The sequence below is a fragment of the Sphingosinicella sp. genome (assembly GCF_013911755.1).
In the GTDB taxonomy this organism is placed as follows: domain Bacteria; phylum Pseudomonadota; class Alphaproteobacteria; order Sphingomonadales; family Sphingomonadaceae; genus Sphingosinicella.
The window spans coordinates 1-56,014 of the sequence record NZ_JACESP010000006.1 but is presented as its reverse complement, the minus strand read 5'-3'; the positions used below and the strand labels follow the sequence as shown (position 1 = coordinate 56,014).

Genomic DNA, 56,014 nt, shown 5'->3' with positions numbered 1-56,014 from the left:
GCGGCAGCGTGATCGCCGCCCATGACATCGCCGAACATCTCTACGGCACCGCCGATGTGGGGGACACCAACGCCATCGAAGCGCTCGTCACCCGGCTGCGTCGCAAGGTGGGGCCGGGCATTGTCGAGACGCGGCGCGGTTTCGGCTACGTTCTTTCGGAGGAAGGCTGATGCCGGTGCGTTCGCTGCGGCTGCGGCTGTTGGCGAGCGCTGCCGCGGCGGTGTTTCTCGCGCTCGCGATCGCGGGCTTTGGTCTTCACCTGCTGTTCGAACGCCATATCGAGCGCCGCGAAGCGCTGTCGATGGAAGCCAAGGCGCACGAACTGCTCGCAGCGCTGAGGCTTGATACCCAAGGGAGGCCGGTCGTCGATCCGCTTCCCTCCGACACCCGCTTCAACCAGCCGGCGGGCGGCCTCTATTGGCAGGTCAGCACGGCGTCCGGGCAGGCGCATTCGCCCTCGCTTTGGGATCAGTCGATCACGTCCATGCCCGGCACGCCGCGCGACCATTGGCGTATAAGGCGCGTTCCCGGCCCCTTCGCGCAGGGGTTGCTCGTGATCGAGCGCATGGTCGAGCCCGACCGGAGCAGCCGCGCGGCGCTGGTGCAGGTCGCCACAGATGACAGCGCGCTGAGCGACGCCCAGCGCGAGTTCAGCCTTGAAATGATCGGTTCGCTGGTTCTGCTATGGCTCGTGCTGACAGGCGCAGCTTACGGCCAGGTGGTGCTTGGGCTTAAGCCGCTCGGCCGCATTCGTGCCGAGCTCGACCGGATGCGGCGCAATCCGGGTGCGCGGCTTTCGGCGGATCATCCCGCCGAGATCGATCCGCTGGCGAACGCGATCAACTCGCTTGCCGATGCGCGCGCGGCGGATGTCGACCGTGCGCGCCGCCGCGCCGCCGACCTCGCGCACAGCCTGAAGACGCCGCTTGCCGCGCTTGCTGCGCAGAGCCGCCGTGCACGCGAGGCGGGTGCACATGAGGCGGCGGACGGGCTCGATCGCGCGATCGCGGCGGCGGGCGCGGCGCTGGAGGCGGAGCTTGCGCGTTCGCGCTCGGCGGTGGCGCGCGAGGCGCAGGCGGCGTCGCGGGCGAACGTGCTCGCTGCAGCGGAGGCTGTCGCCGCGGTCCTCGAACGCACCGAGGCGGGCGAACGCATCGTGTTCGAGATCGATGTGCCCGAAGACATCGAACTGCCATTTGCCGCTTCGGACCTTGCCGAAATCCTCGGCGCGCTGATGGAAAACGCCGCGCGCTTTGCCCGCCGACGCGTCACCGTGTCCGGCACTGCGGCCGATAACGAGGTTTGCGTTACCATCGCGGACGACGGCCCCGGCATCGCCGATACACGCGCGGCGACGGCGCTCGTGCGCGGCGGGCGGCTTGACGAGGCCGGGCCAGGCCACGGCTTCGGGCTTGCGATCGTGAGCGACCTGGTAAGCGCCACCGATGGCGCAATGACGCTCGGCGCCGGCCCGCTCGGCGGTCTTGAAGTCCGCCTTGCGTGGCCGGCTGCTGCTGCTTCCTAGAAGTTGACGAGGAAATTGAGGCGCAGGCGGTTCTGCCAATCGACGGGGCCGATGACGCCGTCCTTCTGCCGGTAGCGGTAGTATGTGGCGTTGAGGACGAGGTTGTGTTTCGGCACGAAATCGATGGCGAGCGTGTGCTGCATGTAATTGGTGGCGATGTTGGTGTTGTCCTGGCTGAACGCGGCGAGGACGGCGTCGGTGTCGGCCTCGGCATAGCCGTAGGCGAAGCGCCAGTCGCCGGGCTTGGCGGCGCGGCCGACGAGGAGATCGACGCCGAAGCCGGTGTCGGCATCGGTGGCGGCACCGTAGTTGTGCACATAGTCGCCGACGAGGCGCACGGGCCACTTCTCGCCGAGGCCGTTCCAGGTGAGCGCGGCGATGACGTCGAGCAGGTTGAAGTCGGAGAGGTAGCGCCCGCCTGCGAAGAGGTTGGAGCGGAAATCGCCGGCATCCGCGCCGGCGAGGCTGCGCAGGGAGTAGTCGAAGTAGCCGACGGCGAGTTCGGCCTGGATGGGCGCGGAAGGTGTCTGCATTGCGAGCTGGCCGCCGATCATGCGGCTGTCCGGCCCGGCGACGGATTCGTCGACGAGGAAGTAGAGCCCTGCCGCCTTCAGCTTCACGCCGCCGAGATCGGCGGTGTACGCGGCGGACGCGCCCTGCGGGGAGACGTCGCCGTCCCAGACGAGCTCGGTGCGCATGAACGGCTGCGGGATCTTGCCGAGGTGGACCTGAAGATCGCCGGGGGTGAGGCGGATATAGGCCTGATCGAGGCTGACCTGCAGATCATCGTCGAAGTTCGACAGCGTCATGTCGGCGGAGTTGGGGTCATCGGGATCGCCCGTGGCGAGCTGGCCGCCGACGGTGAGCCAGTCGTTCACCGCATAAGCGGCGCGCAGGCGCGCGCGGAGCACGCCGCGATCACGGTCGCGCGCACCGGCGACGCCGAAGTTGGATTCATAGCGCACGCGCATGTCGCCCGAGAGGCTGAGACGCGAGGGTTCGCTGCTGACGGGCGCTGGCGCAGCAGCGGGCGCAGCCGCGTCGGCGACCGGGGTTTCGCGCTGCCTTGCGAGCGCGCCTTCAAGCTCGGCGATGCGCGCCTGCGCACGGGCCTGTTCGGCGCGGAGCGCCTCGACCGCGGCCTTGAGCTCGGCGATGTCGTCCGCCGGTGCCGCCGCTGCCGGTGTGAGCGATGATCCCAGCAGCAATGCCGCGCAGAGCGGCAGGCGCGAACGGTAAAGACCAGAGAGCGACATGATAAATTCCCCATGCAGAAAACAGGCGCGGCGCCGCCGATAGCATCGCCGCGCTGTCACCTATCTGACAGGGGGTGTCAGCGAACCGTCAGGTTCGCGCGGCCGCCTTCACCTTCGCGCGGAAGGCGTGAAGAAGCGGCTCGGTGTAGCCGCTCGGCTGGCTGACACCTTCGAAGACGAGCGCGCGCGCGGCCTGATAGGCGAGGCTGGTGGTCTCGTTGCCCGACATCGGCCGGTAGAGCGGGTCGCCTGCGTTCTGCGCGTCGACCTTCGCGGCCATGCGCGCGAAGGCGGCGTCGACGTCCGCCGCCGTGCAGACGCCGTGCAGCAGCCAGTTCGCCATGTGCTGCGAGGAAATGCGCAGTGTGGCGCGGTCTTCCATCAGCCCGATGTCGTGAATGTCGGGCACCTTCGAGCAGCCGACGCCCTGATCCACCCAGCGCACGACATAGCCGAGAATGCCCTGCGCGTTGTTGTCCAGTTCCTCCCGGATCTCTTCGGACGACCAGTTGTGCCCGGCGGCGAGCGGGATGGTGAGGAGGGCGCCGAGGCTGTCGATGCCCTCCGCGCGGCGTTCTTCCTGACGCGCGAACACATCGACGGCGTGATAGTGCGTCGCGTGCAGCGTGGCGGCGGTGGGCGAAGGCACCCACGCGGTGTTCGCGCCCGTCTTCGGATGACCGATCTTCTGCTCCAGCATGTCCGCCATCCGGTCCGGCGCGGCCCACATGCCCTTGCCGATCTGCGCGCGGCCCGAAAGCCCGCAGGCGAGGCCGATCTGCACGTTGCGGTTCTCGTAGGCGGTGATCCATGCCGACGTCTTCATGTCGCCCTTGCGGATCATCGCACCCGCACGCATCGACGTGTGCATCTCGTCGCCCGTGCGATCGAGGAAGCCGGTGTTGATGAAGACGATGCGATCCTTCACCGCCGCGATGCACGCCGCGAGATTGGCCGACGTGCGGCGCTCTTCATCCATCACGCCGACCTTGATCGTGTGGCGCGCGAGGCCGAGCAGATCCTCGATCGCGTCGAAAAGACGGTTGGTGAACGCGGCCTCTTCGGGGCCGTGCATCTTGGGCTTCACGATGTAGATCGAACCGGCGCGGCTGTTCACGAAACGGCCCTGACGCTTGAGGTCGTGGACGCCGATGAGGCTGGTGACGATGCCGTCGAGGATGCCTTCGGGCGCTTCCGATCCATCGGGGAGGCGCACGGCGGGCGTCGTCATCAGGTGGCCGACATTGCGCACGAAGAGGAGACTGCGGCCCGGCAGCGTGAAGGCCGTTCCGTCCGGCGCGGTATAGGCGCGGTCCGCGTTCAGGCGGCGCGTCATCGGTTTGCCGGCCTTTTCGAACGTGTCTTCAAGATCGCCCTTCATGAGGCCGAGCCAGTTCGCATAGGCGGCGACCTTGTCTTCCGCGTCCACGGCGGCGACCGAGTCTTCAAGGTCGACGATCGTGGAGAGCGCGGATTCGAGGACGACGTCGGCGAGGCCCGCCGGATCGTCGCGGCCGATCGGGTGCGCGCGATCGATGACGAGTTCAATGTGGAGGCCGTTGTGGCGGAGCAGCAGGTTGTCGCCCGCGCGGCCGACGAGCTGCGCGGGATCGGCGAGCGCGGGGGTGCCGCCTGCCCAGCCCGTCCACGATCCGCTCGCGAGCGGCACGGCGCGGTCGAGGAATGCCTTCGCCCACGCGATCACCTGCGCGCCACGCGCCGGATCATAGCCCTTCCCCACCGGGGTGCCCGGAATCGCATCGGTGCCGTAGAGCGCATCATACAGGCTGCCCCAGCGCGCATTGGCGGCGTTGAGCACGAAACGCGCGTTGAGCACGGGGACGACGAGCTGCGGCCCGGCGAGCGTCGCAAGCTCCGCATCGACATTCTGCGTGGTGACGGTGAAGGGCGTGGGTTCGGGCACGAGGTAGCCGATTTCGCGCAGGAACGCCTGATACTCGGCAGCGTCGAGGGGCTTTCCGGCGCGCGCCGTGTGCCAGGCATCGATGCGCGCCTGCAGATCGTCGCGCTTCGCGAGGAGCGCCGCGTTTTCGGGGGCGAAGCGGGCGTAGATGTCCGCAACGCCTGCCCAGAAGGCGTCGGCGGCGACGCCCGTGCCGGGCAGCGCCTGCTCTTCGATGAAGCGGACGAGGCTGTCCGCGATCTGGAGGCCGTTCTTCGTCGTCATGGTCTGATCGTCCCGTATGGTTTCGCGCGTTCATAGACGAGCGCGAACTCGTGCGGTAGACGAACGAAAATTAAAGCAGCTTTTCACCACGGGAATAAATCGGATGGATGCCGATTACGCGCTGTTTGCCAAGATCATCGAAAGCGGCAGCCTTTCGGCGGCGGGGCGCGCGGTGGGGCTTTCGCCTGCGATGGTTTCGAAGCGGCTGGCGCGGCTGGAAGCGCGGCTCGGCACGGCGCTCGTGAACCGCACGACGCGGCGGCTCGCGCTCACCGAAACCGGGGCGCGCTTTCACGCGGACGTGCTGGCGATCCTGAAGGCGGTGGCGGAGGCGGAGGCGCGTGCGAGCGGCGACAAGGACGGCCCGGCGGGGCTGCTGCGCGTGTCCGCGCCCACATCGTTCGGGCGGCTGCACATCGCGCCGCACCTGAAGCGATTTCTGGATGATTATCCGCGCATCACGCTCGATCTCGATCTTTCGGACGGGTTCGTGGACCTGATGGCGGCGCGCATCGACGTTGCCGTGCGGATCACGCCCACAGTCGGCGGCGGCGTGAGCGCCCGGCGGCTGGCGACGAACCGCCGCATCCAATGCGCGGCCCCCGCCTATATCGCGCAGCACGGCGCGCCGGAGGACACGGCGGCGCTCGCGCGGCACCAGCTGCTCGCGGCAACGGGCCAGTTTCCGTGGCGGCTGACGGGCGGGGATGGGAGAACCGTTTCCATCGACGGCACCAGCCGCGTGCGCACCAATTCGAGCGAGGTCGTCCGCGAGCTGTGCATCGCCGGGGTCGGCATCGCGCTCAGATCACTATGGGACGTGAGCGCCGACCTCGCCGCCGGGCGGCTGGTGCGCATACTGCCGGACTGCGAGGGATCGGCGGACGTCGGCATCTACGCCGTCTCGCCACGGCGCCCCCAAATTGCGCCTGCGGTGCGGGCGTTCACGGATTTTCTGGAAGGGCTGTATGGGCCGGTGCCGCCTTGGGAGGGGTGAGGGGGCTCAAGTGGGGCAATGCATTTTGGTATGCCGCGCAAAACGACGTCTGCGTCCTTGGCGCGTGCGGATCGGGGACCCATAGCGTTGTCGATCTCGTAAGGAAATCCGGTCTCTCAGGCTAATGATCCAAAGGGCGACTGATCGATAGCCAGTAGCCCAATCAATAATCGCTCGGTATAGCGCCTTTACACATTGCCGAGGGAAGAAGGCATGATCGGGTTAACGATCGAAGATTTTGCATGTATTCGCGAAGCTCGGTTTGAGCTTGCTCCTGTAACCGTTCTCATAGGGCCGCAGGGTAGTGGGAAAAGTGTAACAACAAAGCTGTTTTATTTCTGTGTAGACATTTTATCTCGGCAGCATACGTGCGCAGAGAAAGGGATGACGTTAGAGGAATTCAAAGCCGAAACTGCAAAATTATTCAAAATCTGGTTTCCGCCCAGTGCGTGGGGTAGGCGGCGCTTCAATATCAATTTCCAGGAAGGTGACTTCACGGTCCGGTTTCTACGGCGTATGTCCAAGGGTGCGCCCTCTCAAGAGATAGCGGTCACGTTTTCAGATTTTTTCTGCAAGCAGTATACTGTGCTTGCTCAAGCCTACGATCGCCTGAAGTCCGCCCAGGAACTCGACGAAGACGGGCTGCTTCGAGGTTCTGAAGGGTTGTGGCGGGTTCGCGAACAAGCACAAGCTCGTTTAGCGAAACAACTCGGCGCCAATTATCTTGATGGTCAGACATTTATTCCCGCAGGCAGAGCCTTTTTCACTAGCATCGGGAGGTTGGTAGCCGCGATCGAGCAAGGAAGCAGCCTCGACCCGGTGACTATCCGATTTGCCAAATTATTTGCTACTCTTAGAGATTATTCGTCGAGACGGATTAGATTTTCTCGAGTCAATAAGGAAGATAAGGTTCGTCGTGAGGCGATCATGGCTGAACTATTTGGAGGAAAAATTAAATTTGAGAGTGATTTCGAATTTGTTGAGACAAGCGATGGTAGAATAATTCCATTTACGGCCCTTTCGAGTGGTCAGCAAGAGCTTCTCCCAATGTGGCTTTTGCTTGATTATTATTCGGATTCTCCTTCTCGTGCCGATCGCTATGGCGACCTCTTCTATATTGAAGAGCCTGAGGCGCACCTTTTTCCAGTGGCTCAGAGCTTGCTAATGGATTTTCTTATTGGCGAGGTGGTCTCTAAGAAAGAAAAGCGAAGTTTGGTTCTGACCACTCACAGCCCATACATACTTTCTAAGATAAATAACTATCTTAAGGCCGGGCAGATTGGTCGTAATCGCAAAAATAGCGCCGCGGTTTCCAAAATTGTCCCGAAAGAATTCTGGTTGACTCCTTCAAGAGTAAAGGCTTACGCAATAAAAAACGGGTATCTCAGAGAGATTATAGATCAAGATGGACTCATTGATGGGTCCTATATTGACAGCGTTTCTGAGGATGTGTCACGAGATTTTAGTAGGCTGTTGGATATCGAGTTTCCCGAGGGGGGCGACGTGTGAGCCAAGAACTCCAGTGCGTGGAACATGTGACGGGTTCAAACATCACAGTGAAAGAGAAGGGCCGGAGAGCAAACTTCAAGAATCCAAATAATGCCTCGTTCCAAAGAGTGCGTGTAGATGACTGCCTTATAACGGAAGGCCCCAGGGCGGATTGGATTATAAACAAGATCGGCGTCGGTAGTGTTGTAATTGAACTAAAAGGAAAAGGCGTAGAATACGCTTGTAAGCAGCTTTCAGCTACAGTTATTCATCCTAACGTTCAGCCGTGGCTTCAATCTCGCAAGGCTCTTCTTGTAATGTGTTCACGCTATCCCAAATTCGACACTATTGTAGCTAAGGCGACAGCTGCAGCGCGAAGCAAAGGTATGAAGTTGTTCGTTGCTTGCAACGATCGGGACTTTGTTTTGGAAGACCTTCTATAGCATCTGCCCCACCTTCTGCCTCAGTCGGCGCAGCGTCTTTTGTATTTATGCCTCAAGCCTTCCATCGCCTGCGATGAGGCATAAAACCTCCGCCGATCCCCCTCAAACCGGCACCGCCGTCTTGTAAACGATCGGCCGCAGCGCAAAACTCGTCGTCACCTGCGCCACCCCCTCGATGCGGGTGAGCCGTCGCAGCACGTCCTCGAAATCGGCGAGGGAGGGGACGAGGACGCGGAGCTGGTAGTCGGCTTCGCCGGTCATCAGGTAGCATTCCATCACCTCCGGAAAGGCGGCGACGGCGGTTTCGAAGATGTCGAGGTGCTTTTCGTCCTGCTGATTGAGCCGCACGCGCACGAAGGCGCTGATCGTGAGGCCGACCTGGGCCGGGCTGACCAGCGCGACATAGCCGGTGATGATGCCCGCCGCCTCCAGCTGGCGCACGCGGCGCAGGCACGGGCTCGGCGAGAGGCCGACCTTCTCCGAAAGCTCCTGATTGGTGATGCGCCCGTCTTCCTGAAGACATTCGAGGATTTTGACATCAAGCGCGTCGAGCGGTGGCGTTGGCATAAAATTGCTTCCTGACGGTTTCCGGCAATCGTTTCTGCCAAATTGCGCCGCCTGTCGAGCCCATTTCGCAAGGACCGCGCGGCCTCGCGCGTAATATATGGACGGCTGGCACAGTGCGCGGAGCGACAAGATGACGGTGACGGTTTCCAGCCCCGATACGGTGAGCACGCTCGAAGACCTGGAGACGCGGCTGCGCTGGCTGGCGGCGTGGACGATCCACAACGCGAACCACATCCGCGAGAACGTGGACGGCATCAAGGTGGGCGGGCATCAGGCGAGCTGCGCTTCGATGAGCGCGATCATGGCGGCGCTGTATTTCCACGCGCTGGGGCCGAACGACCGCGTGGCGGTGAAGCCGCACGCCGGGCCGCTGCTCCACGCGATCCACTACATGCTGGGGAACGAAAGCCTGGACCGGCTGAAGGCGTTTCGCGGGCTGGGCGGCGTGCAATCCTACCCTTCGCGCACCAAGGACGTGATCCCGGTGGATTTCTCGACCGGATCGGTGGGGCTCGGCGTCGCGATCACAGCGTTCGCGAGCCTCGTGCAGGACTACATGGTCGCGCACGGGCTGATGGCGGAGGCGGACACGGGCCGCATGATCGCGCTGATGGGCGACGCGGAACTCGACGAGGGCAATATCTATGAATGCCTGATCGAGGCGTACAAGCACGACATCCGCAACTGCTGGTGGATCGTGGACTATAACCGGCAGTCGCTCGATGCGACGACCGCCGACCGCATGTTCCGCCGCTTCGACGACATCTTCGAAACCTGCGGATGGCGCGTGGTGACGCTGAAGCACGGGCGGCACCAGCGCGCGGCGTTCAAGGAGCCGGGCGGGCAGGCACTCGCGGACTGGATCGACAATTGCCCGAACGCCGAATATGCGGCGCTCACCTATCAGGGCGGGGCAGCGTGGCGCGCGCGGCTGGAGGCGGACATCGGCAGCGTGCGCGGCGTGAAGGCGCTGCTTTCCAAGCGCGACGATGCGGCGCTCGCGGAGCTGATGACGAACCTCGGCGGGCATTGCCTTGAAACGCTGAAAGACGCGTTCGACGGGGCGAAGGACGACCGGCCGACGCTGTTCATCGCCTACACGATCAAGGGCTATGGCCTGCCGCTCGCCGGGCACAAGGACAATCATTCCGGGCTGATGACGCCGGGGCAGATCGCGGAGCTGCGCGGGCGGCTCGGCATCGCCGAGGGCGAGGAATGGGAACCGTGGGCGGGGCTTGGCGGCAATGCGGCCGCGGCGGCGAAGGCGATGCTGGAGGCCGCGCCGATCCGGCAGAAGAAGGACGCGCGGCCGATCGATTCAGTGCCCGTGCCGACGCTGGACGCGCCGCGCGAGGCGGAGCAATCGACGCAGGCGGCGTTCGGGAAGATCCTCTTCGAGCTGGCGAAATCGGGCCATCCGCTCGCCGCGCGGATCGTGACGACATCGCCCGACGTGACGGTTTCCACGAACCTCGGCGGCTGGGTGAACCAGCGCGGGCTGTTCCGGCGGCAGGACCTTGCCGACGTGTTCCAGAAGGCGAAGATTCCCTCCGCGCAGAAATGGTCCGGCGCGCCCGCGGGGCAGCACATCGAACTCGGCATCGCGGAGAACAACCTGTTCCTCGTGCTCGGCGCGCTCGGGCTTGCGGGCGATCTGTTCGGCGCGCAGCTGATGCCGGTAGGGACGGTGTATGATCCCTTCATCGCGCGCGGGCTCGATGCGCTGAATTACGCCTGCTATCAGGACGCGCGGTTCATGCTGGTGGCGACGCCTTCGGGCGTGACGCTGGGGCCGGAAGGCGGCGCGCACCAATCGATCAACCCGCCGCTGATCGCGATGGGCCAGCCGGGGCTGACGCACTACGAGCCCGCGTTCGCCGACGAACTCGCGCTGATGATGGAACACGGTTTCCGCCACATGCAGGCGGCGGACGGCGGATCGATCTATTTCCGCCTGACGACGCGCACCATCCTGCAGGCGCGGCGCGAGGACGATGCGTGGCAGGCCGATGCGCTGAAGGGCGCGTACTGGCTGCGCGCGCCCGCAGAGGGCGGCGAGGCGGCGGTCGTGGCGATGGGCGCGGTGATGCCCGATGCGATCGCGGCGTGGGAACTGCTGGAGGCGGACCTGCCGGGGCTCGGGCTGCTCGCCGTCACCTCGCCGACGCTGCTGCACCGCGACTGGAGCGCGGCGCGGGCGGCGCGCTGGCAGGGCCGCGCGAAGGAGACGTCGCATATCGAAACGCTGCTCGGCACGCTCGCGGCGAATGCGGGGCTTGTCACTGTGCTCGACGGGTCTCCGGCGGCGCTGTCGTGGATCGGCGGCGTGCGCGGCCACCGCGTCAGCCCGCTCGGCGTCGACCGCTTCGGGCAGACCGGCAACCTAGCGGACACGTATCGCATCCACCGCCTGAACGCGGACGCGATCGTGGAGGCGGCGGCGGAGCTGTTCCTCTAGGCCTCGGCCGGATCGCTGATGCTGTGACGGCCGGTTTCGATGCGGCCCGCGAAGCGCTGTTCGAAGCCGGGCGCGGTGACGGTGAGGTCGTACCAGCCTTGCGAGTCTTTCGCGGACCAGACGTGGGCGGCTTTCAGCGGCTGCGACATGGCCTCGTAATGCTCGCTGCGCAGCGTGGCTTCGCCGCGTGAGGCGAGCTTAAGCGCCGGGCCTTTACGATCGTAGCGTGCCGTCACGACTGGCGGCGTGGCGTTTTGCGCGAGCGAGCCTTTGATGGCGCGGACGAAGCCGTTGGGGCCGATCAGCCAGAGGTCGAACGATCCGTCCGCTTCCACCGCCCAGTCGTCGGAAAGGCGCTTGCCGGCTTCCACGGTGTAGCGGCGCGGGATGCGGTCGAGGTTCAGCTTGTCGTAGACGTGGAACACCGCGCCCGCCGTGCCGGTGTTCGCGAAATCGACCGTGACGGCACGGCGCTTCGCATCGACGCGCATGTCGGCGTGAAGCTCGTAGGGCAGCGCGCGCGAGGGGCGCGTGCCCGCCTCCTGCCACAGCGGCTGCGGGGTTTCCGGCGGCATGATCTTCGGGCGCTGCATGTGCGCGAGGACGACGCCCGACGCGCCCGTCACCGGCGGCAGCGGCGGGAAGCTCGTGTCCGTCGGCGCGGCGAAATCGAACGCCGAGGTGAGGTCGCCGCTCACCGCGCGGTGCCAGGGGCTGATCGCGGGGATCGTGATGTCGAAGCGCTTTTCGAGGAACTGGCCGATCGAGGTGTGGTCCATCACTTCGGACGTGACCCAGCCGCCCCGGCTCCACGGCGAGACGACGTACATCGGCACGCGCGGCCCCATCGCCCACGGGCGGACCTTGCCGCTGATGTCGTCGGTGGGGTCGGTATATTTGCCGGCAGTGTCGTGGAAATAATGCCCGGCGATCGGCATCGTCGTTTTCCCGCAGAGATTGCCCTCCACATCGTAGGAGGGCGGCGCGGCGGGGGGGACGTGATCGAACTGGCCGTCGTTCTCGTCGAAGGTGAGGAAGAAGGCGGTCTTCGCCCAGACGTCGGGATTCGATGTCAGCGCATCGAGGACCATCGCGGTGAATTCGGCGCCCTGCAGCGGCGTCGAGGCGCTCGGATGCTCGGACCATTCCTTGGGCGGCAATACCCACGATACGGCGGGGAGCGTGCCGTTCTTCACATCGTCCGCGAGCTGGAGCAGCGTGTATTCGCTCATGCCGCGCTTGTAGAGTTCAGAGCCCGGCTTTGCGTCGCGGAAGCTCTGCGAACCGAGACAGCCGTGCATCGCGCCCGTCCAGTTGTCGTTCGGATCCTGATAGATGCGCCAATCGATGCCGGCATCTTGCAGCACGTCGGGGATCGTCGGCCAGGTGAGGGCATTGCCCTGATAGGTGTAACCCGGCGACGGGAGCGCGCCCTTCACCCAGCAGCGGAGGTTGTTCGGCTCCGAATTCACATCGGTGCAATTCTCGCCCTTCGCGACCGCCTGCGGATCGAAGTTGGAGCCGGTCCAGAACACGATGCGGTTGGGATCGGTGCCGGATGTCACGGAGCAGTGATAGGCATCGCAAATCGTGAAATTCTCGGCGAGCGCGAACTGGAAGGGAATGTCCTCGCGCCGGTAATAGCCCATCGAATAGGGGTTCTTGTAGCGCGGCCATTCGCCGAAGCGGCCCTGGCTCCACGCGGCCTGCGCGTCGGAAAAGCTGTGCGGCGTGCCGGGCACCTTCAGCGCATCGGTGGTCTTCGTGTCGAGATGGTAGGGCGGAAGCTCGCGCTTGCCGTCCGACTGCTGCCAGACGGTGCGGTCGCCGCGCATCGGGATGGGGTGACGATCGCCGAAGCCGCGCACGCCGCGCATCGTGCCGAAATAATGATCGAAGGAGCGGTTCTCCTGCATCAGGATGACGATGTGCTGCACGTCCTTGATCGTGCCCGTGACGCGCGCGGGGGCGATCGCCATGGCGCGCGCGATGCTGGCTGGAAGCGCGGAGAGCGCGGCGCCGGCTGCGGCGGTGCGGAGGAAATTCCGGCGGCTGGTGTCGGTCATCGTGCGCCTTTCATTGGAGGATCAGAGCGCCGCGCGGCGCAGGTGCGCGGCCGCCCGGTCGAGGAGGAAAACCACGAGGAAAATGACGACGAGGATCGTGCCGACATGGCCGTAGTCGTACATGTCGTAGCGGCCCTTCAGTTCCTGCCCGATGCCGCCCGCGCCGACGATGCCGATGACGGTCGCCATGCGCATGTTGCGGTCGAGCACATAAAGCGCGGCGGCGATGAAGCGCGGCATCGCCTGCGGCAGCACCGCCCAGCGAAGCTGCGCGAGCATGGTGGCGCCGCCGGCCGCGAGCGCTTCCTGCGGGCGGGGGTCGAGCCCCTCCATGTCTTCGCCGTAGACCTTGCCGAGATAGCCCGCGCCGTAGAAGGCGAGCGCGAGAATGCCCGCGATGGGCCCGAAGCCGTAGGCGATGACGAGGAACAGCGCGCTGATCATCTCGGGGATCGAGCGCAGCAGGCTGATCGCCGCGCCCGCGACACCGCGCAGCGCGGGCGAATGCGTGATGTTGCGCGCCGCGCCGAGCGCGAGCGGAAAGCCGATCAGGATCGCGATCACCGTACCCCACAGCGCGATCTCGAGCGTTTCCAGCATCTTTGCAGCGACGTGGACGAGATAGCCGACAGGCTCGACGAGAACCGTGGTGCGCTCGGTGCGCGACTCCATTTCAAGCGTATCGGGATTGAGCGCCTGCGTCGTGCTCTCGACGCTTTCGATGCGTGCGAACGGGGGCAGATGCCGGGGATCGAAATTCTCGAGCCGGCTCACCTCGGTGCGCGTGGAGATTTGCAGCGGAAACAGTTTACCCGCGACCGCGCCGAAACCGTCTGCGACTTCGGATTCCGGCACGATCCCGACCGCAGCAAGCGCGGCCTCGCCGGTCATCGAAATCATGCGCCCGATTTCGACGCGCTGGCCGGTGATCCAGAGCAATGCGAAGGCGGCAATGACGATGGCGACTGCGCGCGTGCCGAATGGGCGCGGGTAATGCCAGGCGGCGGTGTTCATGCCGCGAGCCCTCCGCTGGCGATCGGGACCGGCCCGGCTTCGCCATAGATCGCGCGGATTGCGCTGCGGTCGAGCTCGGCGGGAGTGCCGTCGAAGACCAGCCGCCCGTGGCGCAGCGCGACGATGCGGTCCGCGAAGGCGCGCGCGAGTTCGATCTGGTGGAGGCTGCACAAGACGGTCGCGCCGCGCACGCGCGCCTGATCGCGGATAAGCGCAAGAATATCGCTGCTGATGCGCGGATCGAGGCTGGCGACGGGTTCATCGGCAAGCACGATGGCGGGATCGAGCATGAACGCGCGCGCGATGCCGACGCGCTGCTGCTGCCCGCCCGAAAGACTGTCCGCCCGGCGGCTCATGTGCGCGGGATCGAGACCGACGGAAGCCGCGAGCATACACGCCTTCGTCTTCAGCGTTTCGGGGAAGACGCCGGTGAGCAGGCGCATGGCGCCGAGCGCGGGGAGCGCGCCGGTCATGATGTTCGCCGCGACGCTGAGGCGGCCGACGAGATTGAAGCTCTGGTGGATCATGCCGATGCGGCGACGGATGGGTTTCATCGTGCGCGGGGTGAGATCGCGGCCTTCGATGATGACGCGCCCCTCGGTGGGCTCGGCGAGGCGGTTTGCCATGCGCAGCAGCGTCGACTTGCCCGCGCCCGACGGGCCGAGCAGCACGCAGAACTGGCCGCGCGGAACATCGAGCGAGACATCGTCGAGCGCGCGCGTACCGTCTGGGTAGCGCTTGCCGATCTTGCGGAAGCTGATGGCGGGCGCGTCCATTTCAGCGGCTCGCCGACTTGGTGAGGATGCGGCTTTTGAGGTCATCGTTGACGAGCGCCATGCGTGACGCAGCAACGTTGAACTTCGCGGCCGGGAATTTCACATCGTAGCCGTCGATGCGCTTGCCGCCATAGCCGCGGATCATCTCGGGCGTCATTCCGGGCGCGTGCGCGATGTCGGCGAAGGCGGCGCGGAGCTTCGCCTGCAGCTTCGGCGCCAGGCGGCTGTTCACCGCGATCGGCGGATAGGGGATCGGGCTGCTTTTCGCGATCACGCGGAATTTCTTCGGATCGACCGCGCCCTGCCGCACGGCCTTTTCATAGGAATCGAACGAGAGCGCGGCGGCATCGACGCGGCCCTGTACGAGCGCGGCAAGACTGTTCACGTGGCTGCCCGCCATGCGGATCTCGCCGAGATCGCGAACGGGATCGAGACCCGCCTCGATGACCATCGCCATCGGGAAGACAAACGAGGACGCGGAATTGACGTCGCCGAATGCGACGCGCTTGCCGCGCAGATCCTTCACGCTCTTGAAGGGCGCATCCTTGCGCGCGAAGAAACCGGCATAATAGACGGACTGGCCGTTTTCGACACCGACCGCGAGCAGCTTCGCGCAGCCGCGCTTTTGCGCCTGGAGATAGGTGACCGGCCCCATGAAGGCGACATCGGCGCGGCCGCCGCACATCGCTTCGACAACAGCGCCGTAGCTCTGCGCGACCTTCAAATCGAATTTGATGCCGGTGCTGCGCGAAACGGCGTTGAACACCGGCTGATAGTCCGCGATCGTGCCGCTTTCGGTGCCGCCGTCCGCCGGGATGAGTACGACGGTGAGGGGCTTGCCCGCCGTTTGCGCAAGCGCGGGCGATGCGATGCCGACCAGTGTCGCCAATGCTGCCGTCAGCCAGTGTCTCATCCGAGTCTCCATCGGTGTGTTGAAAGCGGAGTCCCTAGAATTCGCGTATGACAGGTGTGTGATGCGGGCCCGCGCTGACCCGGAGATGCGGGCCCGCATCCTCCCTCAGAACTTCGTGCTGTAGGAGACGTAGACGCTGCGCGGTTTGCCCTCGAACGGGTAGCCGTAGTAATATCCGGGGCTGCTCGTCGTCATCTCGCCGCGGACGGCCGCCTCGCTGAAGCGCATGTTGCCGTAGCCGTAGCGCTCCGCATAATATTTATCGAAGACGTTGACGACGCGGACCGTGAAGCGGTGGTCCCGTTCCTCGCCGAGCCAGACGCCGAGCGACGCGTTCATCACGAAATAATTGCCGAAGTTGTGGCGGAGCGCGCCGCCCACGCCGCCGGTCGCGAATTCCGGGCCCTGATAGCGCGGATAGAGCGTGACGTGGAAACGCTGGTCCGGGCTGTGCCAGGCGACGGTGCCCTGGATCATGTATTCGGGCGTTTCGTTGATCTGGAGTTTCGAGCCGTCGAGGCGCGCCTGCTGCTTCGTGTAGCTGAAGTTCGCACTCCAGCTCTGGCCGAGCGCGAGGTTGAGCTCGGCGGTAAGGCCCCGGATCTCGGTGATGCGGTCATTGTTGAAGTAGGTGTTGGGCGTGAGACCCGACGTGGTCTGGATGCGGTTGGTGATGTCGGTGGTGAACCAGCCGAGTTCCGCGCTCACCTGCAGGTTGCCGAACGCGTGGCTGTATCCGGCGGCGGCGTTGTAGGTTTCGGTTTCCTCGGTCTTCAGGTCGGGATTGCCGACGAGCGTGGGGGTTTCGTTGAAGAGTTCGGTGTTGCGCGGCGTGCTGTAGGAGGTGCCGCCGTTCGCGCGGATGTAGAAGTCGCCGATCGGCTGGCGGAGACCAAACTTCCAGATCGTTTTCGAATTGAACGCCTTGGCGAAATCGATGCGCGCGGCGAGCGAGATTTTCGTGTCCGGGCTGAAGGGGATCGTGGGGCGCACGTCCGCGTAAAGGCCGGTGATCGTGGTGGAGGCGTTGCCGACCGGGAACACCGGATCGGAGTCGTTCTTGTAGGAGACGACCTGCACGCCGCCGACAACCTCGACCACATCCTTGACCGTGAGCGTGTTGCGGAAATTGAGGCCGAGTTCGCGGAAGCCACCGACCTTGGACGCGTCTCCGAAGCCCTTGTTCGCATAGGGAATGGAGCGGCCGGTCGCTTTGCCGAACGCGATCGGCGTGCGCGTGTCGGGATTGATGCACCCCGCGGGGATGCGGCAGATTTCGGCGTAGGTTTCCGTGTTGTTGAGCTTCGGGTTGCTCCAGTAGCCGGACAGTTCGGTGTAAAGCGCATCCGACCAGCGGCGATCGAGCGAGAAATCGACGATCGGATAACGCACGCGGTTCGGCGAATAGGTCTCGTTGTCGGGGAACGGATCGTGGAATTCGATCTGCGTGTACTGGCCGTTCAGGCGGAATTCGGTCTTGTCGTCGATCTTCCAGAGATACTTGATGCCGATGTTGCTGCGGTTGAGCGGATATTCCTGGATGCCGCCCGCTGCCGCGACGTTGTCGACGTAGGAATCGGGATGGAAGATGCGCGGGCCGTCGGTCTGTACGGTGCCGCCGTAGACCATGATGCTGTGGCGGCCTTCGGAGTCGATCGGGAACGAGGCGTTGCCCCAGATTTCGCGCGTATTGAACGAGCCGTAGTTGGCGCCGAGCTCGAACTTCTTGGTGCCGTCCGGACGCTTGGTGACGAGGCTGATGACGCCGATGCCGCCGTTCGAGCCGAAGAACAGGCTGTTGCCGCCGCGGAACACCTCGGCGCGCTCGATCATGTGCGGGTCGATCGTGGTGGAACCCCAGATGTCTTCGAGCGCGGGGCCGCGATCGTAGAGCGGCACGCCGTCGAGCACGACGAGCGTGTCGCGGTCGCCGCCGCCGTCGAGGCGGATCGTGTATTCGCCTTCGTCGGGCGAATAGCCGATGTTGGCACCCTTGATGAGGAACTGCGCGAGCTCGGCGAAGTTGGTGGCGCCGCTCATCGCGATCTGTTCGGAGGTGACGATCTGGACGGAGTTGCCGAATTCGATGACGCCGGCGGCAAGTTCGCTGGGCTGCTCGAGCTGGCGGCCGGTAACGATGATCGTTTCGGCATTGTCGGCGGCGTCGCCCGGATCGGCTGCGGCCATATCGGCGGCGGCGAGGGCAGGCAGCGCGCAGCTGGTGAGGACGAGGCCAAGAAAAGCACGGGTTAGGGTCGGCATCACGGAAGATTCCCCTTGTTGAAGCGCGTTAACGCGCGCCTTGGCCCGTGACCGGCGAAGGGTTTCCCTCATCCGATTCGCGAGGCCCCGGCGGCGCTCGCCACGGGCAATAGGGGCCGCTCATGACAGCTTTGTGAAGAATACTCATTTCTTGTTGGAATAAAAAATGAGTGTCGGTTTTCAGGGATTTCGCGGCGATGCTTTTCGAAGCGGCTTTGCTTGACCCTGCACGCCGGCTGAGCTTTCCTCAGTGGCGGGGACGGAATCGTTGCAGGCAAAGGGCATTCAATGACGCAGGGCGGCACGCGCGATCAAATGCCGGTGGAAAACGCGTTGTCGCGAATCCGGGTGGCGCGGCCGACGATGCCGAAGGGCGCGGCGCGAATCGCCGACTTCGTGCTGGCCGAGCCGGAACGCGTCGTCCGCATGTCGGTGACGGAGCTTTCGGAAGCCACCGCGTCCAGCGAGGGCAGCGTCATCAATTTCTGCCGCAGCCTCGGTCTCACCGGGTTCCAGCACCTGAAGCTCAGCCTCGCGCAGGAGATCGTGCGGCCTGTCCAGTTCATCCACGAGGATCTGGAGAAGGAGGACGACCTCGAGACCGTGTGCCGCAAGGTGTTCCATTCGGGCATCCAGGCGCTGCGCGACACGCATTCGGTGCTCGATCCGCAGGCACTCGGGCAGGCGGTGGCGGCGATGCGCGCGGCGCGGCGGATCGAAATTTACGGCATCGGCTCGTCAGCCCCGATCGCGGAGGACGCGCACTACCGGATGCTGCGAATCGGCCTCGATGCCCGCGCCATGACGGACAGCCACATTCAGGCGATCAGCGCGTCGCGCACTGGACCCGACGTGGCGGTGCTCACGATCTCGCACACGGGCGCGACGCACGAAACGCTCACCGCCACGCGCCTTGCGCACGAGGCGGGCGCCAAGACCGTGGTGATCACCAATTATGCGCGCTCGCCCATCCAGAGCCACGCCGACATCCTGCTCTACACGATGGCGCGCGAGACGCGCTTCCGCACCGAGGCGATGGCGAGCCGAATCGCGCAGCTCTGCGTGATCGACGCGCTGATTGCGGCGCTTGCGCTTGCGGACTACGACCGCGCGACGGATACGCTGCGGAAAACCTTCGACATCCTGTCGATCAAGCGGTTCTGAGGCTTTCCGCCACCGATTCAAGCGTGCGGCCCGCCGCGCCGCCGATGGTGACGCAGGGCATACCCACGGCGCCTGCGCCGGCGACGTCCGTATCCGGGTTGTCGCCGATCATCAGCGCGTCTTCGGGCCGGATATCGAGGAGGTCGCAGGCGCGCATGAAGAGGCGCGGCGAGGGCTTGCCGACAAGCTGGTAGTCGAGCGGCCGCTTGCCGGTCGCGGCGAGCAGCGCGGCGAGCAGCGCGCCGGTTTCGGGCACGACCTCGCCGCCCGGACCGGGGTGGTTGAGATCGGCGTTCGACACGAGCAGCGCCGCGCCGCGCAGGATCGCGTTCGCGGCGCGTTCAAGCTGGCGAAAGGTGAAGCGCGTGTCGCGCAGCAGCACCACAACCTCCGGCGCCTCGCGCGCGACGGAAATGCCGAGCGCGCGGGCGGCGGCGCGCAGGCGCGGATCGCCAAGGATCATCGCACGGCGCCATGAACTTTCAGCGGCGATTCTGATCGTTTCATAGCCCGCGAGCAGGACGCGATCCGCCGGAATGGGAACCCCCGCCTCTTCGAGGATGCGCGCGATCTGGTGCGGCAGATGCGTGCTGTTGTTGGAGACGATGACCACCCGGTCCTGCCAGCAGGACAGCAGCGTCGCTGCGCCAGGCTGGAGGCGATTGCCGATGGCGAGGCAGCCGTCCCAGTCCACGAGCAGGGCGCGCGGGCGTGTTTCGCCGAAATTGAGGCTGACAGGGGCGCGGCGGACGCCCAGGCTTGCAACTGACACCCCGCCGATCTCCCCGTGGATTCTTGCTTACACTTACTCAATATAGTGATCAGTAATAAATGAGCAAGTCTCAATATCGATCGAGTGGCCTGTTCTGGCGGGGATCGCGGATGTCGCCCGGTTTCAGCGATTTGACGAGCGGCACGTAGGCGCGGCAGGCGATGGTTTCCAGCCAGCCCATGCGGTGCCGCCACGGCTTGTCATGGCCCGCGAACATCGTGGTGCCTTCGAGCGAGGCGGAAATGAACAGGGCGACGGTTTCGCGCTCGTCTTCGGGCAGCGCCGGATTGAGTTCCGCGATCAGCTCGTTGAGGACGGCGCGGGCGCGACGATAGACTTCGTCGACGCGTTCGGAGACGAACGGGTCGTGATTGGCGAGCGCCCAGACTTCCGGGAAAAAGCGTGTCGTCTTCTTGGTGGTGATGTCCTCCAGGATCAGTCTGATCAGGCTTTCGAAGCGCTCCTCCACGCTGGTGCCTTCGTCGTGGCTGATCGCGTCGAACGCCTCTTCGTAGCTGCTGATGACGGCATCGAAGAGCGCGCGGACGAGTTCGTCGCGCGTCGGGAAATAATAGGTGATGTTGCCGAGCTTCATGTCGCAGGCCTTGGCGATCGCCCGCATCGTCACGGCGCGATAGCCCTGCTCGACAAGGATCGTGAGCGCCGCGCGCAGGATCTGCTCCACGCCGTCCTGCCCGCGCGCATAACCGCCCTCGCGAGGGATGACCTTCAGATCCGGGACAATGAACTCAGGCAACAGGGGACTCCTTCTCTCGCCGGAGCATCTAGCGCGCTGATATTGAACCGACAAATTAGTACGCTTGACAAAAATTGGACGTAAGACCTAAATCATTTTCGCGCTTGAGGGAAGTGCGACTCGTCGAAGGGCGATGCCGAGGGAGGGGAATGATGTCACGACGCGCCGGGCTTTTGGCCGCCACGCTGCTGCTTGCCGCGAGCAGTGCACAGGCTCAGCAGGCGTTCCCGCAGCCGCTTCCCGAAGAGCCGATCCCGGCCGTTGAGACGCTGCCCGAACGCTATCCCGACAGCTATGTTTTCGTGCACGACCTGCATTTCAAAAGCATTCTCGACGGGCGCGCCGCGGTCGTCGACGTGTCGAGCCCGGTTTCGTCGGTGAAAGGGCAGGTTCCGGTCGCCCAGTTCGGCACGCTGCTGCCTTCGACGACCGGCAGTGAGATTTATACGGGCGAGACCTTCTTCTCACGCCTGACGCGCGGCGAACGCACCGATGTGATTTCGATCTGGGACAAGGCGACGCTCGCGCACAAGGGCGAAATCGTGCTGCCGGGCGGCAAGCGCGGCCAGTTTGTGACACTGCGGAACGCGATGCAGTTCACGAACGGCGAGAAATGGATGCTCGTCTTCAACTTCACGCCGGGCGCGTCTGTCACGGTCGTCGATCTCGAGGCGCGCAAGATCCTTGGCGACATCGATCTGCCGGGCTGCTCGCTGATGTATCCGACCGGCGCGCGCGGCTTCACGTCGCTCTGCGCGGACGGCACGATGATGACGGTTCTGCTCGACGAAGCGGGCAAGGCGAAATCGACGACAACCTCCAAGGCCGTCAACGACATCGACAATGATCCGTGGTTCATGACGCCCGCGATGGCGGGGCGGACGGCGTGGTTCGTCAGCTTCAAGGGCAAGCTGCGCGGCTTCGATCTTTCGGGCGACAAGCCGCGCGATCTCGGCGGGTTCGCGATGGTGCCCGGCGATGCCGCGAAGGGCTATCGGCCCGGCGGCTGGCAGGTCACCTCCGCCGATGCATCGGGACGCGTCTACGTGCTGATGGACCCCAATGGCACGGACGGCAGCCACAAGAACGGCGGCACCGAAGTGTGGGTCGCGGATACGGCGAAGAAGGCCGTGGCGCGCAAGATCGCGATGAAGAACCACACGCTTTCGATCGAGGTGACAGCGGGCGCGAAACCCTATCTCGTCGCGTCGCGGCCCGACGGCAATCTCGACGTCTACGACGCGAACAGCGGCGATTATCTTCACACGGTCGCAGAGGTCGTGAACGACCCGATGACCATGACGGCGGCAGGCAAATGAGCTTCGCGGGCGACAGCATCGCACTGTTCCTCGCGCTCGTGCTGCTGTCGGCAGCGGCCCACAAGGCGTTCCAGCCCGAACGCATGGCGGGTGCGGCGGCGCGGCTTGCAGGCACGAACGCAGGCTTCGGCAAGGCACTGGCCGCGACGGCCGGCGCGACAGAATTTCTCGCAGCCATGGCGCTGCTGTTCGCCGCAACGCGGCCAGCAGGCGCTGCCATCGCCGCGGGGCTCTGGCTCGTTTACGCCGTACTGCTGGTGCGGCGGCGCGGCGAGGCTTTCGATTGTGGTTGCACCTTTGGCGCGCATACCGCGGCTCCCCGGGTCTTTGCTCCGGCGCGCGCCATCCTTTTTGCAGGCCTTGCCGGGGCGGCGGCGCTGCTCCCCGCAGGCGCGGGATCGCCCGAACCGCTGTTCGCGGCGCTCGCGCTCTTCAGCCTGCAGTCCGCCGCCGGTGAACTGGCCGCCATTCCCCATCCCCATTGGAGGCACGCATGAGCATGATCGTCGTCTCGCAGGTGCTGCTCTGGATCACGGTTGCCGTGCTCGGCGTGCTCGTCGCGGCACTCGCGCGGCAGGTGGGCGTGCTTCACGAACGGATCGCCCCTGCCGGTGCGCTGACGCTGCATCAGGGCGTGAAGGTCGGCGACGCCGCGCCGGAAATGCATGTCAAATCACTCAGCGGTGACGCTGTCGTGATCGGCGGCGCACGCGGCCGCAGCCAGCTGATCTTCTTCCTGTCGCCCGACTGCCCCATCTGCAAGACGCTGCTGCCGGTGTTCAAATCCGCTGCTGCCGCCGAGCGCGGGTGGCTCGACGCGATCCTTGCGAGCGACGGCGATGAGGCCGCGCATCGGCGCCTGATGATGGCTGAGGGCCTCGCAGGCTTTCCCTATGTCCTCTCCGAGGATCTCGGGCGCCGCTTCGGCGTCTCGAAACTGCCCTATGCGGTGCTGATCGGCGAAGACGGAAAGATCGCCTCGCTCGGTCTCGTCAATACGCGTGAACATCTCGAAAGCCTGTTCGAAGCCAAGGAGCGCGGCGTCGCCTCGTTCCAGGACTTCCTGGCGAAGCGATAAGGGGAAAGCGGGCCATGGCCATCGACAAGATCACCGAAGCGCTCACCCGGCGGGTGGCGAAAACGACCTCGCGCCGCAGCCTGCTGACGCTGATCGGCGGCGCGATCACCGGCGCGGCGGCGTTCCCAGTGCTGCCCGTCTCGCGCGCCTATGCCGCGGCAAACCCGGCGCACGGCGGCGCGGGCGGCGGCGTTGCCCCGCAGCCGACCGGCAACCCGCAGGATCCCGGCGATCAGGCGAGCTGCGACTACTGGCGCTACTGCGCGATCGACGGATTCCTCTGCTCATGCTGCGGCGGCACCGCGAGCACCTGCCCGCCCGGCACGGAAATGTCGCCGATCACGTGGATCGGCACCTGCCTCAATCCGGCCGACAATCGCTCCTACATCATCAGCTACAACGACTGCTGCGGCAAATCTTCGTGCGGGCGGTGCCTCTGCAACCGCAACGAAGGCGACCGGCCGATGGTGCGGCCGCAGGAAAACAACGACATCAACTGGTGCCTCGGCACGTCGAGCGCGATCTACAATTGCTCGACGGCGGTCATCCTCGGCGTGGCGCTGGAGAAATGACGATGCTGCGCATGGCGGCTGCAATGCTGATGATGGTGCTGCCAGCCGCTGCCCAGGCGGCGGATGGTCCGGCGCTCTACAAGCGCTGCGCGGCGTGCCATCTTGCAACGGGCGCGGGCGTGCCGGGTGCGTTTCCCTCCCTCAAGGTCGAGCCCGCAATGCTGGCCGCGAAACCCGATGGGCGGCGTTTCCTGGTGCTGGCGGTGACGCGTGGCCTTTCCGGGCCGCTCGTTGTCGACGGCAAGACCTATCGCGGGGTCATGCCCGCGCAGCCGATGAAGGACGACGAGGTCGCGGCGGTTCTCAACCACGTGCTCGATACGATCGCGGCGGCCGACAAAAAGGTGAAGCGTTTCAGTGCCGACGAAGTGGGCGGCATCCGCAAGGGCGGCGCGGCGCTGACACCGCGGCAGGTCGCCGAACTGAAAGCCGCCATCAAGTGATGCTGCGCGGCATCCTCGCGCTCGCGGCTCTCGCCGGTGTGGCCGGTGCGGGGCTTGCTGCGCAGGGTGTCACCCGCGAAACCGGCGTTTCCAATCCGGCGCTCGCGCGGCAGAACTGGATGCTGAAATGCCAGGGCTGCCACCGGTCCGACGCCACCGGCACACCCCAGACGACGCCTGCAATGGCGGGGATCGTGGCGAAGTTCCTGCATGTTCCGGGCGGGCGCGAATATCTGGGGCGCGTTCCCGGCGTCGCGACCGCGCCGGTTAGCGATGCGGAACTCGCGGACCTTTTGAACTGGACGCTCCACCGGTTCGACGGCGCGCACGTTCCGGTGGATTTCAAACCCTATACGGCAAGCGAGATCGGCAAGCTGCGCAAAGAGCCGCTGCGCACCGACGCGCCTGCGATGCGGGCCGTTCTTGTCGAGAAGATCAATGCTCTTGCGGAGGGCGGCGACACATAATTCGGGGAAACAAAAAAGGGGAAGGTCTGATTATGAAGATTAAAGGACGCGCGGCGTTTTCCGCCGCCATCGTGCCGCTGCTGCTCACGGGTACGGCGGGCATTGCGCACGCGCAGGAAACCGCGGAGGTCGCGGATACGGAAATCGTCATCACCGCCACCAAGCGTGCCGAACGGCTTCAGGACGTGCCGATTTCGGTCTCCGCGATCGGCGGCGATCAGCTTTCGAAATCGCGCGTGACGAATGCCGATGATCTCGTCACCAAGGTCGCAAACCTGCAGCTGACCAGCATCGTCGGCGACAACACGCCGATCTTCGCGCTGCGCGGCGTTTCGATGTCGGATTACAGCCTCAACCAGTCGCGACCTATTACGACGAGGTCTACAAGGGCAATTTCGCGTTCCTCGGCGTCGCCATGTACGACCTTGAACGCGTCGAGGTGCTGCGCGGCCCGCAGGGGACGCTCTACGGCAAGAACACCACGGGCGGTGCCGTCAATCTCATCAGCCGCGCGCCGGAACTCGGCGAGACGAGCGGTTATCTGAATTTGGGTTACGGCAATTACAACCGCATGGATGCGAACGGCGCGATCAACGTGCCGATGGGCGACAAGGCGGCGGCGCGTGTCGCGTTCAGCTTCGCGCGTGCGGACGGCTGGTTCAAGAACCAGCTGCCGGGCGAGCCCGACCTTGCGGGCGTGCGCGAATATGCGGTGCGCGCGTCGGTCCTGCTCGAACCTTCGGACGGCGTGCGCTTCGTGCTGCGCGGTTCCACGAGCTATCAGAACCCGCGCAACTACGGCATCTTCGCGCAGCCCGCGGATGTGCATCGCGTCGGACTCGGCAAGCGCGAGATCGAGGCGAACGTCACTGACCGCCGCCGCGCGCGCACATATTCACTGGCGCTGACCGGCAACATCGACGTGTCGGATACGCTCACCGTCACCAGCATCACCTCGTGGGACAAGGGCAAGCTCTCGTTCTATGAAGATACCGACGGCACGGCGACCGAACTGCTGGAGATCCCGTATTACGACAAGGCGAACCAGTTCGCGCAGGACCTGCGGCTGACGAGCGACACGGGCGGTCCGTTCGATTTCATTCTCGGCGCGTATTACAACCGCGAGAAGGTGTTCAACAGCACCACCTTCGAAATCGCCAAGGATGTCGATTCGGACGGTCTTCCCGGCGTGACCGATGCCGACTGCGCGATCGGCCTGCCGCTCGGCTGCCTGTTCGCCAACAGCTTCGATCAGGTGAAGAAGAGCTTCGCGCTCTACACCGACATGAATTACGATATCAGCGAGTCCATCACGCTGCGCGGCGGTCTGCGCTATACGCACGATACGGGTCGGCAAACCGACTTCGAATCGAATGCGCTGGGCCCCAATGGCGTGCTGGTGGTGAATCTGATCCCGCCGTCAAACCTCAAATACAGCACCGACAATATTTCAGGAAAGATCGGTCTCGACTACAAGCTCGCCGACGGCAATCTTCTCTATGCGCATTTCAGCCGGGGCTACCGTGCGAGCAGCTTCAACGCGCAGGCGTTCTTCGATCCGTCCGAGCTTTCGATCGCGAAGCCGGAAAAGGTGAACGCATACGAGATCGGTGCCAAGACGCAGTTCGCGGGGCGTACCGTCACGCTCAATCTCGCCGCCTTCTATTATGATTACCGCAATCAGCAGTTCATCAACGTCGATCCGGTGACCGCGGCGCAGACGCTGCTCAATATCAATAAATCGCGGATCATGGGCGGTGAGGCCGAACTCAGCGTTCGGGCAAGCGACATGGTTTCGTTCCGCGCCGGACTCGGCCTTCTCGATTCCAAGATCAAGAAGGGTACGGTGAGCGGTGTCGACGTCTCGGGCAACGAGCTGTCGAACGCGCCCTCGCTGACCTTCAACGGTGGCGTCGATCTCACGGTGATGGATTCGGACGCCGGCAAGCTCAGCCTGCACGGCGATGTGAGCTATTCGTCGAGCCAGTATTTCGAAGTGCTGAACGTGCCGCGGCTGCAGCAGGGCAGCTATGCGATCCTCGGCGCGCATATCGACTACGAAACCGCGGACGGGCGCTGGAACGCGTCGATCTGGGGCAAGAACCTCGGCAACAAGTTCTACTTCACCTCGCGCGTCGATCTGCTCGCGGGCTTCGGGTTCGATTATAATCACATCAGCGCGCCGCGAACCTACGGCGTGACGGTTGGGTACAAGTTCTAAAGACGACGACACTGGGGAAGGATCGGTTATGGACGACTATCGGCTGCTGATCGGCGGCGCGCTGGTGCCGGGCGACATGACAATGGATGTCATCAACCCGGCGACGGAAGAGGTGCTCGCCGTGTGTCCGCGCGGATCGGAAGCCCAGCTCGATGCTGCGGTTGCCGCCGCGAAGGCCGCCTTCCCCGCATGGTCGCGGCGTTCCATGCAGGAACGCCGCGATCTCCTCCTGAAACTGGCCGACGCGATCGAGGCGAAGACGGACAGCTTCGCCCGCCTGCTGACGCAGGAGCAGGGCAAGCCGCTTTCCGAATCGACGGCCGAGATCGTCTACACGGCGGCGTTCATGCGTTACCTCGCGTCGCTGGAACTCAGCGATCGCATCCTTGAGGATAATGACAACCGCCGTGTCGAAATGCGGCGGCGGCCGCTCGGCGTGGTCGGCGCGATCATCCCGTGGAACTTCCCGGTGCTGATCGTGGCGTTCAAGATGCCGGTGGCGCTGCTCGCGGGCAACACGATCGTCCTCAAGCCCGCGCCGACGACGCCACTGACGACTTTGAAGCTCGGCGAGCTTTGTGCGGAGATTTTCCCGGCGGGCGTCATCAACATCGTCACCGACCAGAACGATCTCGGCGGCAAGCTTACGACGCACCCGGATGTCGCGAAGATTTCGTTCACCGGCTCGACCGAGACGGGCAAGAAGGTGATGGCGAGTGCCGCGTCCACGATCAAGCGCATCACGCTCGAACTCGGCGGCAACGATGCGGCGATCGTGCTGCCGGATGCCGATCCGAAGGCGATCGCGCCCGGCATCTTCGGCGCCGCGATGATGAATGCGGGGCAGGTGTGTCTCGCCGTGAAGCGCGTTTATGCGCATTCGTCGATCTATGAAGAGCTCTGCGCGGAACTTGCGCGGCTCGCGGACGAAGCGATCGTCGACGACGGGCTCGCGCAGGGCGCGCAGATCGGGCCGCTGCAGAACAAGATGCAGTACGAGAAGGTGAAAGGCTTCCTGGTTGATGCGCGCGCGGCGGGCACGATCATCGCGGGCGGCGATGTCGTCGATCGGCCCGGCTACTTCATCCGGCCGACGATCGTGCGCGACGTGACGGACGGCACCCGCATCGTCGACGAGGAACAGTTCGGACCCGTGCTGCCGGTGATCCGCTACGACGATGCGGAAGACGCGCTCGTGCGCGCCAACGCCTCGCCGTGGGGCCTTGGCGGATCGGTGTGGGGCAAGGACCGCGACACCGCCTATGACATCGCGACCCGCATGGATTCAGGTACGGTGTGGATCAACAAGCACCTCGATTTTGGGCCGAACATTCCCTTCGGCGGCGCCAAGCAATCCGGCATAGGCGTGGAATTCGCCGAAGAAGGCCTGCACGAATTCACGCAGGTGCAGATCATCAACGAAGCGCGATGACGGCGCCTTTCGAATGGAATCCGCCCGCGCGAACCAATTTCGCGCGGGATCGGATGCAGTCGCTTGCGCGGGAGCGCGGGCAGGACCGTGCGCTACTGTGGGTGGACGCGAGCGGGCAGGTTGAGGACATCAGCTTTGCCGCGCTCGACGAACGGGCGGCGAAGGCTGCCGCGGTTCTGAAAAACGCAGGCGTGCAGCGCGGCGACACCGTGCTGATCCTGCTGGCGCGCGAACTCGAATGGTGGGAGCTGATGCTCGGTTGCCTGCGGCTCGGCGCGATCGCTTCGCCCGGCACCGTGCAGCTGATGCCCAAGGACATCGCCTATCGCCGCGCGGCGGCAAAGGCCGTATGCGTGGTTGCGGGCGCGGATATCGCGGACCGCGTGGATGCTGCGCTTGGCGACGATCCCATCGCGAAGCTGCATATCGGCGGCCCGCGCGCGGGCTGGGGCGATTATTCGGCGCTTGCGACGAAGGCGGAGCCGCTGGACGAGATCGCCGACACCGCGTTCGACGATCCGGCGCTTTGCTATTTCACCAGCGGCACCACGGGCAATCCCAAGATGACGATCCACGGCGCGGGCTATCCGCTCGCACACGAGATCACGGCGCGCACCTGGCTCGATCTCGGCCCCGGCGATCTGATGTGGAACGTGTCCGACACGGGCTGGGCGAAGGCGGCGTGGTCCAGCCTGTTCGCGCCGTGGATGATGGGCGCGGGGATCTTCGCCTATCACGCGCCGGGGTTCGATGCGGAGGCGGTGCTTGGCCTCCTTGCCAAATATCCGGTGACGACGCTGTGCGCGCCGCCGACCGCGTATCGCATGTTCGTGCGCTCCGATCTCGGCACGCGGCGCTTCGAAACACTGCGGCGCTGTGTCAGCGCTGGCGAACCGCTGAACCCGGAGGTGATCGACCTGTGGCGCACGGCCACCGGGCTTTCGATCCACGACGGCTATGGCCAGACCGAAACCGTGATGCTGTGCTGCAACCGCGCGGGTGCGGAGCGGCAGGGCGCGATGGGCAAGCCCGCGCCGGGCATCGATCTTGCCGTGATCGGCGAGGCGGGCGAGCGCCTGCCGCCGGGCGAGGAGGGCGACATCGCGCTGCGCGTTGCGGAAGGACGCCCGCCGGGGCTGTTCCTCGGCTACCGCGACGATGACGAGCGCACGGCGAGCGTGTTCCGGGATGGCTGGTATCTGACCGGCGACCGCGCCTTCGTGGACGAAGACGGCTTCTTCTGGTTCGTGGGCCGCGCCGACGATGTGATCCTTTCGGCCGGATACCGGATCGGGCCGTTCGAGGTGGAGAGCGCGCTGTTCGAGCATCCGGCCGTCGCCGAGAGCGCGGTCGTGGCGAGCCCCGATCCGACGCGCGGCGAGGTGGTGAAGGCGTTCGTCGTGCTCGCCGCCGGGCACGATGCTTCGGATGCGCTCGTCGAGGCGTTGCAAACGCACGTGAAATCCACGACGGCGCCCTATAAGTATCCGCGCAAGATCGAATTCGTCGCATCGCTGCCAAAGACAGTGAGCGGCAAGATCCGGCGCAAGGAATTGAGGGAGCAGGAATGGTCCGGGGAGAATCGCAAGAGCTGAGCCACGTCGTTGGGGCAAGCGAACCGCCGCTGATCGAGAAGACGATCGGCGCGATGCTGGCCGAGGCGGCGGCGCGCGATCCGGACGGCGAGGCGCTCGTCGTTCGCCATCAGGGCGTGCGGCTGACGTGGGCGGAGTTGAAGCGGCGCAGCGACGCGGTGGCGTGCGGGCTGCTGGCGGCGGGCGTGCGGCCCGGCGACCGCGTGGGCATCTGGGCGCCGAACTGCGCGGAATGGACGATCCTGCAATTCGCGACCGCGACGGCGGGCATGATCCTCGTGACGATCAATCCCGCCTACCGGACGAGCGAGGTCGAATACGCGCTGAAGAAGGTGGGATGCCGCGCGCTGGTGACGGCGGTGCGCCACAAGACGAGCGACTATGTTGCCATGCTGCGCGAGCTGATGCCGGAGCTTGCAGCGGCGACGCCCGGCACGCTGCGCGCGCGGGCGCTGCCGGACTTGCGCCTCGTCGCCACGATCGGCGAGGAAGCGCACGCGGGCTGCCTGCGCTTCGGCGATCTGGAGGGCGCGGTGGACGCGGCGCAGCTCGCGGCGATCCCCATCGACGCGCACGACGCCGTGAACATCCAGTTCACCAGCGGCACCACGGGCTTCCCCAAGGGCGCGACGCTGACGCACCGGAACATCCTCAACAACGGCTATTTCGTCGGCGCGGGCATCGGGCTTTCGAAGGCCGACAAGGTGTGTATTCCCGTGCCGCTCTATCACTGCTTCGGCATGGTGATGGGCAACCTCGCCTGCCTCGCGCACGGGGCGACGATGGTCTATCCGGCGGAGGCCTTCGATCCGCTTGCGGTGCTGGAAACGGTGGCGGCGGAACGGTGCACGGCGCTTTACGGCGTGCCCACCATGTTCATCGCGGTGCTCGGACGGCCGGAGTTCGACAGCTTCGACGTGTCGTCGCTGCGCACCGGCATCATGGCGGGTTCGCCGTGCCCGATCGCGACGATGCGCGAGGTGATCGACCGGCTGGGGATGCATCAGGTGACGATCGCCTACGGCATGACCGAGACGAGCCCGGTGAGTTTCCAGAGTGCGATGGACGACCCCATCGAGGAGCGCGTCTCCACCGTGGGCCGCGTGCAGCCGCACCTTGAAGTGAAGATCGTCGGGCCGGACGGCGAGACGCTGCCGCGTGGCGAAGCCGGCGAGCTTTGCACGCGCGGCTATTCGGTGATGCGGGGCTACTGGGACGATGCCGCGCGCACGGCGGACGCGTTGGACGAGGACGGCTGGATGCATACCGGCGACATCGCGACGATCGACGCCAAGGGCTATTGCCGAATCACCGGCCGCATCAAGGACATGGTGATCCGCGGCGGCGAGAACATCTACCCACGCGAGATCGAGGAGTTCCTGCTGACGCACCCGCACATCGCGGATGCGCAGGTGATCGGCGTGCCGGACGACCGCTACGGCGAGGAACTGTGCGCTTGGGTGATGACGCGCGGCGGCGCGGCGCTTTCCGAGGAGGAGGTGCGCGAGCATTGTCGGGGCCGCATCGCGCACTACAAGGTGCCGCGCTATGTACGGATCGTGGAGACCTTCCCGATGACGGTGACGGGCAAGGTGCAGAAGTTCGTGATGCGCGAGACGATGATCGAGCACCTTAAAGGCTGACTCTTACTCGTAGCGTGGTAGTAGCTATTCCGGCTTAGTTGGCACGCGAAAGGCTTCCTTGAGCAAGTTACACATGAGCATGATCGCGATCATGCTCATGTAGGCGGTAAAAGCCCACCAGAGCCATGCTTTCAGAAGTTTTACCTCTGCTTGGAACAGGTCTTTGAACTCACCGGCCGAATGGTCGACTGCGTATTCCAAGGCATCTCGATAGCCGTAAGCATAGAAAGCAAAGATTGATCCAAGGATCGAAACAAAGGCGAAAATTACAAAGGCGACGCGATTATAGGCGTCGGGGCGTTTTGCCGCGACAGTTCCCATGGCGCCTGCGAACGTCAGTCCGACGGTTACGAACATTTCAAGCATGTTTCCCCCAATTCTCGATACTTCATCAGAACTATCATTGAGTCCAGCTGCAACATTGGAAACCATTTCCGATTGCATAGATGGAAGCGGTTTGGGAACTTGGAGGGTAACGCGCGTGCGTCTCGTTTTTTTCGCCTAAGCGAACAGCCTGCGCGCGCTCGCCATGCGTTCGAGCGCGGCATCGATCGTCGCGTCGGTTTTGGCGAAGCAGAATCGCACCACCGATGTGACCGGTGTTTCCGCGTAGAACGCCGAGACGGGAATCGCGACGACATCGCCTTCGCGCGCCAGCCGGTCGCAGAATGCCACGTCATCGATCGCGATGCCCGAGGCGGCGAGATCGACCGACAGGAAATAGGTGCCCGCGCTTGGCAGCGTCTTCCAGCCCGCCGCTTCGAGGCCGCTTGCCAGCCGGTCGCGCGAGCGGGCGAAATCTGCGCGCATGGTGGTGAAATAATCGTCCGTCTTGCCGAGACCGTAGGCAATCGCCGCCTGCAGGTTCGGCGGTGTCGTGAAGGTGAGGAACTGGTGCGCGCGGGCGAGCGCGTGGGTAAGTTTCGGCGCGGCGCACATCCAGCCGACCTTCCAGCCGGTGAGCGAGAAGATCTTGCCGCCAGAGCCGATCTTCACCGTCCGCTCCCGCATCCCCGGTTGCGCCATGATCGGCGAATGCGCGCGGCCATCGAACACCACATGCTCCCACACCTCGTCGCTGATGACGACGGCGTCGTGCGCGATGACGAAGCGCGCGAGGAGCGCGAGTTCGTCTTCGGAGAACATCGTCGCGGTGGGGTTGAGCGGGTTGTTGAGGAGGACGATGCGGGTGCGCGGGGTGAAGGCCTCCGCGAGCGCCGCTTCGGTCAGCCGCCATTCGGGCGGCTCAAGGCGGATCAGCTTCGGGACGCCGCCTGCCTGGCGCACCATCGGCAGATAGGCATCGTACATCGGCTGGATCATCAGCACCTCGTCGCCGGGGCTGACGAGCGCCATGATCGAGGCGGCAAGCGCTTCGGTCGCGCCCGATGTGACGGTGATCTCGTGCTGCCAATCGAGATCGATGCCCTGATGGCGGCGGTAGTGATCGGCAATCGCCTGCCGAAGCTCCGGGATGCCGGGCATCGGCGGATACTGGTTGTAACCGTCGGTGAGCGCGCGGGCGCCGGCTTCCAGCACGTCGCGCGGCCAGCCCGCATCGGGGAAGCCTTGCCCGAGGTTGATCGCGCCCGTTTCGCGGGCAAGCGCGGACATCTTCTCGAAGATGGTGGTCGGCAGGTTGGCGTAGAGCGGATTCATGGAGATGTTTCATAGGTGAGCGGAAACCGCTTCGCCAGCACCGCCGTCATGGTTAAGAAAACATCATGGTTGCAAGCATATTCGCCGAGGCCGCGGAGGCCATTATCGCCGTGGGGCGCGCATTCGACGCGCGGGGCTGGGCGCCTGCGACGAGCGGGAACTATTCGGTGCGGCTGAATGACGGCAGCTTCGCCGTGACGGTTTCCGGGTGGCACAAAGGACGCCTGACGCCGGACGGGGTGATGCGCGTGGATGCGGCGGGCACGTCGCTCGACGGCAAGCGGCCGAGCGCGGAGACGGCGCTGCATCTGTCGCTCTACCGCCGATTCCCGGAGGTCGGCGCGGTGCTGCATAGCCATTCGCCGCAGGCGGTGGCGTTGTCGCGTGCGCTTGGCGGGAACTGGACGATCCGCGGCCATGAACTGGCGAAGGCGTTTCCGGGCATGACCACGCATGACGCCGAGATTGCCGTTCCGATCGTCGAGAACAGTCAGGACATGGCCGAGATCGAGGCTGCGATCGCGCCGTATCTGGCCGAAGAAATGCCGCCGCCCGCCTATCTTATCCGCGGGCACGGGCTCTACGGCTGGGGCCGCGACATCGCGGAGGCCGAGCGGGTGATCGAGGCGGCGGAATGGCTTGCCGCGTGCGAGGTCGCCGAACGCAGCATGAGGAGGGACGCATGAGTCATCTTGCCGTTTATGCGGAGGACGCGCCGGAGCGTCCGCTTCTGGAAACCGCCGATGCTGCCGAGATCGCGAAGACGCTGGACGCGATCGGCGTGCGCTTTGAACGTTGGCCGACGCGGGATGCCGGGGACGACACGCTCGCGGCCTATGCCGAGGAGATTGCGCGGCTGAAGGCAATCGGCGGCTATCAGGCGGTCGACGTGGTGAGCATGGCGCCCGACCATCCCGAGCGCGCCGTGTTCCGGCAGAAGTTCCTTTCCGAGCACCGCCACATGGAGGACGAGGTGCGTTTCTTCGTGGAGGGCGAAGGCCTGTTCACGCTCCACGAGGACGGGCGGGTGTTCAACATGCTGTGCACGAAGGGTGACCTCATCGCCGTGCCCGCCGGGATGCGGCACTGGTTCGACATGGGGCCGGCGCCGCGCTTCACCGCAATCCGCCTGTTCATCAATCCCGATGGCTGGGTGGCGCACTTCACCGGCGACGACATCGCGGACCGCTTCCCGCGACACGAACCGGTGCTCGCCTGAATGGTGCGCGCCGTTCTCACCGACATCGAGGGCACGACGAGCAGCATCGCCTTCGTCACCGACACGCTGTTCCCCTATGCACGGGCGCGGCTGGCGGACTGGATCGCAACGCACGCCGCCGAGGCCGCGCCGATCCTGAAGGACGTGCCGGGCGATCCGGTGGAGACGCTGACGCGCTGGGTCGACGAGGACCGCAAGGAGACCGCGCTCAAGACGCTGCAGGGGCTGATCTGGGCGGAAGGCTATGCGGACGGTACGCTGAAGGGACACGTCTATCCCGATGCCGCCGAGGCGCTGCGGCGCTGGCACGCTGAGGGGGTCGGGCTCTATGTCTATTCGTCGGGCTCGGTTGCGGCGCAGAAATTGATCTTCGGGTACAGCAACGCGGGCGATCTGACGCCGCTGTTCTCCGGTTATTTCGACACCACCACGGGGCCGAAGAAAGAGGCTGACTCATATCGGCGCATTGCTGCCGAAATCGGCCTTCCGGCGGAGGACATTCTGTTCCTTTCCGACAGCGTTCCCGAAATCGACGCCGCGCGCGGGGCGGGCCTGAAAACCTGTCTCGTCGACAGGGAGGCGGGGAAGGGCGACGTTGCCTCGTTCGCGGAGATTGTGCTGTGAGGCTGGAGGGCGAACACCGACGCTCGATCGCGCGCACGGCGGACGGCAAGGGCGCGCGCATCCTCGATCAGCGCCGCCTGCCGTGGGAGATCGTGTGGGTGGAGTTGCGCTCCGCCGCCGATGCGCAGCGCGCCATTCGCGAAATGTGGACGCGCGGGGCGCCGCTGATCGGGGCGACGGCTGCCTATGGTCTGGCGATGGCGCTCGCCGAAGATGGATCTGATGCGGCGCTGGACGCGGCTTACCACTTGCTTGCTGAAGCGCGGCCTACAGCGGTGAATTTGCGCTGGGCGCTCGATGAGGTGGCGAAGGCGGTGCGGCCGCTGCCCCCATCCGCGCGCGGCGCAGCGGCGTTCGCGCGCGCCGATGCGATCTGCGACGAGGATGTGGCGCTCAACCGCGCGATCGGTGCGCACGGGCTCGAATTGCTGCGCGATCTTCATGCGCGGAATCCGTCGCGCCCGCTGAACATCCTGACGCACTGCAATCCGGGTTGGCTGGCGACTGTTGATTACGGCACCGCGACCGCGCCGATCTATCTGGCGCAGGACGAAGGACTGCCGGTGCATGTGTGGGTGGACGAGACGCGACCGCGCAATCAGGGCGCGCTGCTCACTGCGTTCGAACTCGCCGGGCACGGTGTGCCGCACACCGTAATTGCAGACAACACGGGCGGGCTTCTGATGCAGCGCGGCGAGGTCGATCTGGTCGTCGTGGGCACCGACCGCGTGACCGCGAACGGCGACGTGTGCAACAAGATCGGCACCTATCTGAAGGCGCTCGCCGCGCACGACAATGGTGTGCCCTTTTACGTGGCGCTGCCCTACACGACGTTCGACCCCGCGACCCCAACCGGGGCGGATGTGCCCATCGAGGAGCGCCATCCCGACGAGCTTGCGCTGTTTACCGGACCCGGCGCGGAGGGGTCCGCGACCGTGCGCGTCACGGCCTCTCCTACCTACAACCCGGCCTTCGATGTTACGCCCGCACGCCTTGTCACGGGCTTCATCACCGAACGCGGCCTGCTGGAGCCAACCGCGCTCGCATCCTGACGGGTTCGGGAACGCCTTTCGCAGGCGCGCGTTGTTCTGTGCACACCCAAATGGAGGACTATCGGCCATGTACGGAACAGCAACACGCGAAGGTGCGCGAAGCAGGGCTGGGCTGATCGGGCTCGCCGCGGGCCTCGGCGCCGCTGCGGCGGCATTCGCCGGATGGCGCTTCTTCCGCAATGGGAAGACGGGGCACGGAGCGGCGGCCTTTGCCCCGGGTGAAGCCGATCCCCAGAATCTCGACAAGACACGCTCCGCCGGACAAGAGGCGATGCGCGACAAGCCGAAGCAGGAATGGGACAAGGTCGATCAGGCAGTCGATGAGTCGTTCCCCGCCAGCGACCCTCCCGCGTACTAGCGCGGGCGATGGCCGAGACGCTCTCTCCGGCGCTGCCGGATGCGCTGGAGCGCGCGGTAAACGCGGCGCTCCAGCGTTTGCATGAGGCGGGGCTCAAGGTCGGGACGGCGGAGAGTTGCACGGGCGGCTTGCTCGCCTCGCTACTCACCGATGTGCCGGGCTACGGCCATGTCTTCGAATCAGGCCTCGTCGTCTACACGGACGCGGCGAAACAGCGTCTCCTCGGCGTCGATAGCGGGTTGATCGAAGCGCATGGGGCGGTCTCGCGCCCGGTCGCGGTCGCCATGGCGGAAAATTTGTGCACACGTTCAGAGATTGATCTCGCCTTGGCGATTACCGGTTTCGCAGGACGGGCCGGCCCGGGCGACGAACCCGGCCTCGTCTATCTCGCCCGGGCGGGAAGAGGCACGCCCACTGTGTGCCGCGAAGAGCATTTCGGCGACATCGGACGCGGCGCGACGCGCCTGAAATGCATCCAAGCCGCGGTCGCCCTTCTTGAGGACGGTATCGCGCATACCGCCTGAATCGCCCCCGCCCACCAAGTCTTTACGCGCCCAAAGGCCCGTGCTCTACCGGTGAGAGACGAGGGGGAGGGTGCATGACTTCGACTTTCAACCGTCGCGAACTGCTCGCGGCTGGCGGCGCGGTGATAGCTTTTGCGGGGGGCGGCGCGTCGGCCTTTGCCCTGGGCTCAGCTGGGGTCCCTGCAGGGGCGATCGTCGTGAATGCACTCGGCGGCCTCTCCAATCCCAATGTCGAGCCCTCCGAGCGCAAGGAAGCTTCGGGCTGGACGTCGACCGATGCGGTGATCGACCGGCGCGTGATCGATGACGCGCGTGCATCCGGTCTTACCGCCGTCAATATTACCCTCGGACATGTCTTTGGCCCAAACGAGCCGTTCGAGCAGACCGTGCGCGAGATCGCGCACTGGGACGCGGTGGCGCGCCGCTATCCGAACGATCTCGTGAAGATCGAAAGCGCAGGCGACATCCTGCGCGCAAAACGCGAAAACCGCATCGGCCTCATCTACGGTTTCCAGAACACGACGATGCTGGGCAGCGATCCGAGCCGCGCCGATGTGTTCGCCAATCTCGGCGTGCGGATCGTGCAGCTGACATATAATCCCGCAAATGCTGTCGGCGACGGATCGATGGCGCCGGAGAACCGAGGCCTCACGCCGTTCGGGCGCGAGGTCGTCGAGCGGCTGAACGCGAACCGCGTGATGGTCGATCTGTCGCACAGCGGCGAGCAGACCTGCCTGGAGGCCGCGCGCATCTCGAAGCAGCCGATTTCGATCAACCACACCGGCTGCCGCGCGCTTACCGATCTGCCGCGCAACAAGACCGATGCGGAGCTGCGTCTGGTGGCCGAGCGCGGCGGGTTCGTCGGCATCTATTTCATGCCGTTCCTCAATCCCACGAGCAAGGCGACGGCGGACGATGTGGTGGCGCATATCGAGCACGCCGTGAATGTTTGCGGTGAGGATCATGTCGGCATCGGCACCGATGGTGGCATCACCACGATCGACGATCTGAATGCCTACAAGGCGAAGATCGCCAAGGAAATTGCGGACCGGCGCGCGGCGGGCATGGGGGCCAAGGGCGAGAATCCCGATACGCTACCCTTCGTGATCGACCTGCGCGGGCCTTCGCAGTTCCACGATCTCGCGGACCGCCTGCGGCGGCGCGGGCATTCGGAAGCCCGCATCGAGAAGATCCTCGGCGTGAATTTCGTCGCCTATGCAAAGCGCGTGTGGGGCGCATAGAGAGGCGCGAAGGGAAATACCATGTCCGACGCGATGATTGCTTTCATCAACACGACCTTCGTGCCCGTGGGCCTGATGCTCATCATGTTCAGCATGGGGCTGACCTTGCGGCTCGGTGATTTCGCCAGGGTCATCACGGACGGCCGTGCGCCGCTCGCTGGACTTGCCGGGCAACTGCTGGCGATGCCGCTGCTCGGCCTTGCGATCGGCATACTGTTCCGCCTGCCCCCCGAGCTTGCGCTCGGCATCTTCATTCTCGGCATTTGCCCGGCGGGGACGACCTCAAACGCGCTCACCTTCATCGCGCGCGGCAATGTGGCGCTGGCCGTGGTGCTCACGGCCTTGTCGAGCCTCGTGACCGTGTTTTCGATCCCCGTGCTGCTGCAATGGGGGCTGCGCCATTTCGGGCTGGAGGGCACCGTGCCGGCGCTTTCGGTTGCCGATACGATGTTGCAGCTTGCGCGGATCACCGTGCTGCCGGTGGCGGCGGGGATGCTCGTTTGCCGATTTGCGCCAGAGGCCGCGCGCAAGATGAGCGGCTGGCTGCGACCCGTTTCGATGATCGTGCTGTTCGGCGTCATCGCGTTTGCCGTCGGCGTCAGTGCCGAAATGGTGCTCGCCAACCTGCTGAACGCCGGCCCCGCAATCTGGACGATGAACATCGTTGCGATGGCGGTGGGGCTCGGTATCGGCCGGGCTTGCGGTGTCAGCAGCCGGGATGCGATGACGCTTGCCATCGAGGTCGGCGTGCAGAATGTCACGCTTGCGACCTTCCTCACGCTCACCGTGCTGAACAGCCTGCCGCTTGCCGTTACCCAGAACATCTATGGAGTTGCCATGATCGTGAATACCCTGCTTCTCGTACGCTGGTTCCGCGCGCGTTTCGCCGGAGACGCTGCATGAGTGCGCCGCTGATGATCGTCAGCGCGGCCGATACCGAGCGCCTGCTCGGCTACGAGGACTGCATCCGTTTGGTGCGCGAGGCGATGGCGGCGCTTTCGCGCGGGGAAACGCGGCAACCGCTCAGGAACATCGTTGACCTCAATGGCGGCAATGCGTTCGGCGTGATGCCGGGCGCGATGCTCGGCGGCACGTTCGGCGCGAAGATCGTCAGCGTCTATCCGGGCAATTTCGCGATGGGCAAGCATTCGCACCAGGGCATCGTCGTGCTGTTCGAGCCCGAAGGCGGCGCGCCGGTCGCGATCATCGACGGCAGTATCGTCACCGCGATCCGCACGGCGGCCGCTTCTGCGGCGGCAACCGATGCGCTCGCGCGGCCGGGCCCGTCGCGGCTTGCGATCCTCGGCTACGGCGAGCAGGCATGGCGGCACGCCGCGGCGGTGCGCTATGTGCGGCCGATCACCGGCGTCAGCGTGTGGGGACGCTCATCTGAGCAGGCCGAGCGGTTCGCGCTGCGGGTGCGCGAGGAGCTTGGACTCGATGCCCAGGCCGCGCCCGATGTGGCGAGCGCCGTTCGCGACGCCGACATCATCTGCACGACGACGGCGGCGGCGGAGCCGATCCTCGCGCTTGCCGACGTGAAACCGGGCACGCACATCAACGTCGTCGGTTCGAGCCGCGCCGGGCCGGCCGAGATCGCGAACGATCTTGTCGCGGCGTCGCGCTTCATCGCCGACTATCGCCCGGGCGTGCTTGCGCAGGGCGCCGAGTTCCTGAACGCGAAGGCGGCGGGGGTTGTGGACGATGCGCATGTCGTCGGCGAGATCGGCGAGGTGTTCGGTGGGACCCTGGCGGGGCGCACGAGCGACGATGAAATCACCATCTACAAGTCGCTCGGCCACATCGTGCAGGATCTCGTGTCGGGCTGGCACGTTTTCGAGGAAGCGAAAAAGCTGGGCCTCGGGACGACCGCACCGTTCTAGCGGGCGTCCGCTCGCTTGGTGCGGAGCGTCGGCGCGGCGGCGGCGGGATCGTCGGGCCAGGGGTGCCGGGGATAGCGGCCGCGCATCTCCTTGGCGACCGCCGCCCAGCTTCCCGACCAGAAGCCGGGTAGGTCCTTCGTCGTCTGGATCGGGCGTCCCGCGGGCGAGGTGAGCCGCAGCACGAGCGGCACGTTTCCGGCGACCACGGGATGCGCGGCGAGGCCGAAGAGCGCCTGCACGCGAAGCTCGACCGCCGGGCCGCCCTCGGCCGCATAGTCGATCGCGTGATGGCTGCCGAGCGGCGAGACGAAGGCTTCGGGGGCGAGGCGATCGACGGCGGCCTTGCCCGCCCAGCCGAGACGCGATTCGAGCATTTGCGTGAGCGCGGAGGCGTTGACGGCGGCAAGCGCGCGTTTGTCTTCGAGGAGCGGCGGGAGCCAGTCGTCCATGTCGGCGGCGAGCGCCTCGTCGCTGATGTCCGGGATCGAAGGATCGACGCGGCGCGCGAACGTTGTGCGGCGTTGCAGCGCGCGGGCATGGTCCGAAAAGGGTAGCGTCGCGACGCCCTCCTTGCGCGCGGCTTCAAGAAGCGCGGCGATGATGGCGGCGGGATCGGGGCGGTCGTCCTGCCCGGACGACAGGGCGAGGTTGCCGAGGCGGCGTTCGCGCGTTGCGAGGATGCCGCCTGCGCCATCGGCGCGGACGCGGCGGACCGTTTCGATGTGGTCCGCGAACAGCGATTCGATGAGATCGGGGGCGATGGCGGAGGCGGCGAGGATGCGGGCGCCCGAGGCCGCGCCCTGCACTTCGGCGACAGCGAGATAGGCTTGCGCGGCGAGCGGCGAGGCTGGATCGAGCCGGAAGCCGCGCCCGCCCGAGGATGCCCAATCCTCGCCCGTGCCGCCGCGCCGTTTCGCGATGCGGTCCGGAAAGGCGAGCGCGATGCACGCGGCGACGGGGCCTTCGCCGTCACCGCCGGCCATGCGCTGCCAGCGTCCGGCAAGGCCGCGTGCGGCATCGGCCCGCGTGCCGCGCTCGCGGCGCCAGCGGGCGAGGCGCTGTTCAAGGTCGGTGTCGTTGCCGCCAAGCCCGCGCTCCGACAGCAGCACCGCAACCTCGGCAGCGGTCTTGCCCCAGCCGCGCTGGGCGGCGGCGAGCATCATGTGCGCGAGGCGCGGGGGTAGCGGCAGCTCGGCGATGCGGCGGCCGTGCGCTGTCGGGCGGTTCTCTGCGTCGAGCGCATCCAGCAGCCGCAGACGTTTGCGTGCCTCCGAAACGGCGGCGGCAGGCGGCGGATCGAGCCAGCGCAGGGATGCGGGATCGGCAGCGCCCCAGATCGCGCAGTCGAGAACGAGCGCGGAGAGATCGGCTTCGAGGATTTCGGGCGGGTCGAACGGCGGCATCCCCGCCGTCGCGGCCTCTTCCCACAGGCGGTAGCACACGCCCGGCGCCTGCCGCGCGGCGCGGCCCGCGCGCTGCGTGACGGCGGCCTGGCTCGCGCGTTCGGTGACGAGGCGCGTCATGCCGCCGCCGCGATCGTAGCGGGCGCGGCGGGCGAGGCCCGAATCGACGACGATGCGGACGCCGTCGATGGTGAGGCTGGTTTCGGCGATGCTGGTGGCAAGCACCACCTTGCGCCCGTCCGCGTCCTTGCGGATTGCGGCGCGCTGCGCGGCGGGGTCGAGGCTGCCGTGCAGGCGGTGGAGCGTGATGCCGGGAAGCCCCTCCAGCCGCTCGGCGGTACGCTCGATCTCGGCGACACCGGGTAGGAAGGCGAGGACGTCGCCATCGGCCTCGGCGAGCGCGCGGCGGATCGCAGAGGCCATGCCGTCCTCTATGCGCTGCTCGGAGTTACGGCCGAGATAGAGGATATCGAGCGCATGGCTGCGGCCTTCGCTTTCGATGACGGGGGCGCCGTCCAGCAGCTTGGAAAAGCGGGCACCGTCGAGCGTTGCCGACATCGGCAGGATGCGGAGGTCGGGGCGCAGCGCGCCCTGTGCATCAAGCGCGAGCGCGAGGCCGAAATCGCTGTCGAGGCTGCGCTCGTGGATTTCGTCGAAGAGCACGGCGGAAACACCCGCGAGTTCGGGGTCGGCCTGGATGCGGTTGCGGAAAATGCCCTCGGTGAGCACGAGGATGCGTGTGTCCTTGCCGTGTTTGCTGTCGAGCCGGGTGGCGTAGCCAACGGTCTTGCCGACGGGTTCGCCCGCAAGCTCCGCCATGCGTTCGGCGGCGGCGCGCGCGGCGAGGCGGCGGGGGGAGAGCAGCAGGATTTGTCCCGTACACCAAGGCTCGCCCATGAGCGCGGGCGCCACCGCCGTGGTCTTGCCCGCGCCGGGTGGCGCAACGAGCACAGCGGACGCACGTTCGCGCAGCGCCGCGAGCAGTGCGGGCAAAACGGCGTGGATGGGCAGGGCGTCGCTCACGCCTGCCCTTTAAGAGTCAGACGAGCGCCGCGTCGAGGGTGATGTTCGCGTTCATGAGCTTCGAGACAGGGCAGTTCGCCTTGGCCTTGGCGGCGAGCTCCTGGAACGCGGCGTCGTCCGTGCCGGGAATCTTCGCCTCGAGCTTCAGGTGGATCGCGGTGATCGTGAAGCCGCTGTCCAGCTTTTCGAGCGTCACCGTGGCCGTGGTATCCATGCTCTCAGCCGTCAGCCCCGCCTCACCGAGGATCAGCGAGAGCGCCATCGTGAAGCAGCCCGCGTGCGCTGCCCCGATCAGCTCTTCGGGGTTGGTGCCCGGCACGCCTTCGAAGCGCATGGCGAAGCCGTAGGGGCGTTTATCGAGCGCGCCGCTTTGTGTGGAAATGCTGCCGCGGCCATCCTTGAGGCCGCCTTCCCAATGCGCGGAACCCTTGCGATCGATCTTCATGGCCTGCTCCTGCTGTTGGAAGGCCGGGAGGCTATGGAGATTCGGGCGGTGAGTCCACCGGGGCTAATCGCGGAAAACCACCGTGGTGGCGCCGTTCAGCAGCACGCGGTCCTGCAGGTGGTAGCGCACGGCGCGCGCCAGCACGCGGCGTTCGATGTCGCGGCCCTTGCGGACGAGATCGTCGGGCGTGTCGGTGTGGCTGATGTGCTCGACGTCCTGCGCGATGATGGGGCCTTCGTCGAGATCGGCGGTCACGTAGTGCGCGGTGGCGCCGATGATCTTCACGCCGCGCGCGTGCGCCTGATGATAGGGCTTGGCACCCTTGAAGCCGGGCAGGAAGCTGTGGTGGATGTTGATGCAGCGGCCCGCGAGGAACGCCGCGAGGTCGTCCGAGAGGATCTGCATGTAGCGGGCGAGCACGATGAGTTCGGCGCCGCTCTCCTCCACGATCCGCTTGATCGCGGCTTCCTGGCTCGCCTTCGTGTCCTTCGTGATCGGCAGGTGATGGAAGGGGATGCCGCCATTGATCGGCGCAATCGCGTCCTTCGGGTGGTTGGAGACGATGCCCACCACGTCCATCTCAAGTTCGCCGATGCGCTGGCGATAGAGCAGATCGGTGAGGCAGTGATCGAACTTCGAGACGAGCAGCAGCACGCGCATCTTGTCGGCGGCAGCGCGGACGCGCCAGTTCATCGCGTGCGCCTCGGCGAGTGCGGAGAAGCGTGCCTTGAAGGCATCCTTGCTGGAGACGGCGGGATCGAGATCGAAAACCACCCGCATGAAGAAGCGGTCGGTGAGCTGGTCGTTGAACTGCTGCGCATCGAGGATGTTGCCGCCGCTCTCGGCAAGCAAGGTGGCGACGGCCGCCACGAGGCCGGGCTTATCGGCGCACGACAGTGTCAGCGTGCAGGTGTTGCTGGTATCCATTGCCATATCCCCTGAGACCCAAGCGCTACATGACGCGCAAGAGTGAATCTTCCCTTGCGAGCACGTGAAGCGCGAGACCCGCCGCTTTCGCGCGGTCAAGGGCGAGCGTTGTCGGCGCCGAGATGGTGGCGAGCGCACGGCCGCCCGCGACGACGGTTTTCTCGACGAGCTCGTAGCTGCAGCGCGCGGTGAGCAGGAAGACGCCGTCCGCCGCCGGCGTGCCCGCACGAGCGAGCGCCCCGATCAGCTTGTCGAGCGCGTTGTGGCGGCCGACATCCTCGCGCGCATCCAGTATGCGGCCGGTGGTATCGCAGAAGGCGGCGGCGTGAACGGCGGCGGTGCGGCGGCCGAGGTGCTGCTGTTTGCGGAGTGCGCCAAGCGCGGCGAAGATCGCCGCTGCATCCACGTTCAGCGGATCGGCGATGCGCGGCAGTGGCCGGGCGATCTGTTCGAGGTTCTCGATGCCGCAGAGGCCGCAGCTGCTCTCGGAAACGCGGCGGCGCGCGCGCTCCAGCACCGGCGCGGCGGCGCGCGGCGCGAGTTGGGCGCGGACGATCCAGCCCTTGTCGGTCTCGGCGACGTCGATGTCCTCGATCTCGTCCGCGCTGGCGACAAGCTGCTCGGTGATCGCGAAGCCGGTGACGAAATCGGGGAGGTCGGCTGGCGTCGCCATCATCACCGCGTAGGCGATGCCGTTGAATTCGAGCGCGACGGGCGCCTCGACCGGAATTTCGCGGGTGATCGCGGTGCTGCCGCCATTTGCGAAGATTTCGGTGAACGGCGCTGGCCGCGCGGCGGTATCAGGCATGAGCGGCGGCGCGGACCTTGTCGAGCGCCGCGCGCGCGCCGGGGGAGAGACCTTCGCCGCCCGCATCGAGATGGCTGAGGATCATGCTCTTCATGCGCGGGTCCCAAAAGGCGACGATATGCGCGGCGGCGGTGTCGGCTGCCTTGTCGCCTTCGGTTTCCAGATTTCGCGCGATCTGGTTCGCCATGTAAACGAGCTTTTCGAGGCTGTTCATTCGGCGGCGATGCTTTCAATGCGGCGGGCGCGTTCGCTGCGGCGCGAATAATCCTCCTGCCAGTCGGTCGGCCCGTTCGAGGCGCTGACCTGCACGGCGGTGACCTTGTATTCGGGGCAGTTGGTGGCCCAGTCCGAATAGTCCGTCGTCACCACGTTCGCCTGCGTCGCGGGGTGGTGGAAGGTGGTGTAGACGACGCCCGGCGCCACGCGGTCCGTTACCAGCGCGCGCAGTGTCGTCTCGCCCGAACGGCTGGCGAGCTTCACCCAGTCGCCGTCCTTGAGGCCGCGATTCTCGGCGTCGGACGGGTGGATTTCGAGAAGGTCCTCCGGGTGCCAGGCCACGTTGGCGGTCCGCCGCGTCTGGGCGCCGACATTATAGTGCGAAAGGATGCGGCCCGTGGTGAGCAGCAGCGGGAAGCGCGGGCCTGTCTTCTCATCGGTGGGCACATAATCGGTGACGACGAACTTGCCCTTGCCGCGCACGAAGCCGTCGATATGCATCACGGGCGTGCCGTCCGGCGCGGCGTCGTTCACCGGCCACTGCAGCGAGCCTTCGGCATCAAGCCGATCGAAGCTGACGCCCGCGAAGCTCGGGGTGAGGCGCGCGATCTCGTCCATGATCTGCGAGGGGTGCGTGTAGTTCCAGTCGAGCCCCATCGCCTGCGCGAGGCGCTGCGTCACTTCCCAATCGGAGAGGCCATTCAAAGGCGACATCACCTTGCGCACCGGCTGGATGCGGCGCTCGGCATTGGTGAAGGTGCCGTCTTTTTCGAGGAAGGTGGAGCCGGGCAGGAAGATGTGCGCGTAGTTCGCGGTCTCGTTGAGGAACAGGTCGTGGACGATGACGCATTCCATCGCGGCGAGGCCGGCGGCGACGTGCTTTGTGTCCGGGTCCGACTGGAGGATGTCCTCGCCCTGCACGTAGAGCGCCTTGAACACGCCATCGACGGCGGCGTCGAGCATGTTTGGGATGCGCAGGCCCGGTTCGGGATCGAGGCGGACGCCCCAGTCGTCCTCGAAGAGTTTGCGGGCACTCGCGTCCGAGATGTGGCGATAGCCGGAAAGCTCGTGCGGGAAGCTGCCCATGTCGCATGCGCCCTGCACGTTGTTCTGGCCGCGCAGGGGATTCACGCCGACGCCGGGCCGCCCGATGTTGCCGGTCGCCATCGCGAGGTTGGCGATCGCCATGACGGTTGATGAGCCCTGGCTATGTTCGGTGACGCCGAGGCCGTAATAGATCGCGGCATTGCCACCCGTGGCGTAGAGGCGCGCGGCGGCGCGAAGCTCGGCGGGGTCGACGCCGGTGACGGGTGCGAGCGTTTCGGGCGAATTCTTCGCGTTCGACACGAATGCCGCCCAGTCCTGATACTCGTCCCAGTCGCAGCGTTCGCGAATGAATGCCTCGTCGGCGAGGCCTTCGGTGACGATGACGTGTGCCATCGCGGTCAGCACCGCGACGTTGGTGCCGGGGCGCAGCGGCAGGTGGTGCTCTGCCTCGATATGCGGCGAGCGGACGAGATCGGTGCGGCGCGGATCGATGACGATCAGCTTCGCGCCTTGCCTGAGGCGCCGCTTCATGCGGCTGGCGAAGACCGGGTGGCCGTCCGTGGGGTTGGCGCCGATGACGAGCATCACGTCGCTCTGTTCGACGCTGTCGAAATCCTGCGTGCCCGCCGAGGTGCCGAAGGTGGTCTTCAGGCCATAGCCGGTCGGCGAGTGGCAGACGCGCGCGCACGTATCGACATTGTTGTTGCCGAAACCGGCGCGGACCAGTTTCTGGACGAGGAAGGTCTCTTCGTTGGTGCAGCGCGACGAGGTGATGCCGCCGAGCGCGCTTCGCCCATATTTCGCGGCGATGCGCTTCAATTCGGAGGCGGCGTAGGCGAAGGCCTCGTCCCATTCGACCTCGCGCCACGGCTGATCGATGCTGGCGCGGATCATCGGCTTCAGGATGCGGTCGGCGTGCTGGGCATAGCCCCAGGCGAAGCGGCCCTTGACGCAGCTGTGGCCGCGATTGGCCTTGCCGTCTTTCCACGGCACCATGCGCACGAGCTGCTCGCCGCGCATCTCCGCGCGGAAGGTGCAGCCGACGCCGCAATAGGCGCAGGTGGTGACGACGCTGCGGTCGGGAAGGCCGATCTCCTTCACCGATTTTTCCTGCAAGGTCGCTGTCGGACAGGCCTGCACGCAGGCGCCGCATGAGACGCATTCGGAACCGAGGAAATCGTCCGAACCAAGGCCCGCCGAGACCTTCGATTCAAAGCCGCGCCCTTCGATGGTTAGCGCGAACGTGCCCTGCACCTCGTCGCAGGCGCGCACGCAGCGCGAGCAGGCGATGCACTTCGAAGGGTCGAAATCGAAATAGGGGTTCGACGTATCGAGGTCGAGCGCGAGATGGTTCTCGCCCTCATAGCCGTAGCGGACGTCGCGCAGGCCGACGGCGGCGGCTTGGTCCTGAAGCTCGCAGTCATTGTTCGCCGAGCAGGTGAGGCAGTCGAGCGGGTGGTCGGAGATGTAAAGCTCCATCACACCGCGCCGCAGCTTCTGGAGGCGGGGTGTTTCGGTGTGGACGACCATGCCGCGCGCGACCGGCGTGGTGCAGGAGGCGGGCGTGCCGCGCGCGCCGTCGATCTCGACGAGGCAGAGGCGGCAGGAGCCGAACGATTTGAGATTGTCAGTCGCGCAGAGCTTGGGGATGGCAGTGCCGATCTCGGCAGCGGCGCGCATCACGGTCGTGCCTTGCGGAACCGTTACGGCGCGTCCGTCTATGGTAAGCGTGACGGTCTCATCTGCGGACACGGCGGGCGTGCCGAAATCGCTTTGGCGAGCGTAGGTCATGATGCGGACTCTACCACAAAATCCTCCGGGAAGTGATTGAGCGCCGAAAGTACGGGGTAGGGTGTGAAACCGCCGAGCGCGCAGAGCGAACCGAATTTCATGGTTTCGCAAAGGTCGCGGAGCAGTGCGATCTCGTCCTCGGTGCTGCGCGCGCGGCGGGGGGCGTTGTGGATTTGCGGCAGGGTTTCGACTCCGTCCGCGCGGCGACCGCCGGCGAGGATGCGATCGATCGTCTCGACGCCGCGCACCGCGCCGATCCGGCAGGGGGTGCACTTGCCGCAGCTTTCTGCCGCGCAGAACTGCATCGCGAAGCGCGCCTGCTGCGCCATGTCCACGCTGTCGTCGAACACGACGATGCCGCCGTGGCCGATGAGGCCGTCCGCCGCCGCGAAGGCTTCGTAATCGAACGGCAGGTCGAACTGATGGGGCGGGATATAGGCGCCGAGCGGCCCGCCGACCTGCACGGCGCGCACGGGGCGGCCGCTCGCGGTGCCGCCGCCGATGTCGTTCACGAGTTGGCCGAGCGTGATGCCGAACGCGGTTTCATAAAGGCCGCCGTATTTGATGTTTCCGGCAAGCTGTATCGGCATCGTGCCGCGCGAGCGGCCCATGCCGTAGTCGGCGTAGGCCTTGGCGCCCTCGGCCAGCACGAACGGCACGGCGGCGAGCGTCAGCACGTTGTTGATGACCGTGGGACAGCCGAACAGGCCTTCGTGCGCGGGCAGCGGCGGCTTCGCGCGGACCTCGCCGCGCTTGCCTTCAAGGCTGTTCAGCAACGAGGTTTCCTCGCCGCACACATAGGCGCCCGCGCCTGTGCGGATTTCCACCGCGAACGGGGCGATGATCGGCGAGGCGAGGCTCACTGCGGCCTCCATCTTCGCGATCGCGTGCGGATATTCGCTGCGGATATAGACGTAGGCCTTGCCTGCGCCCACGGCGAGTCCGGCGATGGCGAGCCCCTCGATGAGCATGAAGGGATCGCCCTCCATCACCATGCGGTCGGCGAACGTGCCGCTGTCGCCTTCGTCGGCGTTGCAGACGATGAATTTGCGCGCCCCCGGCGCATCGGCGACCGTGCGCCACTTGATGCCCGCCGGGAAGCCCGCGCCGCCGCGCCCGCGAAGGCCGGAGGCGAGCACTTCGGCGATCGTATCGTCCGACCCCAGCGCGCGGGCGCGCTCCAGGCCCTTCCAGCCGCCGGTCGCGGCGTAGTCGTCGAGGCTGAGCGGGCGTGTCTTGCCGAAACGCGCGAAGGTGAGGCGCTGCTGGCCCTTGATGAACGGATGCTCGGCGATGGTGCCGATGCGGAGATCGTCGGCGAGGCCCGCGAGGATGTCGCCCACGCGCCCCGCCGTCACCGGGCCGTAGCCGATGCCGTCCACCTCGACGAGCGGTTCCAGCCAGTGCATCCCCCAGCTCGATACGCGCTGCGGCGCATGGCCCGCCTTCGCGAAGGCTTCGGCAACGGCGTCCGCCCCGCAGGCAAGCGCGGCCGCATCGTCGGAAATGCGAATCTGCATGGTTTACAGCGCCTCGATCAAAGCGGTGAGGCGGTTACCGTCCAGCCGGGCATGAACGTTGCCGTTCGCCATCGCGGCGGGGCCGACCGAGCAGAGGCCGAGGCAGTAGACGGTCTCGATGTGCACGCGCTCTCCTGCGGCCTTTTCAGCGCCCGCGACAAGCGCCTCGACGCCGCGCGCCTGACACGCCTCTGCGCGGCAGAGCTTGAGGACGGGGCGCGGATCGGCCTTCGCCTTGTAGTCGTGATAGAAGCTGACCACGCCATGCACCTCGGCACGGCTAAGGTTGAGTGCTGCAGCAATGCTGCGCATCGCATCCTCGTCAACGCAGCCGAATGTGGCCTGTACGTCGTTCAGAATAGGCAGCAGCGCACCCTCGCGGTGGTGGTGTGCCGCGATGATGTCGGCCAGGCGATCGTCCCTCATGCAGGGCGGTGTAGCGCCGACGATCCTCATGAACAATTTCAATTCGGCTTTGTTGCACGCAGCGTCGATTGACCTGCGTCAATGACCCGGATTGCGCGCGGCGCGAAAACGCCGCCATGTGGAGGTATTACCCCGAACTTCTGAGCAGCGCCGTGCCGCGCTACACGAGCTATCCGACCGCGGCGGAATTCCGCCCGGTGGATGCGGATTTCCATGCGGAAGGCTTTGCAGCGGTGGAGGCGGAGACGCCTCTCTCGCTCTATCTCCATATCCCTTACTGCGACGCGATCTGCTGGTACTGCGGGTGCAACACCGGGGCAGCGGGGCACCGGCAGCGGCTCGGGGCCTACATGCAGGCGCTGGGCTGCGAGATCGGCACGGTCGCGCGGGCGCTGCAGGGGCGCGGCCGTGTGCGCAGCATCGCGTTCGGGGGCGGCAGTCCGAATGCGGTGCCGCCGATTGCGTTCGTGCGCCTGCTGGAGCGGCTGACATTCGCCTTCCGCGCGCTCGACCCCGAAATGGCGATCGAACTCGATCCGCGCAGCTACACGCCCGAATGGGAACGGATCGTCGCGATGGCACCGTTCCGCCGCGTCAGCCTCGGCGTGCAGACGTTCGCGCCGCACGTGCAGGCGGCGATCGGCCGTGTGCAGCCGCTGGACGATATACAGCGTACCGTGGAGTCGCTGCGCAGCGCGGGTGTCCGCTCGCTGAACTTCGATCTGATGTACGGCCTTCCCGAACAGACCGACGCCGACCTTGCCGACACGCTGGAGGAGGCGATCCGGCTCAGGCCCGATCGTATCGCGCTGTTCGGCTACGCGCATTTGCCCTCGCGCATTCCGCGCCAGCGGCGGATCGACGGCACGCATCTGCCCGGCGCCGAGGCCCGCTTCCGCATGGCGGAGCGGGGGTATGAGATGCTGGTTTCCGCCGGATACACGGCAATCGGCTTCGATCATTTCGCGCTGCCGGACGACAGCATGGCGCGCGCGGTGGCAAACGGCCGGTTGCGGCGGAATTTCCAGGGCTTCACCGACGATGAGAGCACCGTCCTTCTCGGCCTCGGCGCTACCGCGATCAGCAGTTTCCCCGATCGCTTCGTGCAGAACGAAAAGAACGTCGGCCGCTATCGCGGGCTTGCCGGCGACGGGAAGCTGACAGGCGCACTCGGCGTGTATCGCACCGAAGACGACCGCCGGCGCGGCGCGATCATCGAGGCGATTCTGTGCGGCGGCTGGGCGTCCTTCGAGGGGCATCCGCCCGATGCCGACACGCGGCAGCGCTTGCAGCCCTTCGTCGAACGTGGGCTTTGCAGCGTGGGCGACAATGCAATTTCGCTGAAGACCGGCGCGCTGCCCTATGCGCGCGCAATCGCATCCTGCTTCGATATTTACCGCCATCCGGACGCACAGCGGTTCAGTAGCGCAATATAACCACATCGGTTCCACAAATTGCCGATGTTTGCGGCAGATCAAAGTGATGGAACGCAAGGGGCGTATCGCCGAGGGGTCAATCACGTTGAAGGGGATTTCAGATGACCCGTATCAAGGCCGCCATGCTGATGGGCATTGCCGTAGCGGCCACAATTTCGCCGAATTTGGCCCACGCCGCGGCCGGTGACTTCCTGGTGCGGCTGCGCGGCATCGTCGTGGCGCCGAACGAGAAGAGCGGCAGCGTTCTGCCCGCCTTCCCGGGTGAGAAGGTCAGCCTCGACAATGCCATCGCGCCAGAGGTTGATTTCACCTATATGGCGACAAACAACATCGGCTTCGAACTGATCGCCGCCACGACCAAGCACACGGCGAGCGGCAAGACGGGCACGACCGGAACGATCGGCAAGCTCGCCTCCACGTGGGTGCTGCCGCCGACGCTGACGGCGCAGTATCACTTCATGCCCGAAGGCAAGGTGCGGCCGTATGTCGGCGCGGGCGTCAACTACACGATGTTCTACAACGACAAGGCATCGAACGCGCTTGAAGGTGCCGTCGGCGAAACCCGCGTACGGCTGAAGGACAGCTTCGGCTGGGCCGTTCAGGCCGGGCTCGACATCGATCTCAACGAGAAGATGTTCCTGAACCTCGATGTCAAATACATCGACATGGATACGACCGCGCGCCTCGATACGACCGCGGCAGGAACCCAGCGCGTGGAGATCAATATCGATCCGATCGTCGTCGGCGCGGGCGTCGGCTTCCGCTTCTGAAGCCTTGGCCCAGAAAAAAACAAAACCCCTTCCCGGCAGCCTGCCGGGGAGGGGTTTTGTTTTCGACGGGCGGTAAGGTTGTGCGTCCCTCGACTGCGCTCGGGATGATGGACGTAGAGTAATAGCCGCCTTCGTCCCGAGCGCAGTGGGGCGCACCGCATTCTAACGCTGCCCGAACGCTCTCCGTTGGCAGGCGGCGTGGCAGGCCTTGCGGTCGCAATGCGGCGTATCCTGTGGCGCAGACGGATCGCCCTCGACGACGATGACCTTGCGCTGGCCGTCGCTGCTGCAGATCTCCATCATCCGCTGCGAACCGAGCGCCGCATCGGGCACGCCCATCGTGAACGCGGCGAGCAGCATGGGCATGAGGCCGCGCATCATTTTATATCCTCGTCATCGTCGAGGAGGACGCGCACGGCGGCGCCGTCCAGATCCTCGAACTGGCCGGAGCGCACCGACCAGAAGAACGCGGCGAGTCCCGCAAGGCCGAGCCCGAGCGCGACGGGGATGAGGACGACGAGGCCGTTCATTCCGCCGCGCTCCGGAGCCTGAGTGCATTGGCGATGACGATGACCGACGAGCCCGACATGGCGAGCGCGGCGATCAGCGGCGTCACATGCCCCATCACCGCGAGCGGCACGGCAACGACGTTGTAGCCGATGGCGAGCGCGAAGTTCTGCCGGACGACCGCCATCGTCCGCCGCGCGGCGCGGATGGCGGCGGCGACCGGCGCGAGGCTGTCGCCGAGGAACACGGCATCGGCCGCATTCTGGCCCACATCGCTCGCCGAGGCGGGCGCCATCGAGACGTGGCCCGCGGCAAGCGCCGGGCCGTCGTTGAGCCCGTCGCCGACCACCAGCACCTTGTCGCCTTCCTGCGTCATCGCGCGGATGAGGCCGAGCTTGCCCGCCGGCGTCAGCGCAGCGACGGCGCCGATCCCGATTGCCGCCGCCGTTTCCGCGACGGCTTCGGTGCGGTCGCCCGAAAGGATCGAGGATTCGATGCCGAGCGCGGCGAGCTGGTGGATCGTGGCGCGCGCATCGGGGCGCAGCGCATCTTCGAAGCGCAGCAGCACATCTGTGCTGGCCCCGATGGCGAAACGGCTTGCCATGCCGGTATCGCTGGAGGCCGGGGGGCGGACGAGCCGTGCGTCGTGCCCGCGATAGCGGCCGGTGACGCCTTCGCCCGGCGTTTCGGTGACATCGGTGAGCACGGCGGGGGCGATGCCTGTGTGCTCGAAATGCCGGCGCACGGCTTCGGCGAGCGGGTGGCGGCTCGCCGAGGCCAGTGCCAGCAACACCGGCGCATCGGCTTCGGGCACGACGTCGGGATTGACCAGCACGGGGCGGCCGAGCGTCAGCGTGCCTGTCTTGTCCAAGGCGGCGGTGGTGACTTCGGAGAGGCGCTCGAGCGCGCTGCCGTCCTTTACCAGCACGCCGCGGCGCATCAGAGCCCCCGACGCGACGATCTGCGCGGCAGGCACGGCGAGGCCGAGCGCGCAGGGGCAGGTGATGATGAGCACGGCGACCGCGATGACAAGCGAATGGTGCCATCCCGCGCCCGCGAGCATCCAGCCCGCGAAGGAGAGCGCGGCGAGCGTATGGACGGCGGGCGCATACCAGCGGGCGGCACGATCCGCGACGCGCACGTAGCGCGATTTGGATTGGCCGGCGCTTTCCATCAGCCGCGCGATATCTGCAATGGCGGTATCGGCGCCAACCGCGCTTGCACGGACCACGACCGGCGCGCCGAGATTGAGCGTGCCGGCAAGTACGGTGTCGCCGGGCGCGCGCGGTTGCGGCGCGCTTTCGCCGGTGAGCAGCGAGAGGTCGAACGCGCTGGCGCCCTCCTCGATGATGCCGTCGGCGGCGAGGCGTTCGCCGGCGGCGACGTGCATCCGCATTCCAGGCGCGAGCGCGCGTGCCTCACACCAACGCTCGCGTCCGTCCTCGCCGATCACATAGGCGCCGCGCGCGGTCTGGCGGAGAAGCTGCGTGACGCCGCCGCGCGCGCGGTCGCGCATCACGCTGTCGAGCCAGCGGCCGGTGAGCAGGAAGAACAGCAGCATCACCGCGCCATCGAAATAGGCATGGGGGCCGCTGGTCGCGGTTTCGAACAGGCTGAGGCCGGTGGCGAGCAGAACGCCGATCGAGATCGGCACATCCATGTTGGTGCGTCCGCGCCGAAGCGCGCCGAGTGCGGAGCGGAAGAAGGGCCGACCCGAATAGGCAATCGTGGGGATCGCGATCAGCGCAGACAGCCAGTGGAACATGTCGCGCGTCGGCCCTTCGGCGCCCGACCACACCGAAACCGACAGCAGCATGATGTTCATCGCCGCGAAACCGGCGACCGCCATCGCGCGCAGCAACATGCGGCTTTCGCCATCTGTGCTTTCGACGAGATCGTTGGGGAGCGGCTCGGCATCGAAGCCGACCTTGCCGATCACGGCTTTGAGCGCCGGTTCGTCGAACGCCGGATCGTGCGTGAGCGTGACGCGCTTCGCGCCGAAATTGACACGCGCCGCGGCAATGCCTTCGATGCCCGAAAGTCCCTTTTCCAGCTTCGAGATGCAGCCCGCGCAGCGCATACCCGGCACGGCAAAGACCGATGTCTTCATCTGCATCGCCGCGCCGGCGGCCGCAACGGGCATGTCGTGTTTCATGAAAGGTCGGCGATCCGGCGCAGCACGGCGCCATCGCGCGCGGCTTCCATGTGGATGTTCCAGCGTCCGGCGGGCAGCGGCTGCATCGCGCGGAATTGTCCGGGTGCCACTTCCGTGAAGGTGAGGGCGATGTCGGGCGCGCGGCCCACGGGGTGCTTCGCGGTTGCCGTGACGACGGCGCCGGCGAGCGGAGTCTCGCCTGCGGCGGCCGCGATCATCGGACGGCGGTCTCCGCCCATCGTCAGCCCCAGCGACCAGCCGAGCGCATCTTGATCGCGCGCTTCCTTGAGCCAGCCGTTGAACTTCTGGCTGGCGACGTAGGAGTTGTCGACGACCGTGCCGCCGAAAGTGCGCGTCGCGAACATTGCCATCGTCACGTTCACCGCGATCACGGTGCCGAAGAAGGCGACCATCACGATCAGCATGTGGCGCCCAGTGAAACGGCGGGTCATTTCGCGACCTCCCGATCGAAATACACGTTGTCGCGGTCGGTGCCGCCCGTCGCGTCGAGGCCACGCACGGTGAAGAAGATTTCCTGGCGCGGTTCGCCCTCGGCGGGCGTGGCCACGAAAATCCGGGTCTTGGCGACGGCGTCGGCGGGAGTTTCGATCTTCACGGTGCGGCCGCCGGTGTCGCGCGTGCCTTCGGCAGTCCACATGATCGCGTCCGGCAGGCCATCGATGCCGATCTCCACCGTGCGCGGGCGGTTTTCCATGTTGCGGACCTTCACCGTGTAGCTGTTGCGGATGTGGCCGTCGGACAGGCGGACGAATTGCGGGTTGCGGTCCTGCAGTGCGCTGATGTCGATGCGCGTGCGCTGGCCGAGCACGAACAGCATGGCAAGGCCGATGCTGCCCCACAGCATGAAATAGGCAATCGTGCGCGGCCGGAGCAGCGTGCGGACAACGGGCTTGGGTGGCTGCCCCGTCTTTTCAAGCTCGGCGCTTTCCTCGGTCACATAGTCGATGAGGCCGCGCGGCCGGCCGATCTGCGTCATCACCTTGTCGCAGGCGTCGATGCAGAGCGCGCACGTGATGCAACCGATCTGCGGCCCTTCGCGGATGTCGATGCCCGTGGGGCACACGGCGACGCACTGGTCGCAATCGATGCAATCGCCGACCTTGTCGAAATCGGCGATCTCGGCATGCGCTTTCTTCAGCCCGTGCGTGCGCGCCTCGCCGCGCCAGTCCTTGTAGGTGACGGTGAGCGATCTCTCGTCCATCAGCGCGGTCTGGATGCGCGGCCACGGGCACATGTAGATGCACACCTGCTCGCGCATGAAGCCGCCGAAGATGAAGGTGGTGGCGGTGAGCACGCCGACGGTTGCATAGGCAACGAAGGGCGCTTCGCCTGTGAACAGCTCGCGCGCCAGCGTCGGCGCGTCGGCAAAATAGAAAATCCACGCGCCGCCCGTCGCCATCGCGATCGCCAGCCAGATCGCGTATTTCGCGGTGCGCTTGCCGAGTTTGGTCGCGCCCATCGGCGCCTTCTTCAGACGAATCTGCGCGTTGCGATCGCCGTCGATGAAGCGTTCGACGTGGAGGAAAAGATCGGTCCACACGGT

The 56,014-nt window shown here is 65.9% G+C and carries 53 protein-coding genes (1 of these 53 cut by a window edge); 28 read left to right on the top strand and 25 right to left on the bottom strand.

The window, feature by feature from the left end; all coding sequences use genetic code 11:
• Both H2052_RS06120 and H2052_RS06115 read left to right on the top strand, forming a co-directional pair.
• A protein-coding gene (locus tag H2052_RS06120) for a response regulator transcription factor (protein WP_293779199.1) crosses the window boundary here: on the top strand, positions 1-170 show its 3' portion. It extends 493 nt beyond the left edge of the window; only the last 170 of its 663 coding nucleotides appear in the window; its start codon lies beyond the left edge, outside the window; the stop codon is at positions 168-170.
• On the top strand, positions 170-1,525 hold the full coding sequence (locus H2052_RS06115) for a sensor histidine kinase (RefSeq protein WP_293779197.1): 1,356 nt from the start codon (positions 170-172) through the stop codon (positions 1,523-1,525). The genes H2052_RS06120 and H2052_RS06115 overlap by 1 nt, the downstream gene beginning before the upstream one ends.
• Here the strand turns inward: H2052_RS06115 and H2052_RS06110 are convergent.
• Positions 1,522-2,781, bottom strand: a complete 1,260-nt coding sequence (locus H2052_RS06110; protein ID WP_293779195.1) for a putative porin — start codon at positions 2,779-2,781, stop codon at positions 1,522-1,524. The two genes, H2052_RS06115 and H2052_RS06110, sit on opposite strands and share 4 nt — an antisense overlap.
• Positions 2,782-2,869: 88 nt before the next feature.
• Entirely contained in the window at positions 2,870-4,969 is a 2,100-nt protein-coding gene (locus H2052_RS06105) for a malate synthase G (protein WP_293779193.1), read from the bottom strand.
• A 103-nt stretch (positions 4,970-5,072) separates the two neighbouring features.
• Between H2052_RS06105 and H2052_RS06100 the strand changes: the two genes are divergently transcribed.
• The 3 genes from H2052_RS06100 (at position 5,073) to H2052_RS06090 (ending at position 7,897) form a co-directional block, all read left to right on the top strand.
• Positions 5,073-5,966 carry a LysR family transcriptional regulator gene (locus H2052_RS06100; protein WP_293779191.1) on the top strand — a complete coding sequence of 298 codons (894 nt, stop codon included), beginning with the start codon at positions 5,073-5,075 and terminating at the stop codon, positions 5,964-5,966.
• A gap of 213 nt (positions 5,967-6,179) precedes the next feature.
• Positions 6,180-7,475, top strand: coding sequence for an ATP-binding protein (locus H2052_RS06095; RefSeq protein ID WP_293779189.1), 1,296 nt, complete (start codon positions 6,180-6,182; stop codon positions 7,473-7,475).
• On the top strand, positions 7,472-7,897 hold the full coding sequence (locus H2052_RS06090) for a hypothetical protein (protein ID WP_293779187.1): 426 nt from the start codon (positions 7,472-7,474) through the stop codon (positions 7,895-7,897). The genes H2052_RS06095 and H2052_RS06090 overlap by 4 nt, the downstream gene beginning before the upstream one ends.
• A 102-nt stretch (positions 7,898-7,999) precedes the next feature.
• Here H2052_RS06090 and H2052_RS06085 read toward each other — a convergent pair whose 3' ends face one another.
• Positions 8,000-8,464, bottom strand: a complete 465-nt coding sequence (locus H2052_RS06085; RefSeq protein WP_293779185.1) for an Lrp/AsnC family transcriptional regulator — start codon at positions 8,462-8,464, stop codon at positions 8,000-8,002.
• A 130-nt stretch (positions 8,465-8,594) separates the two neighbouring features.
• Between H2052_RS06085 and H2052_RS06080 the strand changes: the two genes are divergently transcribed.
• On the top strand, positions 8,595-10,922 hold the full coding sequence (locus H2052_RS06080) for a transketolase (protein WP_293779386.1): 2,328 nt from the start codon (positions 8,595-8,597) through the stop codon (positions 10,920-10,922).
• On the opposite strand, the gene H2052_RS06075 is transcribed toward H2052_RS06080, so the two are convergent.
• The 5 genes from H2052_RS06075 to H2052_RS06055 all read right to left on the bottom strand — a co-directional run bounded on the left by H2052_RS06075 (position 10,919) and on the right by H2052_RS06055 (position 17,953).
• Entirely contained in the window at positions 10,919-12,988 is a 2,070-nt protein-coding gene (locus H2052_RS06075) for a phosphocholine-specific phospholipase C (protein ID WP_293779183.1), read from the bottom strand. The two genes, H2052_RS06080 and H2052_RS06075, sit on opposite strands and share 4 nt — an antisense overlap.
• 21 nt (positions 12,989-13,009) lie before the next feature.
• Entirely contained in the window at positions 13,010-14,002 is a 993-nt protein-coding gene (gene phnE / locus H2052_RS06070; protein WP_293779181.1) for a phosphonate ABC transporter, permease protein PhnE, read from the bottom strand.
• A complete protein-coding gene (locus tag H2052_RS06065; protein WP_293779179.1) occupies positions 13,999-14,778 on the bottom strand; it encodes a phosphonate ABC transporter ATP-binding protein in 780 nt (259 codons plus the stop codon). The genes phnE and H2052_RS06065 overlap by 4 nt, the downstream gene beginning before the upstream one ends.
• Before the next feature lies 1 nt (position 14,779).
• Positions 14,780-15,691 carry a phosphate/phosphite/phosphonate ABC transporter substrate-binding protein gene (locus tag H2052_RS06060; RefSeq protein WP_293779177.1) on the bottom strand — a complete coding sequence of 304 codons (912 nt, stop codon included), beginning with the start codon at positions 15,689-15,691 and terminating at the stop codon, positions 14,780-14,782.
• A gap of 105 nt (positions 15,692-15,796) precedes the next feature.
• Positions 15,797-17,953, bottom strand: coding sequence for a TonB-dependent receptor (locus H2052_RS06055; protein ID WP_293779175.1), 2,157 nt, complete (start codon positions 17,951-17,953; stop codon positions 15,797-15,799).
• Between the two features lie 288 nt (positions 17,954-18,241).
• Between H2052_RS06055 and H2052_RS06050 the strand changes: the two genes are divergently transcribed.
• Positions 18,242-19,117 carry a MurR/RpiR family transcriptional regulator gene (locus H2052_RS06050; protein ID WP_293779173.1) on the top strand — a complete coding sequence of 292 codons (876 nt, stop codon included), beginning with the start codon at positions 18,242-18,244 and terminating at the stop codon, positions 19,115-19,117.
• Here the strand turns inward: H2052_RS06050 and H2052_RS06045 are convergent.
• Both H2052_RS06045 and H2052_RS06040 read right to left on the bottom strand, forming a co-directional pair.
• A complete protein-coding gene (locus tag H2052_RS06045) occupies positions 19,104-19,889 on the bottom strand; it encodes an HAD family hydrolase (RefSeq protein WP_293779171.1) in 786 nt (261 codons plus the stop codon). The two genes, H2052_RS06050 and H2052_RS06045, sit on opposite strands and share 14 nt — an antisense overlap.
• Before the next feature lie 70 nt (positions 19,890-19,959).
• Positions 19,960-20,646, bottom strand: a complete 687-nt coding sequence (locus H2052_RS06040; RefSeq protein WP_293779169.1) for a TetR/AcrR family transcriptional regulator — start codon at positions 20,644-20,646, stop codon at positions 19,960-19,962.
• Between the two features lie 152 nt (positions 20,647-20,798).
• Here H2052_RS06040 and H2052_RS06035 point away from each other — a divergent pair, with 152 nt between their 5' ends.
• The 10 genes from H2052_RS06035 (at position 20,799) to H2052_RS05990 (ending at position 31,416) form a co-directional block, all read left to right on the top strand.
• Positions 20,799-21,965, top strand: coding sequence for an amine dehydrogenase large subunit (locus H2052_RS06035; protein WP_293779167.1), 1,167 nt, complete (start codon positions 20,799-20,801; stop codon positions 21,963-21,965).
• Entirely contained in the window at positions 21,962-22,462 is a 501-nt protein-coding gene (locus tag H2052_RS06030; protein ID WP_293779165.1) for a MauE/DoxX family redox-associated membrane protein, read from the top strand. Before H2052_RS06035 ends, H2052_RS06030 begins: the two co-directional genes overlap by 4 nt.
• Positions 22,459-23,043: a redoxin family protein gene (locus H2052_RS06025; protein WP_293779163.1), complete on the top strand. Its 585-nt coding sequence runs from the start codon at positions 22,459-22,461 to the stop codon at positions 23,041-23,043. Before H2052_RS06030 ends, H2052_RS06025 begins: the two co-directional genes overlap by 4 nt.
• Positions 23,044-23,057: 14 nt before the next feature.
• The gene (locus H2052_RS06020) at positions 23,058-23,615 is read left to right on the top strand and encodes a methylamine dehydrogenase light chain (protein WP_293779161.1); all 558 of its coding nucleotides are present in this window, start codon (positions 23,058-23,060) and stop codon (positions 23,613-23,615) included.
• Positions 23,612-24,058 (top strand): cytochrome c, encoded by a 447-nt coding sequence (locus H2052_RS06015; RefSeq protein ID WP_293779159.1) that lies wholly within the window; start codon positions 23,612-23,614, stop codon positions 24,056-24,058. The genes H2052_RS06020 and H2052_RS06015 overlap by 4 nt, the downstream gene beginning before the upstream one ends.
• Positions 24,058-24,525 carry a cytochrome C gene (locus H2052_RS06010; protein WP_293779157.1) on the top strand — a complete coding sequence of 156 codons (468 nt, stop codon included), beginning with the start codon at positions 24,058-24,060 and terminating at the stop codon, positions 24,523-24,525. Before H2052_RS06015 ends, H2052_RS06010 begins: the two co-directional genes overlap by 1 nt.
• A gap of 571 nt (positions 24,526-25,096) precedes the next feature.
• Positions 25,097-26,746: a TonB-dependent receptor gene (locus H2052_RS06005; protein ID WP_366484307.1), complete on the top strand. Its 1,650-nt coding sequence runs from the start codon at positions 25,097-25,099 to the stop codon at positions 26,744-26,746.
• Between the two features lie 28 nt (positions 26,747-26,774).
• Complete coding sequence (locus H2052_RS06000; RefSeq protein WP_293779155.1) at positions 26,775-28,178, top strand: aldehyde dehydrogenase family protein; 1,404 nt, start codon at positions 26,775-26,777, stop codon at positions 28,176-28,178.
• On the top strand, positions 28,175-29,773 hold the full coding sequence (locus H2052_RS05995) for an AMP-binding protein (RefSeq protein ID WP_293779153.1): 1,599 nt from the start codon (positions 28,175-28,177) through the stop codon (positions 29,771-29,773). Before H2052_RS06000 ends, H2052_RS05995 begins: the two co-directional genes overlap by 4 nt.
• Complete coding sequence (locus H2052_RS05990; RefSeq protein WP_293779151.1) at positions 29,746-31,416, top strand: AMP-binding protein; 1,671 nt, start codon at positions 29,746-29,748, stop codon at positions 31,414-31,416. Before H2052_RS05995 ends, H2052_RS05990 begins: the two co-directional genes overlap by 28 nt.
• Before the next feature lie 24 nt (positions 31,417-31,440).
• Here H2052_RS05990 and H2052_RS05985 read toward each other — a convergent pair whose 3' ends face one another.
• Both H2052_RS05985 and H2052_RS05980 read right to left on the bottom strand, forming a co-directional pair.
• Positions 31,441-31,848, bottom strand: a complete 408-nt coding sequence (locus H2052_RS05985) for a hypothetical protein (protein WP_293779150.1) — start codon at positions 31,846-31,848, stop codon at positions 31,441-31,443.
• A gap of 69 nt (positions 31,849-31,917) precedes the next feature.
• The gene (locus tag H2052_RS05980) at positions 31,918-33,075 is read right to left on the bottom strand and encodes an aminotransferase (protein ID WP_293779148.1); all 1,158 of its coding nucleotides are present in this window, start codon (positions 33,073-33,075) and stop codon (positions 31,918-31,920) included.
• 65 nt (positions 33,076-33,140) lie between these two features.
• Between H2052_RS05980 and H2052_RS05975 the strand changes: the two genes are divergently transcribed.
• The 9 genes from H2052_RS05975 (at position 33,141) to H2052_RS05935 (ending at position 39,976) form a co-directional block, all read left to right on the top strand.
• Positions 33,141-33,761 carry a methylthioribulose 1-phosphate dehydratase gene (locus H2052_RS05975; RefSeq protein WP_293779146.1) on the top strand — a complete coding sequence of 207 codons (621 nt, stop codon included), beginning with the start codon at positions 33,141-33,143 and terminating at the stop codon, positions 33,759-33,761.
• Positions 33,758-34,294 (top strand): cupin domain-containing protein, encoded by a 537-nt coding sequence (locus tag H2052_RS05970; RefSeq protein ID WP_293779144.1) that lies wholly within the window; start codon positions 33,758-33,760, stop codon positions 34,292-34,294. The genes H2052_RS05975 and H2052_RS05970 overlap by 4 nt, the downstream gene beginning before the upstream one ends.
• On the top strand, positions 34,295-34,918 hold the full coding sequence (mtnC, locus tag H2052_RS05965; RefSeq protein ID WP_293779142.1) for an acireductone synthase: 624 nt from the start codon (positions 34,295-34,297) through the stop codon (positions 34,916-34,918).
• Positions 34,915-35,970, top strand: a complete 1,056-nt coding sequence (gene mtnA / locus H2052_RS05960; RefSeq protein WP_293779140.1) for an S-methyl-5-thioribose-1-phosphate isomerase — start codon at positions 34,915-34,917, stop codon at positions 35,968-35,970. Before mtnC ends, mtnA begins: the two co-directional genes overlap by 4 nt.
• A 67-nt stretch (positions 35,971-36,037) precedes the next feature.
• The gene (locus H2052_RS05955; RefSeq protein ID WP_293779138.1) at positions 36,038-36,328 is read left to right on the top strand and encodes a hypothetical protein; all 291 of its coding nucleotides are present in this window, start codon (positions 36,038-36,040) and stop codon (positions 36,326-36,328) included.
• An 8-nt stretch (positions 36,329-36,336) separates the two neighbouring features.
• A complete protein-coding gene (locus H2052_RS05950) occupies positions 36,337-36,852 on the top strand; it encodes a CinA family protein (protein WP_293779136.1) in 516 nt (171 codons plus the stop codon).
• A gap of 74 nt (positions 36,853-36,926) precedes the next feature.
• Complete coding sequence (locus tag H2052_RS05945; protein WP_293779134.1) at positions 36,927-38,093, top strand: membrane dipeptidase; 1,167 nt, start codon at positions 36,927-36,929, stop codon at positions 38,091-38,093.
• A gap of 21 nt (positions 38,094-38,114) precedes the next feature.
• A complete protein-coding gene (locus tag H2052_RS05940) occupies positions 38,115-38,996 on the top strand; it encodes a bile acid:sodium symporter family protein (protein ID WP_293779132.1) in 882 nt (293 codons plus the stop codon).
• Positions 38,993-39,976, top strand: a complete 984-nt coding sequence (locus H2052_RS05935; protein WP_293779130.1) for an ornithine cyclodeaminase family protein — start codon at positions 38,993-38,995, stop codon at positions 39,974-39,976. Before H2052_RS05940 ends, H2052_RS05935 begins: the two co-directional genes overlap by 4 nt.
• On the opposite strand, the gene hrpB is transcribed toward H2052_RS05935, so the two are convergent.
• From hrpB to H2052_RS05895, 8 genes are all read right to left on the bottom strand, one after another.
• Positions 39,973-42,402: an ATP-dependent helicase HrpB gene (gene hrpB, locus H2052_RS05930; protein ID WP_293779128.1), complete on the bottom strand. Its 2,430-nt coding sequence runs from the start codon at positions 42,400-42,402 to the stop codon at positions 39,973-39,975. The two genes, H2052_RS05935 and hrpB, sit on opposite strands and share 4 nt — an antisense overlap.
• A 16-nt stretch (positions 42,403-42,418) precedes the next feature.
• Positions 42,419-42,847 (bottom strand): OsmC family protein, encoded by a 429-nt coding sequence (locus H2052_RS05925; RefSeq protein ID WP_293779126.1) that lies wholly within the window; start codon positions 42,845-42,847, stop codon positions 42,419-42,421.
• A 63-nt stretch (positions 42,848-42,910) separates the two neighbouring features.
• Positions 42,911-43,774 (bottom strand): formyltetrahydrofolate deformylase, encoded by an 864-nt coding sequence (purU, locus tag H2052_RS05920; RefSeq protein WP_293779124.1) that lies wholly within the window; start codon positions 43,772-43,774, stop codon positions 42,911-42,913.
• A gap of 25 nt (positions 43,775-43,799) precedes the next feature.
• Positions 43,800-44,582, bottom strand: a complete 783-nt coding sequence (gene fdhD / locus H2052_RS05915) for a formate dehydrogenase accessory sulfurtransferase FdhD (protein WP_293779122.1) — start codon at positions 44,580-44,582, stop codon at positions 43,800-43,802.
• Positions 44,575-44,796, bottom strand: coding sequence for a formate dehydrogenase subunit delta (locus H2052_RS05910; RefSeq protein WP_293779121.1), 222 nt, complete (start codon positions 44,794-44,796; stop codon positions 44,575-44,577). The genes fdhD and H2052_RS05910 overlap by 8 nt, the downstream gene beginning before the upstream one ends.
• Positions 44,793-47,636 carry a formate dehydrogenase subunit alpha gene (gene fdhF, locus H2052_RS05905; RefSeq protein WP_293779119.1) on the bottom strand — a complete coding sequence of 948 codons (2,844 nt, stop codon included), beginning with the start codon at positions 47,634-47,636 and terminating at the stop codon, positions 44,793-44,795. Before fdhF ends, H2052_RS05910 begins: the two co-directional genes overlap by 4 nt.
• Positions 47,633-49,156: an NADH-ubiquinone oxidoreductase-F iron-sulfur binding region domain-containing protein gene (locus tag H2052_RS05900; RefSeq protein ID WP_293779117.1), complete on the bottom strand. Its 1,524-nt coding sequence runs from the start codon at positions 49,154-49,156 to the stop codon at positions 47,633-47,635. Before H2052_RS05900 ends, fdhF begins: the two co-directional genes overlap by 4 nt.
• A 3-nt stretch (positions 49,157-49,159) precedes the next feature.
• Positions 49,160-49,582 (bottom strand): NAD(P)H-dependent oxidoreductase subunit E, encoded by a 423-nt coding sequence (locus H2052_RS05895; protein ID WP_293779115.1) that lies wholly within the window; start codon positions 49,580-49,582, stop codon positions 49,160-49,162.
• A gap of 116 nt (positions 49,583-49,698) precedes the next feature.
• Between H2052_RS05895 and hemN the strand changes: the two genes are divergently transcribed.
• Both hemN and H2052_RS05885 read left to right on the top strand, forming a co-directional pair.
• Entirely contained in the window at positions 49,699-51,018 is a 1,320-nt protein-coding gene (gene hemN, locus H2052_RS05890; RefSeq protein ID WP_293779113.1) for an oxygen-independent coproporphyrinogen III oxidase, read from the top strand.
• Positions 51,019-51,140: 122 nt separating this feature from the next.
• Entirely contained in the window at positions 51,141-51,788 is a 648-nt protein-coding gene (locus tag H2052_RS05885; protein WP_293779382.1) for an OmpW family outer membrane protein, read from the top strand.
• Between the two features lie 162 nt (positions 51,789-51,950).
• On the opposite strand, the gene H2052_RS05880 is transcribed toward H2052_RS05885, so the two are convergent.
• The 5 genes from H2052_RS05880 to ccoG all read right to left on the bottom strand — a co-directional run.
• The gene (locus tag H2052_RS05880) at positions 51,951-52,166 is read right to left on the bottom strand and encodes a hypothetical protein (protein WP_293779111.1); all 216 of its coding nucleotides are present in this window, start codon (positions 52,164-52,166) and stop codon (positions 51,951-51,953) included.
• Positions 52,166-52,318 carry a cbb3-type cytochrome oxidase assembly protein CcoS gene (ccoS, locus tag H2052_RS05875; RefSeq protein WP_293779109.1) on the bottom strand — a complete coding sequence of 51 codons (153 nt, stop codon included), beginning with the start codon at positions 52,316-52,318 and terminating at the stop codon, positions 52,166-52,168. Before ccoS ends, H2052_RS05880 begins: the two co-directional genes overlap by 1 nt.
• Complete coding sequence (locus H2052_RS05870) at positions 52,315-54,438, bottom strand: heavy metal translocating P-type ATPase (RefSeq protein WP_293779107.1); 2,124 nt, start codon at positions 54,436-54,438, stop codon at positions 52,315-52,317. The genes ccoS and H2052_RS05870 overlap by 4 nt, the downstream gene beginning before the upstream one ends.
• 8 nt (positions 54,439-54,446) lie before the next feature.
• Positions 54,447-54,902: a FixH family protein gene (locus H2052_RS05865; protein ID WP_293779105.1), complete on the bottom strand. Its 456-nt coding sequence runs from the start codon at positions 54,900-54,902 to the stop codon at positions 54,447-54,449.
• Positions 54,899-56,014 (bottom strand): cytochrome c oxidase accessory protein CcoG (ccoG, locus tag H2052_RS05860; RefSeq protein WP_293779103.1); only part of this gene is annotated, 1,116 nt, incomplete at its 5' end. The genes ccoG and H2052_RS05865, both read right to left, overlap by 4 nt.

Excerpts from the sequence above, each read along its gene's own strand:
- H2052_RS05940 (WP_293779132.1), top strand. The coding sequence starts at position 38,115 with ATGTCCGACGCGATGATTGCTTTCATCAACACGACCTTCGTGCCCGTG.
- hemN (WP_293779113.1), top strand. The coding sequence starts at position 49,699 with ATGTGGAGGTATTACCCCGAACTTCTGAGCAGCGCCGTGCCGCGCTAC.
- H2052_RS06000 (WP_293779155.1), top strand. The coding sequence starts at position 26,775 with ATGGACGACTATCGGCTGCTGATCGGCGGCGCGCTGGTGCCGGGCGAC.
- H2052_RS05870 (WP_293779107.1), bottom strand. The coding sequence starts at position 54,438 with ATGCCCGTTGCGGCCGCCGGCGCGGCGATGCAGATGAAGACATCGGTC.
- H2052_RS06030 (WP_293779165.1), top strand. The coding sequence starts at position 21,962 with ATGAGCTTCGCGGGCGACAGCATCGCACTGTTCCTCGCGCTCGTGCTG.
- H2052_RS05950 (WP_293779136.1), top strand. The coding sequence starts at position 36,337 with ATGGCCGAGACGCTCTCTCCGGCGCTGCCGGATGCGCTGGAGCGCGCG.
- H2052_RS06050 (WP_293779173.1), top strand. The coding sequence starts at position 18,242 with ATGACGCAGGGCGGCACGCGCGATCAAATGCCGGTGGAAAACGCGTTG.
- mtnC (WP_293779142.1), top strand. The coding sequence starts at position 34,295 with ATGGTGCGCGCCGTTCTCACCGACATCGAGGGCACGACGAGCAGCATC.
- H2052_RS06065 (WP_293779179.1), bottom strand. The coding sequence starts at position 14,778 with ATGGACGCGCCCGCCATCAGCTTCCGCAAGATCGGCAAGCGCTACCCA.
- H2052_RS06100 (WP_293779191.1), top strand. The coding sequence starts at position 5,073 with ATGGATGCCGATTACGCGCTGTTTGCCAAGATCATCGAAAGCGGCAGC.
- H2052_RS05985 (WP_293779150.1), bottom strand. The coding sequence starts at position 31,848 with ATGGTTTCCAATGTTGCAGCTGGACTCAATGATAGTTCTGATGAAGTA.
- H2052_RS06010 (WP_293779157.1), top strand. The coding sequence starts at position 24,058 with ATGCTGCGCGGCATCCTCGCGCTCGCGGCTCTCGCCGGTGTGGCCGGT.
- H2052_RS06020 (WP_293779161.1), top strand. The coding sequence starts at position 23,058 with ATGGCCATCGACAAGATCACCGAAGCGCTCACCCGGCGGGTGGCGAAA.
- H2052_RS05935 (WP_293779130.1), top strand. The coding sequence starts at position 38,993 with ATGAGTGCGCCGCTGATGATCGTCAGCGCGGCCGATACCGAGCGCCTG.
- H2052_RS06095 (WP_293779189.1), top strand. The coding sequence starts at position 6,180 with ATGATCGGGTTAACGATCGAAGATTTTGCATGTATTCGCGAAGCTCGG.
- H2052_RS05995 (WP_293779153.1), top strand. The coding sequence starts at position 28,175 with ATGACGGCGCCTTTCGAATGGAATCCGCCCGCGCGAACCAATTTCGCG.
- H2052_RS06075 (WP_293779183.1), bottom strand. The coding sequence starts at position 12,988 with ATGACCGACACCAGCCGCCGGAATTTCCTCCGCACCGCCGCAGCCGGC.
- H2052_RS06080 (WP_293779386.1), top strand. The coding sequence starts at position 8,595 with ATGACGGTGACGGTTTCCAGCCCCGATACGGTGAGCACGCTCGAAGAC.
- H2052_RS06025 (WP_293779163.1), top strand. The coding sequence starts at position 22,459 with ATGAGCATGATCGTCGTCTCGCAGGTGCTGCTCTGGATCACGGTTGCC.
- H2052_RS05925 (WP_293779126.1), bottom strand. The coding sequence starts at position 42,847 with ATGAAGATCGATCGCAAGGGTTCCGCGCATTGGGAAGGCGGCCTCAAG.
- H2052_RS05885 (WP_293779382.1), top strand. The coding sequence starts at position 51,141 with ATGCTGATGGGCATTGCCGTAGCGGCCACAATTTCGCCGAATTTGGCC.
- H2052_RS05910 (WP_293779121.1), bottom strand. The coding sequence starts at position 44,796 with ATGAACAGCCTCGAAAAGCTCGTTTACATGGCGAACCAGATCGCGCGA.
- H2052_RS05865 (WP_293779105.1), bottom strand. The coding sequence starts at position 54,902 with ATGACCCGCCGTTTCACTGGGCGCCACATGCTGATCGTGATGGTCGCC.
- H2052_RS06035 (WP_293779167.1), top strand. The coding sequence starts at position 20,799 with ATGTCACGACGCGCCGGGCTTTTGGCCGCCACGCTGCTGCTTGCCGCG.
- H2052_RS06015 (WP_293779159.1), top strand. The coding sequence starts at position 23,612 with ATGACGATGCTGCGCATGGCGGCTGCAATGCTGATGATGGTGCTGCCA.
- H2052_RS05955 (WP_293779138.1), top strand. The coding sequence starts at position 36,038 with ATGTACGGAACAGCAACACGCGAAGGTGCGCGAAGCAGGGCTGGGCTG.
- H2052_RS05945 (WP_293779134.1), top strand. The coding sequence starts at position 36,927 with ATGACTTCGACTTTCAACCGTCGCGAACTGCTCGCGGCTGGCGGCGCG.
- H2052_RS06055 (WP_293779175.1), bottom strand. The coding sequence starts at position 17,953 with ATGCCGACCCTAACCCGTGCTTTTCTTGGCCTCGTCCTCACCAGCTGC.
- H2052_RS06085 (WP_293779185.1), bottom strand. The coding sequence starts at position 8,464 with ATGCCAACGCCACCGCTCGACGCGCTTGATGTCAAAATCCTCGAATGT.
- ccoS (WP_293779109.1), bottom strand. The coding sequence starts at position 52,318 with ATGAACGGCCTCGTCGTCCTCATCCCCGTCGCGCTCGGGCTCGGCCTT.
- H2052_RS06105 (WP_293779193.1), bottom strand. The coding sequence starts at position 4,969 with ATGACGACGAAGAACGGCCTCCAGATCGCGGACAGCCTCGTCCGCTTC.
- H2052_RS05980 (WP_293779148.1), bottom strand. The coding sequence starts at position 33,075 with ATGAATCCGCTCTACGCCAACCTGCCGACCACCATCTTCGAGAAGATG.
- purU (WP_293779124.1), bottom strand. The coding sequence starts at position 43,774 with ATGGATACCAGCAACACCTGCACGCTGACACTGTCGTGCGCCGATAAG.
- H2052_RS05880 (WP_293779111.1), bottom strand. The coding sequence starts at position 52,166 with ATGCGCGGCCTCATGCCCATGCTGCTCGCCGCGTTCACGATGGGCGTG.
- H2052_RS06060 (WP_293779177.1), bottom strand. The coding sequence starts at position 15,691 with ATGAGACACTGGCTGACGGCAGCATTGGCGACACTGGTCGGCATCGCA.
- H2052_RS05895 (WP_293779115.1), bottom strand. The coding sequence starts at position 49,582 with ATGAGGGACGATCGCCTGGCCGACATCATCGCGGCACACCACCACCGC.
- fdhD (WP_293779122.1), bottom strand. The coding sequence starts at position 44,582 with ATGCCTGATACCGCCGCGCGGCCAGCGCCGTTCACCGAAATCTTCGCA.
- H2052_RS05990 (WP_293779151.1), top strand. The coding sequence starts at position 29,746 with ATGGTCCGGGGAGAATCGCAAGAGCTGAGCCACGTCGTTGGGGCAAGC.
- H2052_RS05975 (WP_293779146.1), top strand. The coding sequence starts at position 33,141 with ATGGTTGCAAGCATATTCGCCGAGGCCGCGGAGGCCATTATCGCCGTG.
- H2052_RS06005 (WP_366484307.1), top strand. The coding sequence starts at position 25,097 with ATGGATGCGAACGGCGCGATCAACGTGCCGATGGGCGACAAGGCGGCG.
- H2052_RS06110 (WP_293779195.1), bottom strand. The coding sequence starts at position 2,781 with ATGTCGCTCTCTGGTCTTTACCGTTCGCGCCTGCCGCTCTGCGCGGCA.
- fdhF (WP_293779119.1), bottom strand. The coding sequence starts at position 47,636 with ATGACCTACGCTCGCCAAAGCGATTTCGGCACGCCCGCCGTGTCCGCA.
- H2052_RS05900 (WP_293779117.1), bottom strand. The coding sequence starts at position 49,156 with ATGCAGATTCGCATTTCCGACGATGCGGCCGCGCTTGCCTGCGGGGCG.
- H2052_RS06115 (WP_293779197.1), top strand. The coding sequence starts at position 170 with ATGCCGGTGCGTTCGCTGCGGCTGCGGCTGTTGGCGAGCGCTGCCGCG.
- phnE (WP_293779181.1), bottom strand. The coding sequence starts at position 14,002 with ATGAACACCGCCGCCTGGCATTACCCGCGCCCATTCGGCACGCGCGCA.
- H2052_RS05970 (WP_293779144.1), top strand. The coding sequence starts at position 33,758 with ATGAGTCATCTTGCCGTTTATGCGGAGGACGCGCCGGAGCGTCCGCTT.